The 53,914-nt window shown below is 72.1% G+C and carries 56 protein-coding genes, 4 tRNA genes, 2 pseudogenes and 1 riboswitch (1 of these 63 cut by a window edge); of the genes and pseudogenes, 23 read left to right on the forward strand and 39 right to left on the reverse strand.

Features of this window, described 5'->3' with window-relative positions:
- Positions 1-206 precede the first annotated feature (206 nt).
- A complete protein-coding gene (locus I8N68_RS05645; RefSeq protein ID WP_200208770.1) occupies positions 207-1,163 on the forward strand; it encodes a hypothetical protein in 957 nt (318 codons plus the stop codon).
- Between the two features lie 474 nt (positions 1,164-1,637).
- On the opposite strand, the gene I8N68_RS05650 is transcribed toward I8N68_RS05645, so the two are convergent.
- Positions 1,638-2,033: a hypothetical protein gene (locus tag I8N68_RS05650; protein ID WP_200208771.1), complete on the reverse strand. Its 396-nt coding sequence runs from the start codon at positions 2,031-2,033 to the stop codon at positions 1,638-1,640.
- A gap of 179 nt (positions 2,034-2,212) precedes the next feature.
- Between I8N68_RS05650 and I8N68_RS05655 the strand changes: the two genes are divergently transcribed.
- A complete protein-coding gene (locus tag I8N68_RS05655) occupies positions 2,213-2,539 on the forward strand; it encodes a hypothetical protein (RefSeq protein WP_200208772.1) in 327 nt (108 codons plus the stop codon).
- Between the two features lie 7 nt (positions 2,540-2,546).
- Here the strand turns inward: I8N68_RS05655 and I8N68_RS05660 are convergent, their stop codons facing one another.
- Complete coding sequence (locus I8N68_RS05660) at positions 2,547-2,942, reverse strand: tyrosine-type recombinase/integrase (RefSeq protein WP_200208773.1); 396 nt, start codon at positions 2,940-2,942, stop codon at positions 2,547-2,549.
- 73 nt (positions 2,943-3,015) lie between these two features.
- Here I8N68_RS05660 and I8N68_RS05665 point away from each other — a divergent pair, with 73 nt between their 5' ends.
- Positions 3,016-3,483 (forward strand): DUF5959 family protein, encoded by a 468-nt coding sequence (locus I8N68_RS05665; protein WP_200208774.1) that lies wholly within the window; start codon positions 3,016-3,018, stop codon positions 3,481-3,483.
- A 313-nt stretch (positions 3,484-3,796) separates the two neighbouring features.
- Here I8N68_RS05665 and I8N68_RS05670 read toward each other — a convergent pair.
- The 8 genes from I8N68_RS05670 to I8N68_RS05705 all read right to left on the reverse strand — a co-directional run bounded on the left by I8N68_RS05670 (position 3,797) and on the right by I8N68_RS05705 (position 9,375).
- A tRNA-Phe gene (locus I8N68_RS05670) sits at positions 3,797-3,870 on the reverse strand.
- A 101-nt stretch (positions 3,871-3,971) separates the two neighbouring features.
- A tRNA-Asp gene (locus I8N68_RS05675) sits at positions 3,972-4,048 on the reverse strand.
- A gap of 32 nt (positions 4,049-4,080) precedes the next feature.
- Positions 4,081-4,153, reverse strand: a tRNA-Glu gene (locus I8N68_RS05680).
- Between the two features lie 155 nt (positions 4,154-4,308).
- A complete protein-coding gene (locus tag I8N68_RS05685) occupies positions 4,309-5,097 on the reverse strand; it encodes a polysaccharide deacetylase family protein (RefSeq protein ID WP_200208775.1) in 789 nt (262 codons plus the stop codon).
- A gap of 77 nt (positions 5,098-5,174) precedes the next feature.
- Entirely contained in the window at positions 5,175-6,122 is a 948-nt protein-coding gene (locus I8N68_RS05690) for a MerR family transcriptional regulator (RefSeq protein WP_200208776.1), read from the reverse strand.
- Entirely contained in the window at positions 6,112-6,714 is a 603-nt protein-coding gene (gene idi / locus I8N68_RS05695; RefSeq protein WP_200208777.1) for an isopentenyl-diphosphate Delta-isomerase, read from the reverse strand. Before idi ends, I8N68_RS05690 begins: the two co-directional genes overlap by 11 nt.
- Entirely contained in the window at positions 6,711-8,192 is a 1,482-nt protein-coding gene (crtI, locus tag I8N68_RS05700; protein WP_200208778.1) for a phytoene desaturase family protein, read from the reverse strand. Before crtI ends, idi begins: the two co-directional genes overlap by 4 nt.
- 28 nt (positions 8,193-8,220) lie before the next feature.
- Positions 8,221-9,375 carry a polyprenyl synthetase family protein gene (locus I8N68_RS05705; RefSeq protein WP_200208779.1) on the reverse strand — a complete coding sequence of 385 codons (1,155 nt, stop codon included), beginning with the start codon at positions 9,373-9,375 and terminating at the stop codon, positions 8,221-8,223.
- Positions 9,376-9,439: 64 nt separating this feature from the next.
- Here I8N68_RS05705 and I8N68_RS05710 point away from each other — a divergent pair, with 64 nt between their 5' ends.
- Positions 9,440-10,366, forward strand: a complete 927-nt coding sequence (locus I8N68_RS05710; protein WP_200208780.1) for a phytoene/squalene synthase family protein — start codon at positions 9,440-9,442, stop codon at positions 10,364-10,366.
- Between the two features lie 32 nt (positions 10,367-10,398).
- Here the strand turns inward: I8N68_RS05710 and I8N68_RS05715 are convergent, their stop codons facing one another.
- Positions 10,399-11,499, reverse strand: a complete 1,101-nt coding sequence (locus I8N68_RS05715; protein WP_200208781.1) for a serine hydrolase domain-containing protein — start codon at positions 11,497-11,499, stop codon at positions 10,399-10,401.
- Positions 11,500-11,591: 92 nt separating this feature from the next.
- Here I8N68_RS05715 and I8N68_RS05720 point away from each other — a divergent pair, with 92 nt between their 5' ends.
- Positions 11,592-13,079, forward strand: coding sequence for a dihydrolipoyl dehydrogenase family protein (locus I8N68_RS05720; protein ID WP_200208782.1), 1,488 nt, complete (start codon positions 11,592-11,594; stop codon positions 13,077-13,079).
- Between the two features lie 31 nt (positions 13,080-13,110).
- On the opposite strand, the gene I8N68_RS05725 is transcribed toward I8N68_RS05720, so the two are convergent.
- The 3 genes and pseudogenes from I8N68_RS05725 to I8N68_RS05735 all read right to left on the reverse strand — a co-directional run bounded on the left by I8N68_RS05725 (position 13,111) and on the right by I8N68_RS05735 (position 14,958).
- Entirely contained in the window at positions 13,111-13,875 is a 765-nt protein-coding gene (locus tag I8N68_RS05725) for a crotonase/enoyl-CoA hydratase family protein (RefSeq protein ID WP_200208783.1), read from the reverse strand.
- A 134-nt stretch (positions 13,876-14,009) separates the two neighbouring features.
- Complete coding sequence (locus I8N68_RS05730) at positions 14,010-14,201, reverse strand: DUF397 domain-containing protein (RefSeq protein ID WP_200208784.1); 192 nt, start codon at positions 14,199-14,201, stop codon at positions 14,010-14,012.
- Positions 14,192-14,958: pseudogene (locus I8N68_RS05735) on the reverse strand (helix-turn-helix domain-containing protein). Before I8N68_RS05735 ends, I8N68_RS05730 begins: the two are co-directional and overlap by 10 nt.
- Positions 14,959-15,158: 200 nt before the next feature.
- Between I8N68_RS05735 and I8N68_RS05740 the strand changes: the two are divergent.
- The gene (locus tag I8N68_RS05740) at positions 15,159-15,359 is read left to right on the forward strand and encodes a hypothetical protein (RefSeq protein WP_200208785.1); all 201 of its coding nucleotides are present in this window, start codon (positions 15,159-15,161) and stop codon (positions 15,357-15,359) included.
- Positions 15,356-15,589 (forward strand): annotated as a pseudogene (locus tag I8N68_RS33835) (flavin reductase); the annotation flags it as partial. The gene I8N68_RS05740 and the pseudogene I8N68_RS33835, both read left to right, overlap by 4 nt.
- Positions 15,590-15,611: 22 nt before the next feature.
- On the opposite strand, the gene I8N68_RS05745 reads toward I8N68_RS33835, so the two are convergent.
- Positions 15,612-16,520 (reverse strand): EamA family transporter, encoded by a 909-nt coding sequence (locus tag I8N68_RS05745; RefSeq protein WP_307812633.1) that lies wholly within the window; start codon positions 16,518-16,520, stop codon positions 15,612-15,614.
- Positions 16,521-16,594: 74 nt separating this feature from the next.
- Positions 16,595-16,793, forward strand: a riboswitch (cobalamin riboswitch).
- A gap of 35 nt (positions 16,794-16,828) precedes the next feature.
- Between I8N68_RS05745 and bluB the strand changes: the two genes are divergently transcribed.
- Both bluB and I8N68_RS05755 read left to right on the forward strand, forming a co-directional pair.
- Complete coding sequence (gene bluB, locus I8N68_RS05750) at positions 16,829-17,449, forward strand: 5,6-dimethylbenzimidazole synthase (protein WP_200208786.1); 621 nt, start codon at positions 16,829-16,831, stop codon at positions 17,447-17,449.
- A 197-nt stretch (positions 17,450-17,646) separates the two neighbouring features.
- On the forward strand, positions 17,647-18,498 hold the full coding sequence (locus I8N68_RS05755; protein ID WP_200208787.1) for a Rieske (2Fe-2S) protein: 852 nt from the start codon (positions 17,647-17,649) through the stop codon (positions 18,496-18,498).
- A 92-nt stretch (positions 18,499-18,590) separates the two neighbouring features.
- On the opposite strand, the gene I8N68_RS05760 is transcribed toward I8N68_RS05755, so the two are convergent.
- The 12 genes from I8N68_RS05760 to I8N68_RS05815 are packed head-to-tail and all read right to left on the reverse strand — an operon-like array spanning position 18,591 to position 27,725.
- A complete protein-coding gene (locus I8N68_RS05760) occupies positions 18,591-19,640 on the reverse strand; it encodes a LysM peptidoglycan-binding domain-containing protein (protein ID WP_200208788.1) in 1,050 nt (349 codons plus the stop codon).
- Between the two features lie 14 nt (positions 19,641-19,654).
- On the reverse strand, positions 19,655-20,086 hold the full coding sequence (locus I8N68_RS05765) for a hypothetical protein (RefSeq protein WP_200208789.1): 432 nt from the start codon (positions 20,084-20,086) through the stop codon (positions 19,655-19,657).
- Positions 20,083-20,550: a TadE/TadG family type IV pilus assembly protein gene (locus I8N68_RS05770; protein WP_307812635.1), complete on the reverse strand. Its 468-nt coding sequence runs from the start codon at positions 20,548-20,550 to the stop codon at positions 20,083-20,085. Before I8N68_RS05770 ends, I8N68_RS05765 begins: the two co-directional genes overlap by 4 nt.
- On the reverse strand, positions 20,547-21,035 hold the full coding sequence (locus tag I8N68_RS05775) for a TadE/TadG family type IV pilus assembly protein (protein WP_200208790.1): 489 nt from the start codon (positions 21,033-21,035) through the stop codon (positions 20,547-20,549). The genes I8N68_RS05770 and I8N68_RS05775 overlap by 4 nt, the downstream gene beginning before the upstream one ends.
- Positions 21,035-21,235, reverse strand: coding sequence for a hypothetical protein (locus I8N68_RS05780; protein WP_200208791.1), 201 nt, complete (start codon positions 21,233-21,235; stop codon positions 21,035-21,037). The genes I8N68_RS05775 and I8N68_RS05780 overlap by 1 nt, the downstream gene beginning before the upstream one ends.
- Positions 21,236-21,258: 23 nt before the next feature.
- A complete protein-coding gene (locus I8N68_RS05785; protein WP_200208953.1) occupies positions 21,259-22,119 on the reverse strand; it encodes a type II secretion system F family protein in 861 nt (286 codons plus the stop codon).
- 55 nt (positions 22,120-22,174) lie between these two features.
- Positions 22,175-23,074 (reverse strand): type II secretion system F family protein, encoded by a 900-nt coding sequence (locus I8N68_RS05790; protein ID WP_200208792.1) that lies wholly within the window; start codon positions 23,072-23,074, stop codon positions 22,175-22,177.
- A gap of 55 nt (positions 23,075-23,129) precedes the next feature.
- A complete protein-coding gene (locus I8N68_RS05795; RefSeq protein WP_200208793.1) occupies positions 23,130-24,662 on the reverse strand; it encodes a TadA family conjugal transfer-associated ATPase in 1,533 nt (510 codons plus the stop codon).
- On the reverse strand, positions 24,652-25,494 hold the full coding sequence (locus tag I8N68_RS05800) for a CpaE/TadZ family protein (RefSeq protein WP_234038825.1): 843 nt from the start codon (positions 25,492-25,494) through the stop codon (positions 24,652-24,654). Before I8N68_RS05800 ends, I8N68_RS05795 begins: the two co-directional genes overlap by 11 nt.
- Positions 25,494-26,150: an SAF domain-containing protein gene (locus I8N68_RS05805; RefSeq protein ID WP_200208794.1), complete on the reverse strand. Its 657-nt coding sequence runs from the start codon at positions 26,148-26,150 to the stop codon at positions 25,494-25,496. The genes I8N68_RS05800 and I8N68_RS05805 overlap by 1 nt, the downstream gene beginning before the upstream one ends.
- Positions 26,151-26,205: 55 nt before the next feature.
- Entirely contained in the window at positions 26,206-27,165 is a 960-nt protein-coding gene (locus tag I8N68_RS05810) for a hypothetical protein (protein WP_200208795.1), read from the reverse strand.
- Positions 27,159-27,725 (reverse strand): hypothetical protein, encoded by a 567-nt coding sequence (locus I8N68_RS05815; protein WP_200208796.1) that lies wholly within the window; start codon positions 27,723-27,725, stop codon positions 27,159-27,161. Before I8N68_RS05815 ends, I8N68_RS05810 begins: the two co-directional genes overlap by 7 nt.
- Positions 27,726-28,409: 684 nt before the next feature.
- Here I8N68_RS05815 and I8N68_RS05820 point away from each other — a divergent pair.
- The gene (locus tag I8N68_RS05820; protein WP_200208954.1) at positions 28,410-29,120 is read left to right on the forward strand and encodes a prepilin peptidase; all 711 of its coding nucleotides are present in this window, start codon (positions 28,410-28,412) and stop codon (positions 29,118-29,120) included.
- Positions 29,121-29,135: 15 nt separating this feature from the next.
- On the opposite strand, the gene I8N68_RS05825 is transcribed toward I8N68_RS05820, so the two are convergent.
- Entirely contained in the window at positions 29,136-29,762 is a 627-nt protein-coding gene (locus tag I8N68_RS05825; RefSeq protein WP_200208797.1) for a phosphatase PAP2 family protein, read from the reverse strand.
- A 137-nt stretch (positions 29,763-29,899) separates the two neighbouring features.
- On the opposite strand from I8N68_RS05825, the gene I8N68_RS05830 reads away from it, so the two are divergent.
- A complete protein-coding gene (locus tag I8N68_RS05830; protein WP_200208798.1) occupies positions 29,900-32,278 on the forward strand; it encodes a glycoside hydrolase family 65 protein in 2,379 nt (792 codons plus the stop codon).
- 35 nt (positions 32,279-32,313) lie between these two features.
- On the opposite strand, the gene I8N68_RS05835 is transcribed toward I8N68_RS05830, so the two are convergent.
- The 6 genes from I8N68_RS05835 to I8N68_RS05865 form a co-directional block, all read right to left on the reverse strand.
- Entirely contained in the window at positions 32,314-32,805 is a 492-nt protein-coding gene (locus tag I8N68_RS05835) for a DUF8243 domain-containing protein (RefSeq protein ID WP_200208799.1), read from the reverse strand.
- 166 nt (positions 32,806-32,971) lie between these two features.
- The gene (locus I8N68_RS05840; RefSeq protein ID WP_200208800.1) at positions 32,972-33,865 is read right to left on the reverse strand and encodes an SdrD B-like domain-containing protein; all 894 of its coding nucleotides are present in this window, start codon (positions 33,863-33,865) and stop codon (positions 32,972-32,974) included.
- 285 nt (positions 33,866-34,150) lie between these two features.
- On the reverse strand, positions 34,151-35,173 hold the full coding sequence (locus I8N68_RS05845; protein ID WP_200208801.1) for an ArsR/SmtB family transcription factor: 1,023 nt from the start codon (positions 35,171-35,173) through the stop codon (positions 34,151-34,153).
- Entirely contained in the window at positions 35,173-35,697 is a 525-nt protein-coding gene (locus tag I8N68_RS05850) for a hypothetical protein (RefSeq protein ID WP_200208802.1), read from the reverse strand. Before I8N68_RS05850 ends, I8N68_RS05845 begins: the two co-directional genes overlap by 1 nt.
- A gap of 1,170 nt (positions 35,698-36,867) precedes the next feature.
- Positions 36,868-37,041, reverse strand: coding sequence for a hypothetical protein (locus I8N68_RS05855; RefSeq protein WP_200208803.1), 174 nt, complete (start codon positions 37,039-37,041; stop codon positions 36,868-36,870).
- A 211-nt stretch (positions 37,042-37,252) separates the two neighbouring features.
- Positions 37,253-37,522, reverse strand: coding sequence for a hypothetical protein (locus I8N68_RS05865; protein WP_234038826.1), 270 nt, complete (start codon positions 37,520-37,522; stop codon positions 37,253-37,255).
- Between the two features lie 217 nt (positions 37,523-37,739).
- Here I8N68_RS05865 and I8N68_RS05870 point away from each other — a divergent pair, with 217 nt between their 5' ends.
- Both I8N68_RS05870 and I8N68_RS05875 read left to right on the forward strand, forming a co-directional pair.
- Entirely contained in the window at positions 37,740-37,964 is a 225-nt protein-coding gene (locus I8N68_RS05870; protein ID WP_200208805.1) for a winged helix-turn-helix domain-containing protein, read from the forward strand.
- A gap of 49 nt (positions 37,965-38,013) precedes the next feature.
- Positions 38,014-38,211: a hypothetical protein gene (locus tag I8N68_RS05875; RefSeq protein ID WP_200208806.1), complete on the forward strand. Its 198-nt coding sequence runs from the start codon at positions 38,014-38,016 to the stop codon at positions 38,209-38,211.
- A gap of 461 nt (positions 38,212-38,672) precedes the next feature.
- On the opposite strand, the gene I8N68_RS05880 is transcribed toward I8N68_RS05875, so the two are convergent.
- Positions 38,673-39,770, reverse strand: a complete 1,098-nt coding sequence (locus tag I8N68_RS05880) for a TIGR02391 family protein (RefSeq protein WP_200208807.1) — start codon at positions 39,768-39,770, stop codon at positions 38,673-38,675.
- 322 nt (positions 39,771-40,092) lie between these two features.
- Here I8N68_RS05880 and I8N68_RS05885 point away from each other — a divergent pair, with 322 nt between their 5' ends.
- From I8N68_RS05885 to I8N68_RS05910, 6 genes are all read left to right on the forward strand, one after another.
- Positions 40,093-40,542, forward strand: a complete 450-nt coding sequence (locus I8N68_RS05885) for a hypothetical protein (RefSeq protein ID WP_200208808.1) — start codon at positions 40,093-40,095, stop codon at positions 40,540-40,542.
- 1,368 nt (positions 40,543-41,910) lie between these two features.
- Positions 41,911-43,551 (forward strand): DNA-processing protein DprA, encoded by a 1,641-nt coding sequence (locus tag I8N68_RS05890; protein ID WP_200208809.1) that lies wholly within the window; start codon positions 41,911-41,913, stop codon positions 43,549-43,551.
- A gap of 568 nt (positions 43,552-44,119) precedes the next feature.
- Complete coding sequence (locus tag I8N68_RS05895) at positions 44,120-44,602, forward strand: hypothetical protein (RefSeq protein WP_200208810.1); 483 nt, start codon at positions 44,120-44,122, stop codon at positions 44,600-44,602.
- Positions 44,603-45,155: 553 nt separating this feature from the next.
- Positions 45,156-46,727 carry a replication initiator gene (locus I8N68_RS05900; RefSeq protein WP_200208811.1) on the forward strand — a complete coding sequence of 524 codons (1,572 nt, stop codon included), beginning with the start codon at positions 45,156-45,158 and terminating at the stop codon, positions 46,725-46,727.
- Complete coding sequence (locus I8N68_RS05905; protein WP_107075187.1) at positions 46,724-46,921, forward strand: excisionase family DNA-binding protein; 198 nt, start codon at positions 46,724-46,726, stop codon at positions 46,919-46,921. The genes I8N68_RS05900 and I8N68_RS05905 overlap by 4 nt, the downstream gene beginning before the upstream one ends.
- A complete protein-coding gene (locus I8N68_RS05910) occupies positions 46,921-48,141 on the forward strand; it encodes a tyrosine-type recombinase/integrase (RefSeq protein WP_200208812.1) in 1,221 nt (406 codons plus the stop codon). Before I8N68_RS05905 ends, I8N68_RS05910 begins: the two co-directional genes overlap by 1 nt.
- Positions 48,142-48,257: 116 nt before the next feature.
- On the opposite strand, the gene I8N68_RS05915 is transcribed toward I8N68_RS05910, so the two are convergent.
- Positions 48,258-48,329 (reverse strand) — tRNA-Lys (locus I8N68_RS05915).
- 170 nt (positions 48,330-48,499) lie between these two features.
- Here I8N68_RS05915 and I8N68_RS05920 point away from each other — a divergent pair.
- The 3 genes from I8N68_RS05920 to I8N68_RS05930 all read left to right on the forward strand — a co-directional run bounded on the left by I8N68_RS05920 (position 48,500) and on the right by I8N68_RS05930 (position 50,478).
- Complete coding sequence (locus I8N68_RS05920; protein WP_200208813.1) at positions 48,500-48,988, forward strand: anthrone oxygenase family protein; 489 nt, start codon at positions 48,500-48,502, stop codon at positions 48,986-48,988.
- A 63-nt stretch (positions 48,989-49,051) separates the two neighbouring features.
- The gene (locus I8N68_RS05925; RefSeq protein ID WP_200208814.1) at positions 49,052-49,351 is read left to right on the forward strand and encodes a hypothetical protein; all 300 of its coding nucleotides are present in this window, start codon (positions 49,052-49,054) and stop codon (positions 49,349-49,351) included.
- A gap of 44 nt (positions 49,352-49,395) precedes the next feature.
- Positions 49,396-50,478: an NAD-dependent epimerase/dehydratase family protein gene (locus I8N68_RS05930; protein ID WP_200208815.1), complete on the forward strand. Its 1,083-nt coding sequence runs from the start codon at positions 49,396-49,398 to the stop codon at positions 50,476-50,478.
- A 96-nt stretch (positions 50,479-50,574) separates the two neighbouring features.
- Here I8N68_RS05930 and I8N68_RS05935 read toward each other — a convergent pair whose 3' ends face one another.
- The 3 genes from I8N68_RS05935 to I8N68_RS05945 all read right to left on the reverse strand — a co-directional run bounded on the left by I8N68_RS05935 (position 50,575) and on the right by I8N68_RS05945 (position 53,362).
- Positions 50,575-51,324, reverse strand: a complete 750-nt coding sequence (locus I8N68_RS05935) for a ZIP family metal transporter (RefSeq protein ID WP_200208816.1) — start codon at positions 51,322-51,324, stop codon at positions 50,575-50,577.
- 39 nt (positions 51,325-51,363) lie between these two features.
- Positions 51,364-52,560, reverse strand: coding sequence for a GNAT family N-acetyltransferase (locus tag I8N68_RS05940; protein ID WP_200208817.1), 1,197 nt, complete (start codon positions 52,558-52,560; stop codon positions 51,364-51,366).
- Between the two features lie 82 nt (positions 52,561-52,642).
- Positions 52,643-53,362, reverse strand: coding sequence for a PP2C family protein-serine/threonine phosphatase (locus I8N68_RS05945; protein ID WP_200208818.1), 720 nt, complete (start codon positions 53,360-53,362; stop codon positions 52,643-52,645).
- A 64-nt stretch (positions 53,363-53,426) separates the two neighbouring features.
- Between I8N68_RS05945 and I8N68_RS05950 the strand changes: the two genes are divergently transcribed.
- Positions 53,427-53,914, forward strand: partial view of a helix-turn-helix transcriptional regulator gene (locus tag I8N68_RS05950; RefSeq protein WP_200208819.1) — the 5' portion only. Its footprint extends 535 nt past the window's final position; only the first 488 of its 1,023 coding nucleotides appear in the window; it begins with the start codon at positions 53,427-53,429; its stop codon lies beyond the right edge, outside the window.

Raw genomic sequence — 53,914 nt, forward strand, 5'->3', positions numbered from 1 at the left:
GCCCGGACCATACCGGCTGATGTCTCGGTGTGCAGCTTGGCCAGGTGCCCGCTTTCCGACTCGGGAGAACGCTCTCCCGGCCGCTCGCGGGTCGCGACCTGGGGCCGCTCGGGGGCCTACGCCCGGTCCTACGGGTGGCCGGCCGGAAAGCGGGTAACCGCGGCTGATCCGGCCCGGCGGAGCGGGCCAGCTTGGAGCGGGAGAGCATGAGCGAGAGCGGAGCGAGCGAGCAGGAACCGGACCCGACCAGCGAGCGGCTGGCCCACCAGGGCGGATCGGCCGAGCCGGACGTCCTGCTCGACGTGCCGGGGGTGTCGGTCGACTCGATCCGGCTGGCCGTCGACGGGCTCGACGCGGACCTGTCGCTGCGCGCCCGACTGGCCAACCTGCTCCAGCTCGACGCCGGTGTCCGGGTGCACCTGCAGGGCGTGGAACTCGACATCACCGGCGTACGCGCCGAGGCGCTGCTCAAGGTGCGGCTGGAGAAACTGCTGCAGATCCTGGACCGGGCGCTCAGCACGATCGACCGCAACCCGCAGGTGATCGAGGCGCTGGCCCGGACGGTGGAGAGCAGCATCGACGACGTCAACCGGTCGGCCCAGCAACTCGCGGGGCTCGCGGGCCCACTGGTCAACCAGGCCGGGCAGTCGGTCGGCCAGGCGGGACAGCAGGTGACGCAGGCGGGCCAGCAGGTAGGGACGGTCGGCGCGGTGGCGGACCGGTCGCTGCGGGAACAGGCCGGCGAGCCGGGACCGGCTGAGCCCGCGCCGTCGCCCAGGGCGCGCTCGCCGCAGCCGCCCACCGGACCGAGCGAACCGGAGAAGCGGGCCGGACGGCCGTCCGGTGCCGCCCCTGCCGGCCCGTCCGCGGGTGCCGAAGAAGCGGAGGGTGGACCGCGCGAGCCGTCGCCCGGCGGTGCGAAGGGTGGCCCGTCGGGGCAGCCGAGGGCCGGTGAACCCGCGGCGGGTGCCGGCCGGGCGGAGACCGGAGAGCCGGGTCGCGGGGCTGAGCAGGGAACGCCGGGCAACAGGGGCGGGCCGGCCGGGGGCCTGCCGGGAGCGGCAGGTGCCGTTCAGGTGGCCAGCCAGGCCGGCGAGACGCTGCGTCAGGCCGGCCGGAGCGTCTGGGACGCGATCCAGGGCGGCATGGGCCGACGAGGATGATCGCCATGGCTTGCCTGGGCCTTTCCCGGACTGGGCATCGAAGCGTATCAGCGGTCATGGACGCTACGTCGCGAGCGAACGGTGTGAGCTCCTGCAACGACCACAGGAACGGATGACGCGCTCGTGAATGGTTGTAAACGACGATCTTCGGTTCCCGAGCCAAATCCTCGTCAGGCACCACCGCTGTGAAGAAGGCCGGACCGGGTAGATGAGCGGGGGCGTCCGGGATGTCGGCCCAGGCCGCTCGCGCCGTCACAGCCTCGCTCAGTCCACGTACCAGGCGTCGTCAGGCACGGCATACGTGAACTGCACCGCGTATCGCGTCCCGCCGTGCTCCAACTGCCTGGCCGCACTCCCCGCGAGGCCAAGGCCGTTCGGACGTAGGGCGCTCCACGTTGTGCCCTTCCAGGGGTGCTGGACGATCTACGACTGCCCGACGAGGAGATCCGCCTTCAACCAGCGGGCCGACTCCACCTAGTCAGCTTTCCCGGGCAGGTACCACAACCCGGCGTGCTGCAGGCCACGAAGCCACCGAACGCGAGATGCCTCATCGGGTCGAGGCTTCCAATCGCGGTAGGGCAAGAAGGCCAGACGCCAGGCGATGATCGGGAAGATGTAGAGGCCCGGGCCAACCAACCACAGAAGTGCATCTCGCCGGCGGTAGGAAGCACGCGGCGCAAGCCAAGCCGTAGCCGCTGCCGGAACTGCTATGAAGCCGAGATCGGCCAGCGGACCGTCTCCCGTCCTGGCCTCGATCAGCTCGCGGATCATGAGAGCCGGCACCGCCACCCCGAGGACAAGCAGCGCCGTGATCAACATGCGCGGCACGCGGTCCAGTGGCGAGCGGGAGCTGGGTGGATCAACGGCCATGACCCGGAGGATAGGAGCCAGTAGCAATCACGATGCTCCGGGATGCCAGCGGTCTCTACCGGTCGTGCAACCCCGGGTGCAACTAGCTGCGCCTCGTGTTGGCCCGGGCAGCCGTGCGACTCTCCGTGTGGCGAGGTCGGACAGGCTTGCGACCTTGACACCCCCTGAACGATGGCCGCATGCGCCCGAGTGACACGGACCTGCTGTTGGTGGCCGGCCGCCTGCTGATCGTGGTCATCAGCCTCTTCCAGCTCGTAGTCGGCGTTCGCGTCGCCGTGACGCGACGGTTTCCCCGGGCCTGGCTTCGCTTCGCGCCTCTGACGAAGAGCCACCGATCCCAGCCCGTCCGCATCGGTGGCGGCAACGCGTTGGTTGGGGCGAGCCTGCTTGTCCAGCAAGCAGCTCTTCTCATCCCAATGCCTCACAGGCTCGGCACCACCCTGTTCGCCGTAGCACTGCTCCTCCTCGTCGTTGCGGTGGGATGGCTCGTCGTGCGGCGGGACTAGCCATCAATCAGCTCCGCATGGTGATGTGCCGGGGTAGCCGTGCAACATCGCCGTGCGCGGCCAGTTCCCACAGGGCCTTGGCGATCTCCCGATCGCGCCCGTCGACGGCGTGCAGGTACCGGCGAGCCGCCGCCATGGACGAGTGACCCAGGCGCTTCATGAGGTCAGCCAGGGTCGCGCCAGTCTGTGCGGCGGGGGTCTGCCCCGTGTGCCGCAGGTCGTGAAAGGTCAGGTCATCCAGACCCACCTTCGTCCGTGCCCGGACGAACGCCTGATACAGGCTGTCCCCCCGCAGGGGCGACCCGTCGCGGCTGACGAGCAGTCGATCTTTGCCCGCGTACTCATCCAAGTGCAGCCGGATCACCGGCACGACGTGCGGAGGGATGGCGATAGGGCGCTCCACCTTGTCCCCGTCCGGGAGGCTGGACGGTCTACGCGTGGTGACATCCTGAGCGAAGCCGTTGAAGGAGTTCTTGATGTCTGAGGCTCGTCCCGTAGAGCTCATCCGACTTGCGGACGAGGAGAACAGCGTCATCGTCCGTGTCCTGGGCCGTCTTGAACCCGGCATCCTCGCGCATCACGATTACCTCCGCGCGGAAATCGTCGTGCACAGCGGATTCGCGCGGGGCCAACTCGCGGCGCCCCTGGCTCGCCATGACCTTGACGACTGGGAGCGGGCGTTGGACGTGCTGGAGGCCGGGCAAAGCGTCCGATGGATGGACGATGGCCGTAACCCGGAGATCCAGGTCGAGCGGACGGACAACTTTCAGTATGTGGAGGTTGTCGTGATCGATCCCGTGATGTCGATGACCTCCGTTCGCCTCGCTGTGTGCCTGCCCGATGGGTGGCTTGCCGATCTGCGCGACCGGCTGCAACTGGTACGCCGAACCTGGCCGAGCGAAGTGATTGAGACGCCGTACGGCGCACTGGCCTGGCGGACGTGACCCGCTGGGGACGTCATTGCTGGGGGCCAATTTTTGAGAGCCACTGAGGCGAACTGGCCCCGACGAGACCGGACCGATCACGTTGCCGAGCGGGCGATGACCAGGGCGATCGGACCGATCTGGACGGCATCGAAGTGGTCTTGGGAATCTACGGATCAGATCCGTGCAATCCACGTGCAACAACGGACGGCAATCAGCGGGATTCCGGGGTCAACGAGGGGCAGACCGGACAGGCGGGATCCCGAGGCGAAAAGCAGAGCGCCGACCGGCGTTTCCGCTGGTCGGCGCTCCTGTAGCCCGGCGAAAGGCTATGTGGCCAGGGGCGGGGTCGAACCGCCGACCTTCCGATTTTCAGTCGGACGCTCGTACCAACTGAGCTACCTGGCCGTGCTGCTCGGCTCATGCTACCCGGATGGCGGGGTCTCCGCCGGGAGGGTCGCACGCTCCGATACGCAGAACGCCGCGCAACCTTCGCGCGGCGTCAGCGCTGGCGGTCCTGACGGGACTTGAACCCGCGACCTCCGCCTTGACAGGGCGGCGAGCACTCCAACTGCTCCACAGGACCTAGCTCTGTTGCATCCGACCGGAGTCGGACCGTGCCCCCAACGGGATTCGAACCCGTGCTACCGCCTTGAAAGGGCGGCGTCCTGGGCCGCTAGACGATGAGGGCGGCCCCGCCATCATTGCACACTCGCAACTTCAAGCGGACTTGCTCCCATCCGGCCCCGCCGGAGGCTTGGAAAGCATACGTGATGGCCAGCCGGTCGACCAAACCGGTATGGCCCGCCGCACTCCGACGGGGGAAACCGCTGGCCAGGGGCGGTATCAGCGGAGGCGGGAGATCCCGTACCGGCGCTTCAGCTCGGGGATCAGGTGCTGGCAGGCGGCCAGGGTGGGCCGCCGGTCGCCGCCGCCGTCGTGCATCAGCACGATGGCGCCGGGGCGGACCGCGGACTCCACCCGCTTCCCGATCGTCTGCGCGGTCGGGTGGTCCCAGTCCTGCGGGTCGACGCTCCAGTGCAGCGACCGCATGCCGAGCTGGCGGGCCACCGCCACCACCTCCGGGGTCCACCGGCCACCGGGCTGCCGGTAGTACGGGATGCGGGCCTTCGGCACGGCCGCCCTGATCGCCTTGTCGGTCCGGAGCAGGTCGGCCCGGATGTCGGCCACCGGCCGGCGGCCGAGGTTGATGTCGTGCCGCCAGCTGTGGTTGCAGAGCTGGTGCCCCTCGCGGGCAATCCGGGCCACCAGCTCCGGGTAGCGCTTCACCTGGCTGCCGATCACACAGAACGTCGCGGTGACGTGGGCGGCCCGCAACTGGTCCAGGACCTGCGGCGTCCACCTCGGGTCCGGCCCGTCGTCGAAGGTCAGCGCCACCGCCCGGTCGCCGGTGCTGCGGTGCAGGCCGGCCGGGAGCGTGGTGGGCAGCGGCCGGAGCCGGGGCTTCGGCGGAGTGGTGCGGCGCGGTGTGGTGGTCGGCTTCGGTGCCGGCGGACTCGGGGCGGCCGACGCTGGTGGGCCACCGACCTGGGACGGGTTGCGGGCCGGGTCGCCGCAGCCGGCCAGGAACAGGACCAGGCTGACAGCGAACGCCAGCAAGGCGCGTGGACGCATGTGTCGCTCCCGAAGGGGGGTCGGGGTACGCGGACCCACGACGGTACGGGACGCGACCCCGGAGCGGCAGGGGGCGGTCAATCCGTTGTCGACTGGTCCAGGGAATCCCGTACGGCCAGTGCCAGCGAGAGCGCCTCGCCCAGGTCGACCGGGCGGACCACCCCGGCGGGCAGCGTGTCGGCCCGCCAGCCGGGGCCGGCAGCGAGCACCAGCAGCGGTCGGCGGGGTGCCGCGAGCAGGGCGGAGAGCTGGCCCGGGTCGGCGGTCGTGCGGGTGTGCGACCACACCACGACGGCGGCCGGCCCGGTCCGGGTGACCGCCTCCACGAGCGCCGCCACCGGTACCCGGGCGCCGAGCATCCGGTAGCCCACCCCGGCCTCGGCCAGCGCGGCGGCCAGCGCCTCCAGCGGCAGGCTGTGCTGCTCCTCGTCGGCGCAGGAGAGCAGGATCCGGGCCGGCCCGCTCACCGCATGCGCCCGGGCCACCGCCGCGAACGCCTCCGAGACGCATCGGGACACCAGGTGCTCCACCTCGATCAGCCCGGCGGTGGCGGCGTGCCGTTCACCGATCCCGACGAGGACCGGGCGCAGCAACCCGTCCCAGGTGGCGAGCACGCCGTCGGTGGCGAGGGCGTGCGAGATGGTCTCGCCGATGGCCACCGAGTCCAGCCGCATGGCGGCCCGGGCCAGCCCGCGGGCCACCGGTCCGGCCCGGCCGACCGGGATCGTCATCCCGCCGCCGTCTCGGCCGGTGCCCGGTCGCACCCGCAGCCCGGCGACGTCGACTCCCGCGCCGGCCGGTACCTGGCGGGCCCAGCGGGCCGCCTCGGCCGGCGTCACCCCCTCGGCGGTGAGCCGGCGCATGATCTCCAGGCGGGCGAGGTCGGCCGGCGTGTAGCGCCGGTGGTGGCCCGGGACGTGCTCGCTGGGGCCGAGACCATAGCGCTGGTGCCAGGTGCGGAGCGTGGTGACCGCGACGCCGAGTCGGCGTGCCACGGCCCCCGCGCTCAGCGCCTCATCGGCCACCTGACCGCTCCGACGCCTCATCCGCCGGGACGCCGGGCGGGATCGCGGCCGCGCCCGGTGCGGCAGGACGCAGCCGGTTCACCACCCCGCCCAGCCAGGGGGCGTACGCGCGGGGGTCGACGTCGAGGTCGGCCTCCAGCTCGGTCGGGTCGACCCAGCGCAGCTCGGCCACCTCGTCCGGGTCGGGCTCGGTCGGCAACTCGGCGGGCACGTCGGCGCGCAGGACGTGGTCGTACTCGAATTCGACGCGGCCGGTGGCCGGGTCCTCGGCGTAGTAGACGTACACCCCGATCTCGGTGAGGGTGACCGGGTCGACGCCGAGCTCCTCGGCCAGCCGGCGGTTGGCGGCCTCGACCAGCGACTCACCGGGCAGCGGATGGCCGCAGCAGGAGTTGGCCCAGCGCATCGGGAACCGGGTCTTGGCCGCGGCACGGCGCTGGAGCAGCACCCGACCGGCGGGGTCCACGAGCAGCACCGAGAAGGCCCGGTGCAGCCGGCCCGGCGGCTGGTGGGCGGCGGCCACGGTCGCCTCGCCGAGCACGTGCCCGCCGTCGTCGACCAACTCGACCAGGTGCCCCTCCCGCGCGGTCATGAGCGGGTCCCGGTGATGCGCGAGGCGGCCAGCTTGCCGGAGATGAGGACCATCGGCACGCCTACCCCGGGTTGGGTGCCGGAGCCGACGAAGACCACGTTGGACAGGCTCCGGTGCAGGTTCGACGGGCGGAACGGGCCGGTCTGCAAGAAGCTGTGCGCGGCGGCGAACGGGGTGCCGGCGGCCATGCCCTGCTCCTCCCACTCGGCCGGGGTGACCGCGCGCAGCACCTCCACGCCGTCGCCGAAGCCGACGTAGCCGCGCTTCTCCAGGGTTTCGATGAGCTGGTCGGTGTAGCGCTCGGTCAGGTCGCCGCGCCAGTCGAACGGGGCCCGGTCGAGGTTCGGCACCGGCGCGAGCACGTAGTAGGTGTGCCGACCCGCCGGAGCCACCGACGGGTCGGTCCGGCTCGGGTTCGTCACCAGCAGTGACGGGTCGGTCATCAGCTCGCCTCGCCGGATCACCTCGTCGAACGTACCCTTCCAGGACCGTCCGAAGTGGATGTTGTGGTGGGCGATCTTCGCATAGCCCTGCTTCGAGCCGACGTGCAGCACCACGCAGGACGGCGAGTGGGTGAGCTTCCGGGCCCGGGTCGGCGGGAGCAGATCACGGTAGGCGACCGGCAGGTCCGGGTTGAGCACCACCACGTCGGCCGGGACGAACTCGCCGTCCGCGGTGACCACCCCGGTGGCCCGGCCGTGGGCCGTTTCCACCCGGCTCACCGGCGTGCCGTACCGGATCTGCACGCCGTGCTTCTCGGCCGCGCCGGCCATGCCCCGGGAGACCGCGTGGATGCCGCCGCGCGGGAAGGAGACGCCGGCCACCGAGTCGAGGTACGCGATGACGGCGTAGATCGCCAGCGCGTCGTGCGGCGACAGGCCGGCGTACATCGCCTGGAAGGAGAAGATCCGCTGGGTACGCGGGTCCTGGAAGAACTGGTTGATCTTCGTCTGGAGCCGGCGGAACGCCCCGCCGGTCACCAGCTTCAGCAGGTTGCCGGTGAGCAGGTCGGTCGGCGCGTCGAGGTTGCGCTCGATGAAGTCGGCCCGTTCCAACTCCCAGAGCCGGCGCGCGTACTCGACGAAGCGCAGATAGCCGTCGGCCTCCCGGGCGCCGCAGACCCGGGAGATCTCGGCCGCCATCCGGGTGGTGTCGGTGATGACGTCGAGCGTCGACCCGTCCGGGTAGTAGGCCCGGTAGGCCGGGTCGAGCGGGGTCAGGTCGAGCCAGTCGCGCAGCTCCTCGCCGACCGCGGCGAGCGCCTCGGCGATCAGGTCCGGCATGGTCAGCACCGTCGGGCCGGTGTCGAACTCGTACCCGTCGACGCTGAGCCGCCCGGCCCGACCGCCGGGCACCGGCTCGCGTTCCAGGACGGTCACCTGCCGGCCGCTCCCGGCCAGGTGCAGCGCGCACGCCAGCCCGCCCAGGCCCGCGCCGACGACCAGCACCCGGTCCGTACGCCCGTTCACGGTCCGCACGTGACCACCTCCTTCACAAAGTTGCCCATCATGCCCGCCGCGTGCTGGCGGCGGTGGCGAGACCCGTCAGCGCGGTGCGCGCGGTCTCGTCGATCGACGCGGTGTCGAGCGCGGTCAGCGCCTCGGCCACCCGGTCGGAGATCATCCGTTCGACCCGCGCCACCGCGCCGGTGTCGGCCACCACCTCGGCCAGCCGGGCCACGTCCCGCCCGCCGCCGACCGGGCCGGCCCGGTCCAGCGCCCGGCGCTGGGCCGGGGTGGCGAGCTGCCGGGCCACCATGAGCAGCGCGGTCGGCTTGCCGGTACGCAGGTCGTCGCCGGCCGGCTTGCCGGTGGTCGCCGGGTCCCCATAGGCGCCGAGCAGGTCGTCGCAGAGCTGGAACGCCTCGCCGACGGCCAGGCCGTAGCGGGTGTACGCGGCGATCAGCGGCGCGTCGGCGGCGACGCCGGCCAGGCAGGCGCCGAAGAGCAGCGGCCGCTGGACGGTGTAGCTGGCGGTCTTGTAGCGGGCCACCCGCAGCGCCCGGTCCACCGACCAGTTCGCCGGGTCGTGCTCGCCGAGCACGTCGAGGTACTGCCCGGCGACCGTCTCAATCCGCATCTGGTCGTAGCAGCGCCGGACGTCCAACAACCGGGTCGGCGGCACGGTGGCGTGCGCCAGCAGCCGGTCGGCCCAGACCATGCAGAGGTCGCCGATGAGCACGGCGACGGTTTCGCCGAACCGGTCCGGGTCACCCGCGTGACCCGCCGCCCGGTGCCGGGCGGCGGCGGCCCGGTGCGCGGTGGGCAGGCCGCGCCGGGTGTCGGAGGCGTCCATCACGTCGTCGTGCACGAGGGCGAAGGTGTGCAGCAGTTCCAGGGCGGCGAGCGCCGGCAGCACCGAGGGCAGCGGGCCGTCGCCGCCGACTACCCCGCGCCATCCCCAGTACGCGAAGGTCGGGCGGACCCGCTTGCCACCGGCCAGTACGCAGTCGCGGGCCGTGGCGGCGAAGCCGCCCATCGCCGGGTCGATCTCGGTCAGCGAGTCGACCTCTGCGGCGAGGAACGCCGCCAGCGTCTCGTCGACTCCCTTGATCAGGTCTTTCGTGAAGGCGGCCAGTACACCGAGGACCGGATCGTCCGTCGCTCCCGGCTGTGCCGGCGCGACGCGAAGGGCATTACCCGCAACTGCGTCGGTGGCCATGTGGACGAGCGTACCCTAGGGTTACGAGTTGCGTCGATTGCTGCGTCGGATTCGAGGAGGGCCGGTGGACACCGATCTCACCGCTGCCTATGCCCGCTGCCAGGACCTGCACCAACGCCACGGGCGTACCTACTATCTCGCTACCCGGCTGCTGCCGGCGTGGAAACGGCGGCACGTGCACGCGCTGTACGGATTCACCCGGTACGCCGACGAGATCGTCGACCGCACCGAGAACCTCCCGCCGGCCGAGCGCGCCGCCCGGCTGGACGAGTGGTCCGCCCGCTTCGTCGCCGGGCTGCACGGCGAGCCGGTCGACGACCCGCTGCTCCCCGCGGTGCTGCACACCATCGCCGTGTTCGACCTGGACCGGGCCGACTTCGCGTCGTTTCTCACGAGCATGGCGATGGACCTGACGGTCATGTCGTACCCGACCTACGACGACCTGCTCGACTACATGGAGGGGTCGGCCGCCGTCATCGGCACCATGATGCTGCCGATCCTGGGCAGCTCCGACCCGGTGGCCGCCCGCGAGCCGGCCCGGCAGCTCGGCTTCGCCTTCCAGCTCACCAACTTCATCCGCGACGTCGCCGAGGACCTGGACCGGGGCCGGACGTACCTGCCCGACGAGGACCTGGCCAAGTTCGCCGTCACCCGGGGCGACCTGCTCGCGGCGAAGGCGCAGGGTTGCACCACCCCGAGGATCCGGGAGCTGATCGAGTACGAGGTGACCCGCGCCCAGGCCCACTACGCGGCCGCCGCGCCGGGCATCACCCTGCTCGCCCCCGCCTCGCAGGCCTGCATGCGGACCGCGTACGCGCTCTACGGCGGGATCCTCGACGAGGTGGCCGCCCAGGGCTACGACGTCTTCGCGCGGCGGGCCCGCGTACCGCAGCGGCGGCGGATGGCGGTGGCCGCGCGGGCGCTGCTCACCCCGATCGGCACGCCGGTGGTGATCCCCGGACCGGCCCTGACCCCGGTCGCCGTGTCGTGAGCGACCGCACCGCGTTCGTGCTCCGCACCCTGTCATAGGCAGGAGTGCAGGACCTCGACCAGCTCGTCCACCCGGTCGTGGTCGGCGAGCCGGGCCGTCGCGTACGCGAAGGTGTAGCCCCGCTCCGGGTCGGCCCAGGCGCTGCTGCCGCCGATCCCGCCCATCCCCCAGCTGCCGTCCGGCTCCCACTGCATGCCCAGCGTCCAGTAGGCCCGCCGGTCCAGCACCAGGTCCGGGCCGTCGTACTGGACCCGGGTCGCCTCGGCGACCAGCTCCGGGCTGAACAGGCGAACCCCGTCCAGGGTGCCGCCGGCCAGCAGGCCCGCGTAGAGCCGGGCCAGGGCGGCGGCGGTGGCGTGCAGGTTGACCGCCGGCACCTCCGCGCCCCGCCAGAGCGGGCTGTTCAGCACCGCCAGGTCCAGGCCGCCGGCCGGGTTGCCCAGCGCCCGCGCCCGCAGCGACCCCGGCTCGCCCAGCATCCGGGTCGGCCACCCCCGATCGCCGTACGACAGGTCCGCGCAGCGCCGCTGGTCGGCGGCCCCGAGGCCGAAGCCCAGGTCGAGGCGCCACGGCCCGGCGATCTCCTCGGCCAGGAACCGACCCACCGACCGGCCGTCCACCCGACGGACCAGCTCGCCCACCAGGTGCCCGTACGTCCAGGCGTGTTCGCCCGCGATGCTGCCCGGCGCCCACTCCGGCTCGGCGGCGGCCAGATCCGCGCAGAGCAGCTCCCAGTCGGCGACCGCCCCGGCCGGCCGCGGCACCGGGAAGACCGGCAGCCCCGCGGTGTGGCTGAGCACCTGCCGGACCGTCGCCGGGGCGCGGAACCCGGGCCAGTGCGCGGCCACCGGGTCGTCCAGGTCGAGCCGGCCCCGGTCGACCAGCAGCAGCAGGCACAGCGCGGCGACCGGCTTGCCGACCGAGTAGACGTTGACCAGGGTGTCCGGCCGCCACGGGTCGGCGGCCCCGGTCGGGGCGACCGCGACCCCGGGCGCGACCACCGAGCGGGTACCGCCGACCAGGTCGATCACCGGCTCCCCGTCGTACCAGACGGTCAGGCCGGCGCCGGTCTCCCGGCCAGCGGCGAACAGGTCGTGGAAGCAGTCCCGGACCGATGCGAAGCGTGCGTGCATCCGGTCACCGTAGGCGGTCGGAATCATTGCCGGCGCGGGAATTCCGGGCGGGTGCGGTGGTCGGCGGTCCGGGCGTACGGAATGCTGACGGAATGGCGGATCCGGAACTGGTGGACGTGGTCGTGGTCGGGCTCGGGGTCGGCGGCGAGGAGGTGGCCGAGCGGCTCGCCGAGGCCGGCCTCAGCGTCGTCGGGATCGAGCGGGACCTGGTCGGCGGGGAGTGCCCGTACTGGGGCTGCGTCCCGACCAAGATGATGATCCGGGCGGCGAACGCCCTCGCCGAGGCCCACCGGGTCAACGAGCTCGCCGGCAGCGCCCAGGTCCAGCCCGACTGGGCGCCGGTGGCGAAGCGGATCCGGGAGGAGGCCACCGACACCTGGGACGACAAGGTGGCCGTGGACCGCTTCACCGACAAGGGCGGCCGGTTCGTCCGGGGCAGCGGCCGGCTCGACGGGCCCGACCGGGTCCGCGTCGGCGACCAGGTGTTCCAGGCCCGGTACGGGATCGTGCTGGGCACCGGCACCCGCCCCTCCATTCCACCCATCGACGGCCTGGCCGACACGCCGTACTGGACGAACCATCAGGCCATCGAGGTGGAGGAGCTGCCCGAGTCGCTGCTGATCCTCGGCGGTGGGGCGATCGGGCTGGAGCTGGGCCAGGTCTTCGCCCGGTTCGGCGTCCGGGTGACCGTGGTCGAGGCGCTGGACCGGGTCCTGGCCATCGAGGAGCCGGAGGCGTCGGAGATCGCCGCCGCCGCGCTGCGCGCCGACGGGGTGACCATCTCCACCTCGGTGAAGGTCGAGCGGGTCAGCCACGACGGGCAGCACTTCACCGTGCACGCGGCCGGCGGCGTGCAGCTCACCGCCGAACAGCTGCTGGTGGTGACCGGCCGCAGGGCGCACCTGGACGAGCTGGGGCTGGAGACCGTCGACATCGACGCGACCCAGCGTTACCTGCCGGTGGACGAGCGGATGCACGTCACCGAGGGCATCTGGGCGGTCGGCGACCTGACCGGCGAGGGCGCGTTCACCCACATCGCCATGTACCAGGCGGCCATCGTCGTCGCCGACGTTCTCGACCAGATGCGACGTACCAAGGGCGGTCCGGACCCCAGCGGCACCGCCAGCGTCGTCGGCGGCGCGGCCGGGGTGGCCAGCGCGGTCGGCGGCGCGATGAGCGCCGGCGGGGCGACCGCCGCGCCCGGCAGCGTTCCGCGCGCCGACTACCGGGCGCTGCCCCGGGTCACCTTCACCGACCCCGAGGTCGGCGCGGTCGGGCTGACCGAGAAGCAGGCCCGCGAGCGCGCCATCAACGTCCAGGTCGGGTACACGGACCTCACCTCGTCCACTCGGGGCTGGATCCACAAGGCCGGCAACACCGGCTTCATCAAGCTGGTCGCCGACGCCGACCAGGGCGTGCTGATCGGCGCGACGTCGGTCGGCCCGGCCGGCGGCGAGGTGCTGTCGGGGCTGGTGGTGGCGGTGCACGCGGCGGTGCCGCTGAGCCAGCTCCGGCACATGATCTACGCGTACCCGACCTTCCACCGCGCCATCGAGGACGCCCTGCGCAACCTGAAGTGACGCCGGCCGGCAGGGCTGCCTCCCGGCGGCCCTACTCGACCGGCTGGCCGTGGCGGCCGGCGCCGGCGGTGAACCGGGCCGCGCCCGGCATCGCGTCGATGACCAGGGACTCCATGCCGAAGGCCAGCTCGGTGGCCATCGCCTCCGGCTCGGGCAGGCCGGCGCCGCTGAGCAGCGCGGCCCGGTCGTTGCGCAGGCAGGTCTGCGGGTGCCGGGCGATCTCGGCGGCCAGCCGCTCGGCCTCCGCCCGGGCGTCACCCGGCGCGACCAGCCGGTTGACCAGGCCCATCTCGTACGCCTCGGCGGCGGGCACCGGCCGGCCGGTGAGGACCAGGTCCATCGCCCGGCTCTCGCCGATCAGCCGGGGCAGCCGCACCGTGCCACCGTCGATCAGCGGGACGCCCCAGCGCCGGCAGAAGACCCCGAGCACCGCGTCGGACTCGGCGACCCGCAGGTCGCACCAGAGCGCCAGCTCCAAGCCGCCGGCCACCGCGTACCCGGAGATCGCGGCGAGCACCGGCTTGGACAGCCGCATCCGGGTGGGTCCCATCGGGCCGTCGCCCTCCGGCTCGACGCGGTTGCCGCTCGGCGTACCGATGGCCTTGAGGTCGGCGCCGGAGCAGAACGTGCCACCGGCACCCCAGAGCACGGCGACCGCCGAGTCCGGGTCGGCCTCGAAGGCGCGGAAGGCGTCGGCGAGCGCCCGGGCGGTGGGTCCGTCGACGGCGTTCCGGGCGGCCGGCCGGTCCAGGATCACCGTGGTGACCGGCCCGTCGTGCTCCACGCGTACGCCCATCGGGTCAGCATGCCCGCCGACGGCACCGGCACGCCAGGTTTCAGCCGCCGCCGTGCCGGCCCCGACAGGTCAGGTCACGGCCCGCTGCCGCTATGGAGCTGATGACGTCAACGAATCGCGGGTGTCGGCCAGCCTCAGGCGGGCTCGCGCAGCTCGGCGACGAATGCTCGCCAGGCGGCAGGGGTGAAGGTGAGGGCCGGGCCGGCCGGGTTCTTGGAGTCGCGGACCGCCACCAGGCCGGGAAGGTTGTCGGCGACCTCGACACAGTTGCCGCCGTTGCCGCTGCTGCGGCTGCTCTTGCGCCACCGGGCGCCCGTCAGCTCCATGTATCCGCCACTTTCCTGATGAGGTCGACCGACTGCCAGTGGGACAACGCCTCGCCGCGCACGTTCTCCCACGCGGCCATTGTCGCCGCGATCTCATCGACGTCGCTAACCACTTGTCCCTGGAGCTGGTTGTCGAGGTAGCCGGCGAGTCGGTGGTCCGGGCAGGCCGCGATCACGAAGGGACCGTTCAGGCCGGCGTATGCGCCGACCGAGGACGGCACGACGTGGATCCGGACGTGCGGTTCGGCGCAGGCGGCAACCAGGGCGTGGAGTTGCTCGCGCATCGTCTCCGGACCACCGACGGGCCGGCGGAGAACTCCCTCGTCGATCACGGCCGTGAGCTGCGGCGGGTCCTCTCGTCGAAGGATGCCCTGGCGGGCGAGCCGAGCCCCGATATGCCGGTCGATGTCGGCCCTCGGCAGTGTGCCGGCGCCGGTGAGAATAGCTCTGGCATAGGCCTCGGTCTGCAAAAGGCCCGGCAGAACGAGGGATTCAAACGACCGCAGCGACACCGCCTCGCGCTCGATCTCCTGCCAGGGACGGAACCAAACTGGCTCACGACGTCTTGAAGTGTCCGGCCAAATGTCCCCGACGTCCCGCCCCAGCACCTCCGCCGCTGACATCCGATGCCGGGGATGGGGGATCCGACCCTCGCTGAGCCACCGTCCCACGGTCTTCGGGTCCACGCCCACTCGCTCGGCGAGCGTTCGGTCGTGTGTCCGGTCTCGCTTAGCGCCACCCGCAGCGCGTCGTTCACGGCCCCTCCATCGGACGTCTCGAATATCTACCGACCATATAGCTACGCGGTGTATCTGTCCGACCACGGAAGGAAGCGTGTTGGGCAGGACGGCGCGGCCGGTGGAGGTAGAGAGCCCGGCGGTCAGCGTCAGCGCCCGGGGCCGCCCCGCCAACGACGTCGGGGCGGCCCCCTCGAACCTCCTCCGAAGGGAGCCCACCGTGCGTTTCCGGTTCTGGCGGCACCAGCCCGAGACGTCGATCCACATACCGCCGCAGCGGACGCCGTTGAACGGGCGGCCGAGCGGGGCGACCCGGCCGACCGAGGTCTTTCCGACGACCGACCCGGGTCGCGTGGGCAACCTCACTCCGGCGCAGCGCTGGCGGGCCGGCGGGTGGCGGCGCAACGGCGGCAGGAGATGAGCCGCCCGTCCCGGCCGCACCTGCCGATGCGTCCGCTGTGGCGCTGCCGGTGCTGCGGCGCGGAGTGGCCCTGCCAGCCGGCGCGACTGTCCCTACTGATCGAGTACCGCGAGGATCGGACCGCGCTGCTGGTCTACCTCGGCACCCTGATGGCCGAGGCCGGCGCGCAGTTGTCCCAGCTCAACGGCCACGCCGCGCCGGATAACCTGACCGAGCGCTTCCTGTCCTGGGCGCCGCGGGCCGGTGCGGCGGTCAGGCGCGGCGGGCCAGGGTGGCGCCGAGGGCCGCGCCGACCACGCAGGCCACGCCGAGCAGTTGCGGCCAGGCCAGCAGCTCGCCGAGGAGCAGCGCGCCGACCAGCGCGGCCACCGCCGGTTCCAGACTGAGCAGGACCGCGAAGACCCGCGCCGGCAGCCGGCGCAGCGCGGCCAACTCCGCCGAGTACGGCAGCAGCGACGACAGCAGCGCCACCCCCAGCCCGAGCGCGACGACCCGGGGGTCGAGCAGCTCGGCCCCGCCGGATGCCACCCCGAACGGCAGTACGCAGACCGCGCCGACCGCCATCCCCAGCGCCAACCCCCGGCTGCCCGGCACGTGCCCGCTCATCGCCTTGCCGAGCAGCACGTACCCGGCCCAGCCGACCGCGATCAGCGCGCAGAGCAGCAGCCCGACCGCGTCCACCCCCACCCCGCCCAGCCCGGCCAGCAGCAGCACACCCGCGCCGGCCAGTACCGCCCACAGCGCGTCGGCGAGCCGGCGGCTGCCCAGCAGCGACACCAGGAGCGGGCCGGCGAAGCCGACGGTGACCGCCACCCCGAGCGGCACCCGGTGCAGGGCGGCGTAGAAGGCGAGGTTCATCGCCGCCATGGCCGCGCCGAACGTCCCGACCAGCCCGGCCGCCCGCCAGCCCAGCCGCAGCGTGGGCCGGGTCGCCGCCAGCAGCACGAGCGCGCCGAGGCCGAGCCGCAGGGTGGTGGTGCCGCCGGGGCTGGTCGACGCGAAGAGCTGCTTGGCGACCGCCGCACCGACCTGGGTGGAGACCATCCCGAGGAGCATCAGCAGCGGTGGCGGTACGGCCTCGGGGCGGCCGAGCGCCGCGGCGAGCCGGGCGGCCGGCGGGAGCGAGAGGGGGCGGGAGGCGTGCGCGTACACCCGGACCACGATGGCGGGACGGTGGCCCGGCCGCGACCGGATTTCCCGCCCACCGGGCCGGCGGCACCGGCGCTAGCATCAGCGGCGGCACGATCATGCGAGGTGCCCCGCGCGAGCGGGGAGAATCGGGAAGCCGGTGCGAATCCGGCACGGGCCCGCCGCGGTGACCGGGGAGCCACCGTCCACGCGCGACACGCGCAGCCACTGGCCGCACGGCCGGGAAGGCGGACGGCCAGGCGTCGATCCGGGAGTCCGAAGACCGGCCTCGCGTCAGCTGCCCGCCCTGCCGGGCGGGCCGAGCGCAGCGGGAGCCTGCCATGAACCTGTACGACGTCATCCACCGCCGCCGGGACGTGCGCGCCGAGTTCACCGGCGCGCCGGTGCCCGACGACGCTCTGGCGCGCATCCTCACCGCGGCGCACGCCGCCCCGAACGTCGGCCATACCCAGCCGTGGGACTTCATCCTGGTCCGCGACCCGGAGACCCGCCGCCGCTTCCACCGCCATGTGCGCGAGGAGCGGGACACCTTCGCCGCCACCCTGGACGGTCCGGCTGCCGAGCGGTTCGCCCGGATCAAGATCGACGGGGTGCTGGAGTCGACATTGTCGGTGGTCGTGACGTACGACGCCGCGCGGGGCGGGCCGGCCGTGCTCGGGCGGCACGCCATCGCCGACGCCGGTCTCTACTCGGTCTGCCTGGCCATCCAGAACCTCTGGCTGGCCGCCACCGCCGAGGGGCTCGGTGTCGGGTGGGTCTCCTTCTACCGGGAGCCGTTCGTGGCCGGGCTGCTCGGCATCCCGGCCGGCATCCGCCCGGTGGCCTGGCTCTGCCTCGGGCCGGTCAGCCACCTGGAAGGCGTTCCCGACCTGGTCCGGTACGGCTGGCGCGCCGGCCGCCCGCTCGCCGCCGCGGTGCACGTCGACCGCTGGTCCGCCTGACCCCGCCCGCCGGCACGCTCGCGCCCTCCGGCCGCGCCACGCTGTCGGCGAAGGTGCTGGTGGCCGTGGGGTCGGCGGTTGCCGCCTTCGGGAAACCGCGTGTCGGAGAGCGCCCCGGCCGGGTGGTGCGGGTATCGGACGGGTGATTCACCATCGCCGCCCGGTTTGGGGCGGCTCCTGCCGGGAAGTCGGACCGGGTGCGCGAACTGATGACGAAACTCGAACAGGCCTCCGCGCTGGACCGGGTGGGCGACCGGTTGCAGCGCGTCGTGCAGTCCATCCTGCGTCCGCAGCGGGTCCGTGACGCGCTGCACGGCGTCTGGCTCGGTCACCCGCTGCATCCGGCGATGGTGCAGGTGCCGGTCGGCTCCTGGATCTCCGCTGCCGTGGTCGACCTGCTGCCCGGGCAGCGCCGGGCCGCCACCGCGCTGGTCGCGCTCGGCACGTTCAGCGCGGTCCCCGCCGCCGTGGCCGGGCTCAACGACTGGGCCGGCCTCGCCCGCGACCAGCGCCGGATCGGGCTGGTGCACGCCGCCTCCAACTCCATCGGGCTGGCCCTCTACGCCGGCTCCCTGGCCGCCCGGCTGAACGGGCGGCACGGACTGGGCCGGGCGCTGGCCTACCTGGGGCTGTCCGCCGCGAGCACCGGGGCCTACCTGGGCGGGCACCTGGCGTACAAGCAGGGGGCGCAGACCACCCAGAGCGTCTCCGAGCTGCACCGGATCAGCGACGGCTGGCACTCCCTGGCGGACATGGCCACGCTGCCGCAGCGGCAGCTGGTCACCCGCGAGGTGGACGACGTCTCGGTGATCCTCTACCGGCACGGTGACGAGGTCACCGTGATGCTGGAACGCTGTCCGCACCAGAGCGGCCCGCTCGGCCAGGGGGAGGTGCAGGAGATCAACGGCCACGACTGCGTCGTCTGCCCGTGGCACGGCAGCACGTTCCGGCTCAACGGTGGCGAGGTCGTGCACGGACCGTCCGCGAACGACCAGCAGGTCCTGCCGACCCGGGTGGTCGACGGGATGTTGGAGACCCGGCTGCCCTGACCGAGGCGCAGCGACGACCGTCGCCATCGGAGCGACCACGCGGCCGGAGCCACGACCGCTGCCGCCGGGGCGACAACGGTCAGCCGTGCCGGTCAGTCCTTCCGGTGCCGGCCACTGACCAGGGTGCGGCCGGCGGTCCGCAGGGCCGGCCGCCGGCGCAGGCCCAGCACCGCGCCGATCTGGGCACCCACGATGCTCGCCACCGCCAGCACGGCCGAGACCGCCAACGGGCGGTTGATCCCGTCATCGGTGATCGCCCGGGCCGCCCCGGCACCCATCGCGGGCGCCGGTCCGCCCGGCCCGTCGACGCCCGGCGCGGCCTGCTGCGGCGTGCCGGACCCGGGCGGGGCGGTCGGCGTACGAGGTGCCGGCCGGGCCGGTGCCGCCGGCCGGACCACCAGACGACCGGTCGCGTGCGGGCGGGCGCCCTCGTCGACCGCGCCGGCGGGCAGCTTCAGCAGCTGACCGGGGTGGATCCGGTCCGGGTCGGCCAGCCGGTTGAGCCGGGCCACCTCCCGGTAGCGGTCGAAGTCGTCCAGGTAGCGGTCGGCCACCTCGCCCAGGTAGTCGCCCTTCGCCACCCGGTACACCGAGAGCGCGGCCGGCTCCGGCACCTGCATACCGGTCGCCGTCCCGGCGGGCGTCGCCCGGCTGACGGCAGGGGCGACGGTGGGCGCCGTGGCGGCGGGCGGTGCGGCGCGGAAGGCGGTCGCCGCCGCAGCCGGCGGCGGCGCGGCCGCGGTGGCGGCGCTCGCGGCGACCGGGGTGGCGGCGAGGATCAGCGCCACCGAGCCGACCAGCGCGGCGGCGGCGCGCTGCTGCCGCCGCATCCCGGGCAGTCGGGGCGCCGGCCGGTGCAGTGACTGCGCCCCCAGCTCCACCAGCACCGAGAAGGCGAACGTCGCCCAGCCGAACCAGCCGAGCACCGCGAGCGCCCGCAGGAAGAGTTGCCCGTCGTCCCGGCTGGTCAGTGTCGTGCCGATCTCGGCGAGCGTGGGCAGGTGGTCGGGGAGCGGATTGCCGGCGAAGGCCAGGAGCGCGATCGGCCCGCCGGCCAGCACCGCGCAGAGCACGAGGAGGGAGCCGAGCCCGGTGAGGAGCTGGCCGGTCCGCCGTACGGCGGAGAGCTGCGGTGCGGCCATCGCTGCCTTCCTTCCTAGGGAGCGCCGGTGAGGGCCCGCGCGGTGGCCTCACCGGTGACGGTGACGGTGGTGCCGAAGCCGAAGAGGCCGAGCATGGCCCGGCGGTAGGTGATGCGGACGCGTACCTGGATCTGCTTCTCGCCGTCGACCACCGGGAAGCTGACGTCGTGGTCGAGGACCCCGCCCGCGGCGGCCAGGTAGGTGTCGACGGCGGCCCGGGCGCCCGGCTCGTCGATCTGCTTGGGGCCGCCCTCGATCGCGCGCGCCCGGTCGATCACCTGGCCGCCGCTGCGCGCCGCCTCGGCGGCGAGGTCGTCGGCCCGCTGCAACGAGCGCAGCTGCCCGGCTCCGTCGTAGGCCAGCCCGATGATCACGAGGACGCCGGTCATCGCGGCGGCGAGGAAGAGGCTGACCCGGCCGCTCTCCCGGGCCGTCCAGCCGGTCATCGCCGGCTCCGGTAGGTGTCCAGCGGCGAAGTGAAGGTCGCCGAGACGCTCTTGCCACCCGGCACCCCGGGCAGGCCCGGCGCCCGCAGGTCGGCGAAGGAGACCGTGCAGGTCACCGAGACCGTCACGGTCGCCGGCACGCCCGGCGCGCTGCGGTACGCCGCGCTGAAGGTGCTGTCCCTGCCGCCGACCGAGCCGGCGAACCGCAGCGCCGGCGCGCCGGTGCAGTTCAGGCCCGACCAGTCGAGCTGCCGGCGGGCCGCGTCGACGGCGGCGTCCCGGCCGGTGCGGGCGTCCCGGGCGATGGAGGCGGCCCGGGCGGCGTCGTGCGCGGCGGACTCCACCGCCTCGTCGGCGACGGCGGTCCGGCCGGCCACCCCGGCCAGCACCATCAGCGCGATGAAGGCGGGGGCGAGCACCGCCACCTCGATCGAGACGGATCCCCGGTCCGGCACCGGCCTCACCCCGTCGTCCAGCGTTCGACCGGGCCGTGCGCGGTCTGCCGGACCGGGAAGCTGACGCCCGGGATGACCGACAGTGAACGGCCGCTGACCGTGCAGGTGACCTCGGCGGCGCCGGCGACGCAGGTCGGGCCGGTGGCCTCCCAGCCGACCAGCCAGTCACCGGCCGCCCGCAGGAAGCGGGTGGCTCGGGCCTCCCCGACGCCGGGCGGCGCCTCGACCACCCGCTGCGCGTTGACGCCGCTCTGCGCCGCGTTCAGCGCGGTGGAGCGGGCGACGAACCAGGCGGCCAGCTGGATCGAGGCGAAGAGCAGGATCAGAATCACCGGCATCAGCACCGCCAGCTCCACCGGGTTGGCGCCCCGCTCCGCCCCGCCCCCGGCGAGCCGACGCCGGAGGCGGTCGCGGAGCCGCCCCGGACCGCGCCGGCCGGTGGGCCGGTCGGCGGCTGCCGACCGGCTCGGGTCCGTACGGGCGGGGCGGTTCATCACGGCGCGGTGTTGTTCGGGATGGCGTTCATCCAGTTGTTCGCCTTGGTCAGGGCGAGCGTGGTGACCGCCATGGCGACCGCGACCAGCCCGAAGATGATCACCGCGGTCGGCACCGGGCTGTCGCCCCGGTCGGCCTCCCGGCGCAACTCGGCCAGCCGGTTGACCACCGCGGTGTGCAGGTAGGTGTAGAGGTACATGGCCTTCTCCTTCTCGGTTGGGTTCACAGACGGGCGACGAACGGATAGACGGCGAAGCCGAGGAGCACGAAGACCAGCAGCGAGCCGGGGATGTCCAGCCGGCTGGTCACCCCCTCGGCCCGGGCCAGGTTGTCGGTGCGGATCTGGTCGCGCAGCGAGTCGGCCCGGCTGCGCAGCGTCTTGTGCACCTGCGCCCCCTCGCTGCCCGAGGAGCGCATGATCGCGCCCACGTCGCCCAGCTCCGCAATGCCGATCCGCCCGGCCAGCTCCTGCAACTCGTCCCACGGCGAGTGCATCTGCAACTGAGCGATCCGCAGCGACTCCCGGATCCGGTCGAAGACCCAGCCGTCGCAGACCGCCGCCGCGCGCTCCAGCGACTGCACCGGGCCGTGCGCCGCGGAGAGCTGCAACGCCACCAGGTCGAGATAGGTGCAGACCGCCTGGCGGAACTCGTCCCGCGCGGCGTCCGCCCGGGCCAGCACCGAGCGGTGCGCGAGCAGGCCGGCGACCAGCGCCATCCCCAGGCTGCCCAGCACCGGTACGACCAGCGGCACCGCCACTCCGCCGGCGAAGAGCACGGCCGACGCCAGCCCTGGCGTGGCGAAGCCGACCAGCGCGGAGAGCAGCACCGAGAGGGCGTACTGCTCGGGGGTCCGGTCGATCAGGGCGAGCTGCCGGTGCGGCGGACGCAGCCAGCGGGAGAACCCGCCCAGCCAGTCCGGCCCGCCACCCGCGACTGGCGCCTGACCGGGCGGCTGGTGCAGCCGGCGCAGCGCCGGGGCGAGCGCCGGGGTGGCCGGCAGCGCCTCGCGCACCACCAGGAAGAGGCCCAGCCCGATCACCGCCCCACCGACCACGGCGACGGCGAGTTGCCAGTTGAGGATCACCGTGACCGCCTTTCGATCCCGACCGCGGGGTCCGCAAGCTCACTCCTCGCGCTCACGCGATCGCCTCCTGGAGATCGGGGGCGGGCAGGAAGCGCGCCGGCCGGGGCGGCTGGCTCATCGACCGCACCCAGACCAGCAGCCCGATGAAGGTGCCGCCGAGCACCGCCATCACCAACTGCCCGGTGACCGACCCGTACGGCTGCACGTACTCCCGGTTGACCAGGCCGTACGCGAGGGTGGCCAGGGTCATCCCGGTGAGGAAGCGGACCGCGAACCGGGGCTGGGTGCGCTTCGCCTCGATCTCCCGCCGGGTGGCCACCTCGGCCGAGGCGGCTGAGGCGATCGACCCGAGCACGTCGCCCAGCCGCTCGCCCCGGTCGGTCAGGTGCAGGATCAGCGCGGCCACCACCTGGTCGCAGACCGGGTCGCCGATCTCGTCGGCGAAGGCGAGCAGGGCGGCGCGGGCCAGCCAGCCGGCCTGGAGCCGGGCGGCCAGGGTGCGTACCTCTTCCTGGATCTCCTCCGGGGCGGTGGCGATGGTGCCGACGATGGCCTGCTGGAGGCCCTGCCCGGTGCCGGAGATGTCCTTGAGCCGGCGGGTCCATTCGCCGACCGCCTCGATCCGGGCGATGGCCCGCTGCTCGGCCCGGCCCACGGCGAACAGCCAGGGCACACCCGGCACCGCCAGGGCGACCAGCAGACCCACCACCGGCAGCCCGGTGAGCAGGAAGGCCAGGGCGCCTACCAGTACCGCGCCGCCGAGCAGCAGCTGGTGGGTGCGCCGCTCGCGCGGGCTGCTGCCGGAGCCGGTCCAGAGCCGGCGCAGGCCCCGGCCCCCGCCGGGCGTCGGCCCCGGCGGCCGGGTGGTGCCGACCAGCGCGACGACGGCCAGCACCACTCCGGCGACGCCCGCCGCCCCGGCGAAGAGCGCGATCAGCTCGAGAGTCGTCATCGGGGGTCACCCTCCGCTCGTACCCGGGGACCCGGCCCACTGCGCGTGCCCACCGTTACCGCCGACCCAGTCGGGTGCGGCGGGGACGTCGCCAGGCGCCGGCGCCGGCCTCGACGAAGCGGGTCAGCAGCCGGGCGTCGTAGCCGACCCGGAGGAGCTGGTCCCGGATCCGCTCGGGCAGGTGGCGGGGCACCGCCCGGCCGTCCGGACCCGGCCCGAAGACCGTGGTGGTGGTGATCCGGTTGCCCTCGCCGACCCCGATCACCTCCTCCACGTGGGAGACGAACCGGTGCTTCCGGCCGCCGATCGCGGTCTCGTCCTCGACGGTGACGTAGACGATCAGATCCAGCGCGTTCCCGGCCATCCGGCGGGCCTGGTCGACCGTCATCTCCCGGCCGTGGGCCAGCGCCAGCTCGATGATCCGTTCGCTGACACCCGCCGGGGTACGGGCGTGGATGGTGCACAGCGAGCCCCGGCTGGTGGTCATCGCCTGGAGCATCGGCACGATCTCCCGGGACCGGACCTCGCCGACGATGATCCGCAGTACGCCCATCCGCAGCGAGACCGGGATCAGGTCGGCGATGCTCACCTCACCCGCCGGCCGGCCGTCCATCCCGCGCTCGCCGTGCCCCTCCCGGGACTCGAAGCTCATTACCGCCCGGTGCTTGTGGCCGCGGCGGGCCGGCAGCAGCTCCCGGCTCTCCTCCAGCAGCACGTACGGCTCGTCCGGCGGAATCTCGTCCATCAGCGCCCGGATGACCGTGGTCTTCCCCGCCCCGGCCAGCCCGGCCACCATGATGTTCAACCCGGCCCGCATCGCGGCGCGGAGAAAGTCGCGCAGCAGCGGGTCGATCATCTCGTCCAGGTCGGGACGGCTGCCGGCGATGTCCTCCAGGCTGACGTCCAGCGTGTTGTGCTTGCGGATCACCGCGTACGGGCGGTGGCTGACCAGGAAGACGGCGGCGAGCCGGCTGCCGTCGGGCAGTTGCAGGTCCAGCGTCGGCTTGGCGGTGGAGAGCGACCGCTCGGTCGCGCCGGCCCGGCGGGCCGCCGCCTGGAGGATCTCCACCAGCTCGTCGTCGCTGTCGGCGATCGGTTCGACCCAGTCCACGCCGCCGCCGTGCCGGGTGATCCGCACCTGGTCGCAGCCGAGGATGTGCACCTCCTCGATCGTGTCGTCGACGAGCAGCGTCTGGAGCCGGCCGAGGCCGACCAGCTCGGCGGTCACCTGGTCGAGCAGCAGCCGTTCGGCGTCGGCGGCCATCGGCGTGCCGGCCCGGCGCACCGCGTCCGCGTACGCGGAGACCACCGCCACGGCGAGCCGGGCGCGCTCCACCTCCTCGGCGTCCGCGTCGAACTCCCGGCCGCGCTGCCACCGGGTGAGCCGTTCGCTCAGTTCCCGGCGCAGCTCGCGGACCACGGCGAAGTCCACCCGGGGGCGGGGCGGCGGCGCCGTCACCGGGGGCGGCGGCGCGACCGCCACGGCCGGCTGCTGGTACCGACCGTTCGGCGCGGTCAGCGGCGGGGCCGTCGAGGTGGCGCCCGGCTGCTGCCCGCGCGGGTCGTGGGAGACCGGCTCAAACCGCATGGGGCGCCTCCGGTGCGGTCGGCGTGGCGGGGGCCCGCAGCTGAGCGGCCTCCGCCGGAACCGGCCAGGCCAGGCGGGCTCGGCGACGGTCTAGCAGCGCCCGGATCGGCACCTCCAGCGCGCCTGCCGCGCGCATCAGCGGCCGTCCGGCGCGCACGGTGCCGCCGAGGCCGAGCACGGCTGCGGTACGCGGATCGACCGGCAGCCGGGCGATCACCGGCAGCTGCAGCGCCTTGCTGATCTCGCTGGTGCCGTGCCCGTCGCCGACCACCAGCAGTCGCAGGGTGCCCGGTGGCACGCGGTGCTCGGCGAGGTCCCGCTCGACGGCCCGGATGGTGGCCCGCGTGGCCGAGAGGTCGGGCAGCGTGGCCCGGGTGACCAGCAGCACCACCGCGGCGGCGCGGAGCACCGGCCATGGTGGGCTCGCGACCTGCAACCGTCCGCAGTCGACCAGCACGTCGTACGGCGGCGTGCCCTTCTCCAGCGCGCCGAAGAAGTCGGCGAACCGCTGCCACAGCGGGGTGACAGTGCCGGCCTGGGCCGGATCGACCACGCCGGGCAGCAGCAGCCGTTCCCGCCTCGGGGCGTCCAGGTCGACCAGCTGCGACCAGAAGGCGGTCTCCAGGCCGCCGTCGCGCAGCTCCCCGACGGCCAGTTCGCCGATGCCGCGCGGCCCGTCGAGCGCCCCGCCGAGGTAGCCGGCGAGGATCGAGCCGCCCGCCGGGTCGCACTCGGCCAGCACCAGCCGCCGGTGCCAGCTCAGCGTGGCGGCCAGCGCCGCGGTGGTGACGCCCGGCGACCCCTTCGCGGAGGCCAGGGCGATGATCGCCATCAGGCCGCCTCGGTGAGCACGACCGCGATCCGGTCGTCGGCGGCCAGCGCCACCACGGCCGGCACGTCGCGTACGGCGAGCGCCAGGTAGACCACCACGTCGTCGTTCTCCGGGGTGGCGGTGTCGATCACCGTGGCCTCGAACCGGGTGCCGCCGCTGCGCGCCGGGCCGTCCGCGCTGTCGTCCGGGGTGCTGACCAGGAGCAGCTTGTCCCCGGCGTGCAGCTTGCGGGCCGGCACCTGGCTCGGTTCGAGGCCGAGCGCGAGCTGCTGCTGGCCGGGGCCGAGCAGCGGGTCGTCGGTGAGCTGCCCCCGGGTCAGCAGCGTGCCGGGCGTCAACGCCACGGCGGTCCGCAGGCCGACCACCTCGTCCAGCTTGCCGGCCGGCACCGGCGCCAGGCCCTGGCCGCCGGACACCTGCACCGCGACCAGGTCGGCGGCGCTGAGCTGCCGGCCCACCTCGACCGGTCGGGCCACCGCCAGGTAGCTGCCGGTGGCCCGGACCGAGGTGACCGCGAAGGCCGCGCCCAGCCCGCCGAGGGCGATCAGCAGCATCGCCAGGCCGAGCAGGCCGGGGCGTACCCGGCGCTGCCGGACCACCTTGGGGGGCGCCACCGGGGCGTCCACCGGGGTCCCGTTCCGCGTGACGATACTCACTGGTCCATCTCCGTTCGCGATTGCGGGCCTCGCAGAACCGGCTCACTCCTCAGGCTCACCGGGTCACCACCTGAAGTTCGACGATCTGGACGGGCACGGTGCCGCTGGTCCGCTGCTGGGCGATGTCGCCGTTCGGCGTGCCGTCGCCCGCCGCCCAGTGCACGTTCCAGTACGTGGTGGCGCTGACCTGGTAGGTGCCGGCCCGGCGGTAGCCCTGGTCGTAGCCGCAGTCGGGGGAGGGCCGGCCGGCGTGGGGGCCGTCCGCCGCGTACGGGGTGCCGGGGCCGGTGCAGGTGACCCGCGAGCCGTCGCCCATGGTCCAGACGATCCGGTCGACCGTGGCGGTGATCCGAACGGTGAGCCCGCGGTCCGAAGCGGACGCGGTCAGCGGGCCGAAGTAGCTGGCCCCGCCGCTGGCCCACATCCAGACCGGCAGCCCGACCAGCCCCGGCCCCTTGCTGCGCCGGGGCGCGACCGCCACCCGGGGCGGCAGCAGCGAGATCGAGGCGAGCGCCCGGCGGGCCAGTTCCTCCGGGTCCGGCGGGGCTCCGTAGCCCGGCGGCGGGCCGTCCCGCAGCACCACGTTCTGCGAGCCGAGGTCGCCGCCGTTGCAGGTCTGGACGTACCACTGCTGGCCCTCGGGGGCGGTGGGCTGCGGCTCGGCGAGCTTGTAGTAGCAGCCGTCGCCGCTGTTGAACCAGCCCAGGATGTCGTCGTAGCAGGGGATCACCCGGCCGTTCCACTGGCACTTGGCCGCGCCACCGCCGCCCGTGCCGCCCCAGCCGGCGTCCCCGCCGCCGCCCGGTCCGCCCGGCACCCCCGGGTCGTCGTCCCAGACGTTGCAGTCGGTCTGCCCGGGCGGGCACTCGGCGCCCGGATCGCCCGGCCCGGCGGCGGACGCGGGGGCGCCGGTCAGCGCCAGCAGCAGCGTCAGCCCCGTCGCGGCGAGCAGCCGGCGAGGCGTCCCGGCCCGGGCCGGTCGGGCCGGGACGCCCCTTCCTCCCCAGGTCAGCACGGCTGGTCCGGGTGCGCGGCGCCGACGTTGACCAACCACCGGCCGTCGGGATAGCGGGTCGCGGTGGCGGTGGCCAGGTGGCGACTTCCGCCGGAGCCGGGCACCACCTTCCGGTCCCTGGCGTAGACCAGCCGGTAGCCGGTCGCGTCCAGGCAGTCCTGGAGCTCCACCGTGGGCGGGTCGGCGTCCAGGTTGACCGAGACGACGGTGGGGTCGGAAACGAGCTTCCCGGTACGCATCGCGCCGTGCTCCTTCGCCTCACGAATTGCCAGTCGAACCCGGGTCAGCAGCGGATCCGCCACGAATCGGGCCAGTGCCGGGTGGCCCGGATCGCTGCGCGCGCTCGCCGCTCGGGACGCGTCGAGATAGCCCGAATAGGCGGCCAGGGCCGCCTTTCCCGCCGCCTGTTCGTCGGCGTCGGAATGGGTGACCGGGGCGGCGTCGCGGCCCGTCGGAGGTCGGGCCGCCGCCTCCCGGTCGGTGCCGCAGCCGGCACCCGCGCCCAGCAACGCAAGGCTGAGCAGGCAGGATGTCCATCGGCGGGATTGCCGTGTACGCAACGCCGAGCCCTCCTCGGTAGCGTCCCGGAGCCGCCGGATCGGCGTACTCCGGGCAGGCGGAAGCGCGCCCGGATGTGCTCGTCCGAGCCGGAAGTCGCTGCCGCTGCATTTACCCGTACGGATCTTTTACGAATTCGGAATCTGATGTCTCCGGTTGGCCTCCGACGCCAATTGAGCGGGGGTTGCGTCGTACCCAAGGGGCGAGCATAGGCTGACGCTCGCCGATGCAACAGAGGCAATTCATCTGAACACGCTGAGTGATGACGGGTGGTGGTGACGGGTGGGTGTCCGGAGGATGACGCGACGGTCCGGCGCGGTGGCGGTCGCGGGCCGGCGCGGCGGGGTCGGGCCGGTGGCCGGGCCACTTTCATCCGGCCGTGCGGCCGGAGGATTGGGTGGCAACGATGCCGCTGGTCCGATCCGTCCCGGTGCCCGGGCGGCCGTCCGAAGGGTCTGGCCGGTCGCGGACCGCGCGGCGAAGGCCACCCCGGTCCGCCCCGCCGGCGCGCGACTTTGCGCGCCATCCGCCACTCAGCCGGCGGGCAAATTTCACTCTCCGTGCTCCAGAGTGGAACACATCGCGACCGTCCGGCGGGTCGGGAGGTGACCGGTCGGGGACTGTGGGCCGCCGACCGGACCGCCGCCGGGGAGGCGTGCGCACCGGTCACCCGCCCGCTCGTACGCCTGCTGGCCGCCCTGACGCTCGTACCGGTGCTCCGGCTGGCGGTGGCCCGGTACGCCGTACCGCCGGGGTCCGCGGACCGGGCCGGGTGCGACGGCTGCGCCGCGCCGATCGGCCTGGACCGGCCGCTGCCGGCGCTCGGGCCGGTGGCCCGCTGCCCGGCCTGCCGGGCCCGGGTCGGGGCGCCGCCAGGCGCGGTAGAGCTGGCCCTGCTCGCGGCGCTCGCGGTGCTCTCGCTGGCCGGCGGCTCCGCCGGCGAGCGGTTCGCGCTGGCCTGGTGGCTGGCCTGGGCGGTGCCGCTGGCCCTGGTCGACGCGGCCGTGCACCGGCTGCCGGACCGGCTCAGCTATCCGGCGGCGGCGGGCGCCTGGGCGCTGCTCGGGCTGACCGCGCTGACCGGGGCCGGGGCGGGGCCGTGGCTGCGCGCCACGCTCGCCGGGCTGGGGCTCGCGCTCGCCTTCGCGGCGACCACGCTGCTGCTCGGCCGCCGCGGGTTCGGGCTCGGCGACGCCAAGCTCGCGCTGAGCGCCGGGGCGCTGCTCGGCTGGTACGGCTGGCCGGTCGTGCTGGCCGGCCTGGTGCTCGCCTTCACCCTCTCCGCCCTGGTCGGCCTCGCCCTGCTGGCAACCCGCCGGGCCCGCTGGTCCAGCCACCTCCCCTTCGGCCCGTTCCTCATCCTCGCCACCACCCTGGCCCTCCTCCTCACCCCCTGATCCCCCGCCCCGGGGTCAGCGGCGGGCGGGGTGGGTCAGGGGGCGGGCGGCGCGGCGGACCCGCCAGCGGAGGGCCTCGGCGAGCGGGCGGGCCGCGAGCGGGGTGACCAGCGTGCCGACCAGGGCGCCGAGGAGCAGGCCGGCGGCCACGTCGTGCGGATAGTGCACGCCGATGAACGTGCGGGACAGCGCGGCGAGCAGGGCCAGCGGCGCGGCCACCAGCCCGATCCGGCGGTGCAGCAGCAGCGTCGCCGCGGCCAGTGCCCCGGCGATGGTGGCGTGGTTGCTGGGGAAGGACCAGTCACCGGCCGGTGGGCAGTGGGCGGCCACGATCACCAGGTCGGCGGGGCTGCGGCAGGGGCGGTCCTCGGCGATCACGTCCTTGAGTCCCTCGCTGCCGCCGTACGCCAGCAGCACCGACACCGGGGCGGCCAGCGCGAGCGCCCGGCCCCGGATGTCGCGGCCGAGCAGCCGGGTCGCCGCCGCCAGCACCAGCAGCAGGCCGAGCAGCAGGATCCCGCCCTCGGTGAAGTGGGTGGCGAACCAGTGCACCGGTTGCGGGGTGGCGTCGGCGAAGTCCACGATGTCGTGGTACCAATCCACGCTGATGTCCGGCACATCGGTCATGTCGGTGTTGGTCATGAATCACCTCACCAACTGTTCATACTCCGTTCATCTGGAGGCTGCCCTGGGAATCACCGGTAGGGCACCGATGTCTCAGGCACCTCTCAGCCGGGCCTGAATCGGTGGCCGTCGACCGTCCGATCCCGGGAGGACCCGTGCCGCACACCCCCACCGGTGGCCAGCCGGGAGAACAGAGCTGGCTGATCCGGCGTACCGCGGAAGATCTGGACCGGCTCGGCGAGACCGAGTCGATCTTCGCCCTGGGCAACGGCTGGGTGGGTTGGCGCGGCACGCTGGACGAGGGCGCGCCGTACGGCATGCCCGGCAGCTACCTCAACGGCTTCCACGAGCAGCGGGAGCTGAGCTACCCGGAGGACGGGTACGCCTTCCCGCAGTGCAGCGACACCGTGGTCAGCGCCCCGAACGCCGCCCTCGTCCGGTTGTACGTCGACGGCGAACCGCTCGACCTGCGCACCGGCACGATCCGCCGCCACGAGCGGGTGCTCGACCTGCGGGCCGGTGTGGTGCGGCGGGACACCGAGTGGGTCGCGCCGGGCGGGCGGGCCGTCCGGGTCCGCAGCACCCGGCTCGTCTCGCTGCCCCGCCGGCCGGTCGCCGCGGTCGAATACCAGGTGGAACCCGTCGACGGCCCGGTCGACATCCGGGTCTGCTCCGACCTGCTCGCCAACGAACGGGTACCGGAGCGCTCCGACGACCCGCGCGCCGCGTCGGTGATCCACGACCCGCTCGACGCCGAGACCCGCCGCGCGGACGGCGTCGCCGGCCTGCTCGTGCACCAGACCCCGCGCAGCGCCCAGCGGGTCGCCGTCGCGGTCACCCACCTCGTCGAGGCCCCCGAGGGCCTCGCCACCGACCCGGAGCTCACCCCCGACCGGTTCCGGCTCGCGGTCAGCGGCCCGCTGCGGCCGGGCCAGCGTCTCCGGCTCACCAAGTTCGCCGCGTACGAGTGCGCCCACGTCGACGGCACCCCGGCCGACGAGCTGGCCGACCTGGTCACCGCCGAGGCGGCGGACGCCCTCGCCGCGGGCTTCGCCACCCTGCTCGACGAGCAGCGGGCCGCGCTGGACGCCGCCTGGGCGACCGCCGACGTGGAGCTGGACGGCGACCCGGAACTCCAGCAGGCCGTCCGGTTCGCCGTCTTCCACCTGCTCCAGTCCGGCCGGGCCGACGGCGACCGGACCATCCCGGCCAAGGGGCTGACCGGCAACGGCTACGACGGCCACGTGCTCTGGGACACCGAGGGCTACGTGCTGCCGGTGCTGACCTACCTCGCGCCCGGCCTGGCCCGCTCGGCGCTGCGCTGGCGGCACGCACACCTGCCGGAGGCCCGGGAACGCGCCGCCGAGCTGCGGCTGGCCGGCGCCACCTTCCCGTGGCGGACCATCGGCGGCCGGGAGTGCTCCGGCTACTGGCCGGCCGCCACCGCCGGGCTGCACGTCAACGCCGACATCGCGGACGCGGTGCTGCGCTACGTCGCGGCCACCGGCGACGCGGAGTTCCTCGCCGAGGCGGGCGTCGAGCTGCTGGTGGAGACCGCCCGGCTCTGGCACCGATTCGGGCACTGGTCCGACACCGGCGTCTTCCACCTGCCCGGGGTCACCGGCCCCGACGAGTACTCGGCCCTGGTCGACGACAACCTGTTCACCAACCTGATGGCCCGGCGCAACCTGCGCGGCGCCGCCGACGCCGCCGAGCGGCACCCCGACGCGGCGGGCCGGCTCCGGGTCGACCCGGCCGAGATCGCCGGCTGGCGGGCCGCCGCCGACGCCATGTTCGTCCCGTACGACCGCAAGCGCGGCGTGCACCAGCAGGCCGCCGGCTTCACCGAACAGCCCGAGTGGGACTTCGCCGACACGGGCGAGGACGACTACCCGCTGCTGCTGCACTTCCCCTACCTGGAGCTGTACCGCCGGCAGGTGGTCAAGCAGGCCGACTTGGTGCTGGCCATGCTGCGCTGCCCGGGCGACTTCACCGCCGACGAGAAGGCGCGCAACGTCGCGTACTACGAGGCCCGTACCGTCCGCGACTCGTCGCTGTCGGCCGCCCCGCAGGCCGTGCTCGCCGCCGAGGTCGGACACCTCGATCTCGCGTACGACCTCTTCGCCGAGACGGCGTTGCAGGACCTCGCGGACCTGGGGGACAAGACCGCCGACGGGCTGCACCTGGCCTCGCTCGCCGGGGCCTGGCTGGTGGTGGCGCAGGGTTTCGGCGGCCTGCGCGACGACCGGGGGGTGCTCTCCTTCGACCCGCGCCTGCCCCGGCGGATCACCCGGCTCGCCTTCAGCCTGCGCTGGCACGGCCAGCGGCTACGGATCACCCTCACCCCCGACCAGGCCCGCTACGAGCTGCCCGACGCCGGCCCGGAGGCCGCCGTCGAGCTGTGGCACCACGGCGAGCGGCTGCGGGTGACCGGGGCCGACGCGGTGACCCGGCCGATGCCGCCGGTGCCCGATCCCGGCCCCGAGCCGGCCTCCCCGCCCGGCCGTCGGCCCGCCCGGCGCAGCGCCGGCTGACGCCGTCGCCGGCTCCGGCCGTGGCCGGTCCCCGGTCAGTCGGCGGTGGCCTCCGTGTGCGGCGCCGGCTGCGCGGCCACCCCGGACATCCGCTCGATCACCGCCTCCAGCGCCTCGAAGGCGTACGCCCAGTTGTGGCACTTGAAGCTGCGCAGCCCCTCGATCGGGGTCCGGCAGTCGGCGCAGTGCACCCCCGGGATCGCGTCCGGCACCTCGGTGTTGACGTACTTCCGCTCGCCGAGGATCACCCGGGCGATCATCGCCGGGTCGTGCACGCCGTGCAGCGCCGAGGCGACGATGTCGTACCAGTTGACCCGCCGCCCGCACTTCGGGCAGTCCGGCTCGTCGCCGCTGACCCAGAGCGGCGCGCCGACGCTGCGCGCCGGCATGCCGAGCAGCTTCTCCAACCGGCGTACGTCCGGCTCCGGCGTCGTCCAGCGGTGCCGGCCCGGCAGCGAGGCGGGCGAATCGTAGACGGCGCGGAACACGACCGGATCCACCTCCACGGTCTCGCGCTTGCTGGTCATGCGGTACCTCCTCGACGCTCGGTGGCACCACCGTCCTACCAGGTGATCGGGGCGCGCAGCCGGATCATGGACACGAGGGGTCAGCGGTGTGTCGCGCAGGGTGCCGCACCGCGGCTGACCGGGCAGCCGGCCCTCCGCCCCGAGCGACGGAGGGCCGGGCCGCGGGTCAGTTGAGCGCGACGAGGCCGGCGTCGACGACGTACTCGCCGCCGGGCGCCGGGTCGAACTCGGCGCTGCCGCCGAGCAGCGTCGGGTCCTGCTGGTAGAAGCGGACGATGTCCGAGTCGGTGGCGTCGTCACCGACGTCGCCGGCGGTCAGCCCGAACGTGCTGGCCGCCTCGACCCGGACCTCGTACAGCGGGCCCGTCTTGGCGGTGATCGACCAGGTACCGTCCGCCGCCACGGTCGCCTGCCCACCCCCGGAGACCTGACCGCCCCGGACGAACAGGCTGACGCCGACCACACCGTCCGGGCCGACCGGCGGCTCGCCGTCCTCCCGCTGCCCGTCGCCGTCGACGTCCTGCCACACGGTGCCCCGGATGACGCAGGTGCCCGCGATCTCGACCTGGGCGTGGTCGGTGTTGTTGTCCGGGTTGGACTCCTGGCGCTGCGGAGTGATCGCCGCGGTGACCGAGACCAGGCTGCCCGGCTGCCCGCCGACCACCGTGCTCGGCAGGCTCAGCCGGTTCGCCCGCGCCCCGGCCGCCAGCGCCGGGTAGGTGCAGGTCCAGCTTGACGTTCCGGTGGAACAGGTCCAGCCGGCGCCCGCATCCCCCGCGGATTCGGGCCGCAGTTCGGCCGGTACGGACACGGTGACGGTCAGCGGGTTGGCGTCGCCGGTGCCGTAGTTGCGGATGTCGATTCCGGTGTAGAAGGTCTCGCCGACGGCCGGGTTCAGCAGGTCGACGGTCATCAGCGAGACGGCCAGGTCGGGCTGCTGACGGCCGGCCGCGGTGGCCGGCGCGGCGGGTACGAGGGCCGCGGTCGCGCCGGTCAGGGCGACGGTGGCCAGGGCGGCGCGCAGGGCGCGGCGGGTCGGGCGGAGTGCGGTGAGCTGCATCGGATCCTCACGTAGCAGGGGCGGTCACCCGCGGTCGCGGGGCCGCTCCCCGGCGCGGGCGGGGTCCGCCCGGCCGGTCGGAGCGACGGCTGTGCGAACACAGCCATCGATCTCTTCTGTTTGGGCGATGAAGATCCAAAACGTGTTACGCCACGGCGGGTGGGGCGGTCACCGGCGTTCCGTTGATTGAGGCGGCGGGCGACCTCATCTCGAAACGCCATGACCGCCGCGATGATGCCGGGCAGCGGGCGCTCGGTTCTCGCGTGGGCAAGCGCGCTGACGCGATCATCCGAGCGACGAAGCTGCTGTAGGGCCGGCGCCGCTGACGCCGTTGTCGTAACCGGACGCCGCGACGATCGTGGACGCCACCCCGGTGCGCTGGTAGAGCACCCGCCGCCCGCTGCGCCAGCAGGTGACCAGGCCGCTGCGACGAAGGATCGCCAGGTGCGAGCTGACGGTCGGCGGGGTCAGGCCGAGCGCGTGGGCCAGGTCGGTCGTCGACTGCGGCAGCCGGAGGCTGACGAGGATTTCGGCACGGGTCCGGCCGAGGAGCGCGCCGAGCGCGCTCTCCTCCTCGGTGTCGCTGTCGCCGTTCTGCCACAGCGCACCGATGCCGCGCGCGCCGTACGTCAGGCTCGGCTCGCCGGCCAGGCCGAACTCGACCCAGAGGTGCGGCCAGATGAACACGCACGGCACCAGCGTCAGGCCGCCGCCGTCGACGTCGCCCTCGGCGAGGCTGGCGACCCGGATCGCGTGGTCGGTCAGCTCGATCGACGGGTGCAGGTCCTGCATCAGCTCCGCGATACCGCCCCGGGCGAGCTTGCCGACCCGATAGGCGACGTCGGCGTCCAGCACCGCGCGCAGCTGCGGCCAGTACGGGGCGACGGCGACCCGCCAGTACTGCTCAAGGGCATTGGCCACCCGCGGCGGACCGTCCGCGCCCAGGTCGACGAGCCGGCGCGCGGCGGCCGACAGGCCGACCCCGCGCCGGGCTTCCGCCAACTCGCTCACGAAGTGCTCCAGCGGCCAGTTGGCGACGAGCTGGAGCTGCTGCTCGATCGTCGTCGTGGTGGCCGTCGCACCGACGAACAGGAACTCCGCGATGTGTCCGCCGGGCGGGACGACTGCGCGAAGCAGCTCGCGGTCGACCCGACCCAGATCCGACCGGACGCGCTCGTACCAGCCGCGGTGCAGCCGGTGGATGGTGCCGGAGTTGATCATGTAGATGCTCTTGGCGGTCTCCGCGAGCGGCGAGTACGCAAACCGCATCCGTGCCATGACCGCCGAGCTGAGCCGTAACCGGATCATCAGGCCAGAGTCTGGCACATGTTCTCGAGCGTGCCGTGAATCACAGTGAACTCCCTCGATCCATCCGGGTGCGCGACGAGCACGTTGTGGCCCGACACGACGTAGACCCCCGGCAACGGGCTGCCGGCCAGGATGCCCGCGATGCCGTCGCCCTGGAACACGAACTCGGTACCGCCGTCTCCGTCGCGGGTCGCCCGCAGCGTGCCGGACCCGTCGCGCCGCGCCGACCCTCCGGTCTCGACGTTCGTGAACACCACGCCCAGCGCGCCCTGGAACTCCTGCACCTTAGGGCTGCCGTCGGGGAACGTCTCGAGGACCCGGGTGAACTCGTGGTCGTACACGACCTCGCCGTGAAGCTCGAACGAGCAGGCCACCCCAGCGGGCAAGGTAAACGACGGGGTCTGGAACGGCACCCAGCCGGAGTTCCCGCCGACCGTGGTCTCGGCTGAGGCAGCGGTCGCGGGGACCGCCGCCACCATCAGCGCCGCGCCGAACGCGGCGAGTGCTTTGACGAATGTCTTCATGCCCACAGCGTGCAGGGATCACCAGACGGGCGGCCACGATTAGATCTACATCGAATCGTGGGAAGAATGGATTCGTCAGAACAACCGCCCCTGTCGTAGGCGTGATTTGGGGGTGGTGTCGTCGGGCCGAGTGGCGCCGACATCTTTTCGGCCTTCGATGTGGTAGCGCGGGCGACTATCAGCGCTGTCCAGCCCACAGGGGTGGGATGCTCGGAGGGTGAATGGTCGATACATCGTCTGGCTCGGGTTGGCGGTCGGGCTGCTCGCTGGCTGTTCCGAGCCGCAGTACGCGCTACCTGATCGGAGCACGGCTGCCGTCCAGGCTGAGGAGCAGCGTCTCGCCGCGCTCCTCCCCGGCGAGTTAGTCAGCGGACCGGGCACGTGCAAGGTCCGACTGCTTGGGCAGGAAGGTTCCTCGTCGTTTGCCTGGGCTCAGTGCGAAGGTGCACCGGACCCCGGGGTCGCTTCTGCTGTCTCCATGCCCGTCCGGGTTGACGGCGACCGGGTAACGCGGCCCCTCGACGGGAGTGAATACTCGGCGAGCGTGAAGCGCATATTTCCGGGGCGGCTGGCAGAAGCCGTTCTCAATGATCCCGACGGGCTGCATCCTTAGCGCCGGCTGGCCAGCCTATCTGACGTGGATCTTCCTCTACGTCGGTTGCACCGCAAGCACGGCTAGTGTCACCAGTTCACCAACTACAGGTAAAAGCATTTCCCACGGCCTGGTGGTCGGGCTGCCCACGCTCCTGCTACCTGGGCAAACGTCGCTTTGGCTTCTCGCCGACGGCTTCGATCCATGCTGGGCACCGTCGCCTCGCAAGTCGGGGAGTGAGGTCATCACCGCAGCGCGAGAAGAGTTCCCCGGCTTCGATGAGCTGGTCGGCTCGCTGTGCCGATGGCCGACGTGGAGGAGAGGCAGGCAGCCCGGCCAGGCCCTCGATCGTTGATCGGCCTGCTGCTGTACTGCGCCCGGGGGGGCGGTAACAGCGACCCCGGTCGGGGCCGCTGAACTGCGTAAGAGTGGGCCGCCAGGGACTCGAACCCTGAACCTATGGATTGCCGGCGAGCTGGTCTTCTGAGGTGTTGTTCGAGGTCATCGGGCTCGTCTTCGTCGTTGCCGGCCGGGTTCGGCTGGCACGGTTGCTGTACTTCGCTGCTGTACTGCTGGCATCAGACGAGGCGTTGGATGCGGACCTTGGGGCGCTCGTTCTTGAGGTGGCCTTGCTTGTGCTGGCGGACCTGCTCGTCCCAGACCTCCTGGTCGTAGTCGGGATTCGGCGGGATCCATTTGTGGGAGCCGTCGCTGTAGTGGAACTTCTCGTCGCCGGGCCGCAGGATGCTCATCGGGTCCAGCCGAGGAAGCGGTGGTGCAGGTGGCCGGCGGGGACGTGGGCCAGGTCCTGGGCGGCGTCGACGAGCTGGGCGGCCAAGTAAAGAGCCAGCGACACCGGAGCACCGTCGTACTCCGCTCGCAGCTCCCGCCGTCGAATCCCGCAGGGCCAGTCGGCACCGCAGCCGCCGCAGGTCCAGGCCGGTGTCACCGGGAGGTGTGTCGTCATCGCGGCGCGTCCTGGCTCGGCCAGTGGCCGCGGTTGATCGGGATGGCATGACGGCTTTGGCAGGGCAGGTCGCCGCCGCAACGGCAGATGCGCCGCCAGTGCTGCCATGACCAGACGGGCCGGTGCCGGCGGGCGAGAGTCAGCGCCGCTGCCAAGACGTACTCGTCGTAGGACACGCGCCGCCGGCTGTTGTCCTGCCGCCGTTGGCTGCCGCTATCCGGCACGGCACCTGCGGTCGAATCAGCTGCATCGTTCGGTGTGGTCATTACGCCTCCCGCCGACGCTTGGGTCCCGTGGGCGCCCGGTCAGCCGTGTCCGGAGACAGGGCGCCCACGGCAGGACGACCCGGCCGCCAAGCTGGGTAGCCCCACCAGCAACTTAGGACGCAATGTGCGCAGGGTCAACAGCTACGACACATAGCGTTGTAAGTCGAGCCAGAGGTGTGGTCTGCTTGCACCAGCCGCCAAGCTGGGAGCACCACCTATGTCTGAAGCCGCCTACCTACAGGTAGCCCGGGATATCCGCGAGCAGGTCAGCTCCGGCCAGTTGAAGCCGGGCGACAAGCTGCCGTCGTTTGCTGCCCTCTGCGAGCACTACAAGGTCAGCAACACGGTTATCCGGGCCGCCATGCTCCTGCTCAAGGCCGAAGGGCTGATCGACGGCCGGCAGGGCAAGGGCGTCTACGTCGCCGACCCGCTCCCCAGGTAGCCGGTCGCTGCCCGTTGCCGTCGCGATTCCTACCCGGCACGCTTCGGCCATGACGGACGAGGACCGGTTGCAGCAGATGATCGAGGAACTGCGGTGGATGCGGCAGCGATGTGAGCCGAAATCCAACCAGACTCCTCGGTACCTGCGGTACTCCAACGCCGTGTCAGCGCTGCGATGGATCATCGACGACCTAATCAAGGAACGAGCGGTGCAGCCGGCGAGGCCTGATGAGGCGTCGGCGGACTAGGACGCTTCGTCCCGAACGCGGCTGCGGCACATCGTCTGCTGTCATCGGTTGTCATCCCGCACCTGTCAGCTCGGCTACGACCCCGCCCGCTGTCGAGGCTTGCCGATGGCAGGCGGCCCGTTCGCTGCCTCCTTGCTGCTTTTTTCCGAACGGAAAGTCGTCGCCGGCCGGTGGGTAGAGCAGGTCGAGGCGGGCGAGGAGTTTCACACGCTTTCGAGGTCTGCGACCCAGTGTCCAGCCACAACCGACTGAATCAAGGAGCACAGCGCTACACCTGCTCCGGCTACCGGCGGCCGGCCTTTGCACGCAGATGAACGAGACCACAAACGAGACCGCCCAGGACACCTGATTCCTGGCAGCGACGCGCCCCTGCACGCCTTCCGAGTCTGCCCGTTGCGCGGCCGACAGCGTTAGTGCCGTAGGTGCGGACCAGGGGGCGGACGTGTTGCTACCTGGATCCGTCAGCGATAGCTGGAGAGACGGGACTCGGCCGTGTCGAGCCGACGCATGCACATGCTTGCTACGGCAAGGATCTCGGCGACTTCCGTCGCATCGGTCGGACGAAACTTCCGGTGCACGATCATGTTGCGCAAACCGCTATAGACACCCATGAAGAAGAACGTCATCCCGTCCTGCTCACCACTGTCATACCCGTCATCAGCATGGCTCACGTTGAGGATCGGGCCGAGGCTCGGTTTTAGGGCGGCTGCGACACGGCGCTGGCCGAAGGACTCACCCTCCGGGAGCCCCGACGCACCTGCCGACAGCGTAACGAGGCGGGCCTCGACCTCGCGTAGCGCCGTGTCGGCCGCGTCTACCAGGCGGCCATTCTCATATGACCACAGCGCGTCGTGCAGCAACGGGTGGATCTCCAAGCGCAAGCCCTCGGCCACGGCGTCGACTGAGCCCTGCACTGACCCAACTACGGGGACGACAGGAGCAGGCACCCTAACCTCAGCTGGGCGAGTCAGTCGATCCAGCACCTCGCAGTACGCCGGAAATGTCTTTGCGCCGACGAACTCCCGGACCGAGCGCGTCACGAAGAGCTTGCGGCCGTCTCCGTCGCCGCTGTAACCCCCGCACCAAGGCTCGAGGTCGATCACAGACAGCACCTGCCGCAGCACCATAAGGCCGTGAGTGCCGGGATGCGCGGCTACCAAGCGCTGGGCCTCGTTGAACGACAACGACGGCTGGTCGCCGGACGTGTAATCCCACCCTCTTTCCAGCAACACGGCGTGCTGCACCAGCAGCATGAAGGTTCTGACGTGGTCGCCACCGCCCTGACAGTTGGCGACACCAGTGATTGTTAAGCGGAGGCGTTGTTCAGGAGAGGGCAGCATGCGCCCCCGAGAATCAATGCCGCAGACAAGACCAGGTGCCAACTCCTCCCGGGCGTCCTCGAATCTCGTGCCGGCGAGATAGAGCTGCTGGTCGACCTCGGCCCAAGTCGGCCAGACATGACGGTCGCACAAGTGCGCCCAGATGACGGCGATCAGGGACTCTGCACGTTCACCCCCGGGTGATGGAACTGAACTCGCCTCGCTCACCTGCTGCTGCATGACGCTCCTCGTTCGTGTGACAACCAGGAGAGCATGGGACAAGCCCCCGCACCAACGTAATCTTGTACGGCTCGCGGCCCGGCCGAGAGCGAGTTCAGACCCCCGCCGGGGGGATGCGGACTCAAGTTGCCGACTGCTGTCAGCTGGTGCCAATGCGCGTTGACGAGCAGGTGCCGGACCTCGTTCGTGGACGTCTGGATTCGATCTACAGCAAGGATTGCGCTGCCTACCTGCTGCCTCGCTGCTGCTCGGCGGGGAGTTCTCAGATGCTTGCAGTCCGCACCTCACTTGGCATGGACAACGTTCGGTAGTTTCTACTCCCGTGAGCGAGCCAACCCTGCTACAACAGCTGCTGCCTGTGGGAACCCTGCTGCTCGGAGCTGGGATCGCCTCGCTCGGCCGTCGTAACGACAGCCGCCGGAGGGCGGCCGAATTGCTCGTAGAAGTCGATCGCAAGGCTTGGACCAAGGGGGGTGAGGGCGACTGGCTGGACCTACAGGTCTATCTAGGCCAGCTTCAGGTCGCTCTTAGGTCCGCCGGCGTACCGCAGCGGCTGGTCGACGATCTCTCGCGGGCTGCGGTCGCACACTGGCAGGCTGCGGAGCACTCGGGGGACCCAGACGTCGGTTGGTATGTCATCGGCGACGAGACCGATCGGCTGCGTTCGTCGAAGGGCAGAGTGCTCGACTGGCTCGATCGACCATGGAAGATCTTCCGGCGCTGGCGCGCGTTCAGATCTGTCCCGGCGGTTGCGGCTGACGGCTCGACCTGAACCCTCTGGATGGTCAGCAACCTGGTCGCCCGCGCATCACGGGCGTAACCAGCTGGTCTAGGACCAGCTGGTCTTCTTAATGGCTCCCCCCCGACTGCTACGCGGGCGCGTCCACCAGCGTGGCTCCGACGTGAGCCGACTTCCTCGTTTCACACTGGTTGGGCTGAAGCTCTCGCCTTGGCGCTGTGTCGTCCATGCTCGTCCTCGGGACCGGCGCAGTCCCAGCTACCCGGGCGGTCAGACATGTCCTCCCTGCTCACGGCGCTGAAGCCTAAAGGGCCTCACCCACTCGCTACACCGCCTTCGCCCGTATTGACCGCTGAGACGGTAAAGCGACTATGCGCAATTGGTGCTGCCGCATTGGCATTTGGCAACCCTCTTGGGCAGGCTCCTAGCGCCCCGCCGAGCCGGAGAACCAGTGGTCACCGCACGTTCCCTAGTTACCGGAGGTAGGTGCGGAGCGTTGAAGGAGCCGAGTGAGACGCGCGCAGCACTGTCGCACCCATCAATAGGTTTGGAACATGCGTACGAGCTACCCCATGCAGGACCCTCACTGCGCGTACGATCACGCGCACGCTAGGGAAGGGGCAGTCGTGGCCAGGTACCGAGACTTCACCAAGCCCATATTTGCGAGCAAGCCACCCACGGTGACCGACTGGATGGGGTGGCTTCTTGCTCAGGACGTGCTGCGGGAAGCCGCGCCTCGTCCAGCAATCTCCTGTGGGCTGTGTGGGGGCGCTGTTGGCACCATGCACAACGGTGAGCCGTTTGCACGCTGCGCTCAGTGCAGGAACTACGGCCACGCCATCGCGGCCCTGATACCCATGACCTACAGCCTTGACGACGGCCTTGAATCGATGTTGCACCGATACAAGGATTTCGGGGTCACGTGGCTCGAAAGCCCGCTGCGATCCTTGCTCTGGCACTTCACTAGCCGGCACGGCAATTGCATTAAGAAGGCTTACGGACCCTTTGATCTCGCCCTGGCTGTACCTAGCGACAATACCGAAAGAGGCTTCGACCACCTAGAGCGGATAGCTGCTCCCGTCGGTGACGGGGAACCGCCTTTCCGGTGGCGTTTCGACATCGTTTCTCGGAATCGGGCCGTCTCGCGCCCTAATCGGGGAGAACTTAAGCCTGATTCTTACATAGTGGCCGCCGGTAGCGTTCAGGGCAAATCCGTTATACTATTGGACGATACATGGACATCCGGCGCATCTATTGCTAGTGCAGCCGCAGCGTTGCGACGTTCCGGGGCTAGGTCAGTCACGGCGATCACGTTGGGACGTCAGCTCAACAGCTCGTCTACGTACCAGAATAACCAGGAACTCGTCCGGGAGGTCCGCGCTAGAGGTTGGGGGAAGCACTGTGTCATATGCAGTCAGCGGCCTACGTAAAGCTGAAGCCGCAGAAGTCCTGCTGATGCTTGATGCGCCTGGTCTCGGCCCTCGTCGCGTGCTGGATCTCCTTACGCGGTTCGGATCTCCCGGCAATGCTCTGGAGTTCCTGAACTCTGGCGCCAAGACTCCGGCCAGGGTCCATGAATTTCTCGCAACTGCCGAGGTGAGTCATTATCAGCAGGCAGTCGAGCAAACCCTGAAGCTCGGCGGGAACTTCAAACTCTGGTCTGATCCGGACTACCCGCGCAATCTTTCGCTCTGGGATGGCCGGCCACCTATCCTGTTCTACAAGGGTGACATCGAGAGCTTGGCAACTCGCGCTCTGGCGCTGGTTGGAAGAGTTGACCCTAGCGAGGAGGGCGCCGCGGCTGCCAACAGGTTCGCCCGGAAGTGTGTTGAAGCGAACATTGCAGTCGTTAGTGGTCTTGCAAAGGGTATCGATGGCGCGTCTCACCGGTCCGCCCTGCACCCGCCAGCAGGCAAAACCTACGCTGTAATTGCGCACGGCATCGATCATGCATACCCGAAAGAGAACCTTGACCTATACGCCGAGATCCCGAGGAACGGCGCGGTCATTAGCCAGTTTCCGACGGGGGTGGGACCGCAGCGCTGGATGTTCCCTGCGCGCAATGAGGTCATGTGCACACTCGCCCTGGGGACCGTCATCATCGAGGGAAAGCCGGGCTGCGGTTCCATCATTCAGGCCGAGTTCTCCTTCAAGCACGGCAGACCGGTATTTTTACTGAGTCGCAATCTCCGAGTTGGTGATACCGGCTGGGCCGAAGAGCTGGTGCGGCGCGGCGCGCACGTTATTGAACGTTTTGACCAGGTCATCCGCGTGGTTGAAGACACGTTGGGGGAGCTTTGGTCGAGTAAGGTCCAGGACCAGGACGAGGTGGATCAGCCAGCACTCTTCGACGTCGAGAGCGAGCCTGCTGCTGTTAAGCCCAAAGCCGCTCTCTTTGATATCGATGGGGTTGTCGTGGATACACGCGACGCTTCCGCATCTGCCATCGCTAGTATTGCTACGAAGCACACAGGAGTCGACGTTCAACCAGCGGCCGTCACAGTGACGAAGGCGCCACACCAGGCCCTCGCTGATCTGGGCGTGCGCAACGCCTATGAGGTGTACCGCAGCGAATACGACAAGCACTTTGCTGACGCATGTCGCGACGTCCACGTTTTTGATGAGGTGGTGAAAGCGATCCGGGAGATGAAGGATCGCCGGATGCACGTTGCGGCCATCACGGCACAGCCTGCACGCCGAGCTGCCGCCTCACTGCCTCCGGATGTCCGCAATCTTTTCGACCTGGTCCTTTCCTACAACCAAACCCGAGGCCATAAGGATGAGGGAATCAGGACCGCACTCAAGCATTTTGGTGTAGCCGCCGATGCTGCCGTCTATATCGGGGATCAGCCGAAAGACCTAGAGGCAGCCCGCAAGGCCGGGGTCAAGGGGGTCGGTGTCCTTTGGGGGTACTGCGAACACTCCGAGCTGATGAAGTGGCCCCACGATCTACTTCTTAGCAGTCCAGAGGAGCTGACGGCGGACGTGATTGAGCAGCTCGTCGACGGCGGCCGGAATCAAGTGCTGCAACAGCCTGGGTAAGTTGCGGGCTTTGGCGTCAAGGAGACATTGACGCGCGCGGTCTGGCGCCGGATCACGAGGCCGGGGTGGGGATGCGGCGCGAGCATCACGGGCAGGCCCCTGCCTGCCGGCAACGCCGGCCCGAGGGGCCGCAGAGGCTCCGGGGTCAAGGGCGGCCCGTAGGGCCGTCGCGTAGCGACGCGAAGCGCCCTTGAGGTCGGAGGGGCGGCCCCGCATCCTTCGCGCCGCATCCTCACCACGGCCGGCGGTGACTCGCCCTACGGCGCGGCGGTTCCACGGCCGCCGCGCCCCAGGCCGGCTGCCGGCCCACGAACCTCAACCATTCTCGACGCTGCCGTCTGCGGCGGCCCCCGGGCTTCCCGCTCTCCGCGCCAGCCGCCGGGCGTCCTGCGTGGCCGGCGTGGAGCGACAGCGGAGCGTCGGACGCGCGCCCAGGCGGCGGCGCGTGCGGCCCGTTCAGGGCCGCCTTGATAGACGTACAGAAAGTCCTCCCACACCGGCCAGCAGCCGGGCTGTTCCGTCAGGGCATGCTGGTCACATGCGCATCCCTTGGCGGAGCAGTCTTGACGTGTTCGCGCAGATCCTGCGGCGACACGGCGTCGAGCAGGACTCTGTGACCGACGTCGACGCGGCATGGGGAGCATTCGCTGAGTTCCTGCAACTGGACATCTACGGCGTCGACGCAACTCCGGACTCCGATGCCGACGGCTTCATCATCCAGTGGGGCCGACGGTCCTGGAGCGACAACCGCCTGATTCTCACCTTCACCCGGCAGTTGGCCATCGCTGATGTCGGTGATCACGACGATCCCTACTGGCAGCCCGAACTATGGCAGCTCGACTTGGAGATGGCCTTCGACGATGAGGCCGATCTGACCGGCCTTGACAGCCTCGGCGTCCATGACACGGGGTTCAGCTTTCCTCCCACCGGACCGCTGCGAGCCGCAGCGCTGGCGGATACCTGGGCGAAGGCGCAGCGGCATGCCCCTGTCCGGGCAGCCTGCATCGCGACCCCGGCGGGTAGCAGTTTGTCCTTCGAGTGCGTCTGCTGACACTCAGAACCGCGAGGTGTGGCGGGCTCGCCAATCAGTGAAGCGGCGTCACGGCGGGTTGACGTGTCGGTACCCGGTGCTACTCTGACGCTCGTCGAGGACGCCAGCGCGGCCCTCCTGCCGGTTCGCTGGACTCGACGCCGGAGATGCTGAGCGGCCTTCCTGCCGCTGATGCGGGCTACGTCCCGCCGGCTCTCGATCGCACCGGCCGCTGTGCCGGTCTCCCGAATCCGCTGAGCGGCCCAGTACGGCCTTTCCTGCCGTCCACGATGGCCCCCAGATTCGCACCGCTCCACGGGTGGGGCAGCCTGCGGCAACCCGCCGGATGCCGATATCCCAGGCTCCCCACCCGTGCCGGCCCACTCATCAGGTCTACGAGCGTGAAAGGACATGACCCATCGGCGGGAAGTGGCACGACCACGATTCCGCCCTCCGGCGTCAGCCGCCCTCTCGGCGGTGCCAGGAGACACGACGAACACCACCAGCGGACATGCGTCCACTGCTGGTGGTGCTTCGTCTCCCGTCCCTGCCACCCCCTGATGAGGAGACAGTCGTGTCCACCACCCCGCTCGCCCTCTACCGGCCCGGTCTCGCCGTCGGCCGTGACGCCCAGGTCCTGCACCGCGCCGCCTCGCCGGAGTTCTCCGGCTGGCTGGAGCACACCCGCCCCGCCGGCGGCTGTGCTCGCCCGATCCGCCTCACCGGCACCATCGCCGCCGTCGAGCGAGACACCGGCCGCATCACCGGCCAGCTGCACACCGACGAGCTGCCCGACCGCGCGCTCTACAAGGCGTGCGGCAACCGCCGCGAATCGGTGTGCCCGGACTGCGCCTGGGTCTACCGGGGCGACGCCTACCAAGTCGTCTGTCGCGGTCTGACCGGCGGCAAGGGCGTCCCCGACTCGGTCGGCCGGCACCCGGTCGTCTTCGCCACCTTCACCGCCCCGTCCTTCGGCCCGGTCCACCACCGCCACGTCCCCCGCCACACCTGCCGCAACCGGCAGCGCTGCGACTGCCGCCCCGCCCCCTGCCGCGCCCGCAGCAACGCCGGCACCTGCCCACACGGGCGGCCCGCAGCGTGCTTCGCCCGCCACGACGCCGACCTCCCGCGGCTCGGCCAGCCGTTGTGCCTCGACTGCTACGACCACGCCCACCAGGTCGTCTGGAACTACTTCTCCGGCGAGCTGTGGCGGCGCACCAAGCAGGCCGCCGACCGGCACCTCGCCGCCATCTGCCGCAAGCGCGGCATCCCCTCCGTCCGGGTCGTCACCGCCTCCGGCAAGGTCCGCTGGGTGCCGCCCGTGCGGGTGTCCCACGGCAAGGTCGCCGAGATGCAACGCCGGGCCGCCGTGCACTTCCACGTCCTGCTGCGCCTCGACGGCGTCGACCCCGACGACCCGGACGCCTTCGTGCCGCCACCGGCCGGCATCACCCTCGACGACCTGGAAGACGCGATCCACGCCGCCGCCCGGCAGATCACCGTCACCACGCCACCGCACCCCGACCAGCCCCAAGGCTGGCTGGTCGCCTGGGGCGAGCAGGTCGACGTCCGACGCATCAACACCACGAGCGGTGAGCTGACCGACGGCAAGGTGGCCGCCTACCTCGCCAAGTACGCCACCAAGGCCACCGAAGCCACCGGTCACTCCTCCGACCGCCTCACCCCGGCCACCATCGACGACTACGCCGATCCCGAAGGCGACCACACCGCTCGCCTCATCGACGCCTGCTGGCATCTCGGCCGCCCCACTCCCGCCGACACCAGCAGCGGCGCCGCAACCGCCGACGACCGTCAAGACAGCCTTGACACCGAACCCAACGCCTACGCCGGGCTGCGCCGCTGGGCGCACATGCTCGGCTTCGGCGGCCACTTCCTCACCAAAGCCCGCCGCTACTCCGTCACCTTCGCCCTGCTCCGCGACACCCGCGCCACCTACCGCCGCACCGAAGACAACGAACCCGCCGACTCCATCACCGTCGGCACCCTCACCTACATCGGCTCCGGCTGGCTCACCCAAGGTGACGCCCTGCTCGCCAACACCGCCGCCCGACAGCGACGCGAGAGCAGACGCATCGGCCGGGAAGAACTCGCCCACGAAGCCTGGCTCACCGGAGCCGCCGCATGACCCACGACCTGCGCCCCCGCTGGTACTCGCCGGCCGAAGTCGCCGTGCTGCTCGGCTTCGGCATCTCCAAGGTCAAGATGAAGATCGCCACCGGCGAGCTGCGCTCCATCAAGGACGGCAAGTACCGCCGCATCCTCCCCGAATGGGTCGACGACTACATCCGCGAGCAGGTCGAACGCCAGGAGGCTGCCTGATGCCCGGACGTGCCCGTGCCAACGGCGAGGGGTCGATCTTCGCGTACCGGAACGGCTTCGCCGCGTACGTCTGGGTCGAGAAGCCGGACGGCAAGCGGGGCCGGAAGTGGGTTTACGGCAAGACCCGCGAGGAGGTCCACGACAAGTGGATCAAGCTGCACGGTCAGGCGAAGGCCGGTCCTGTGGCGACCCGCTCCCCGACGGTAGGGGAGTACGCCGGCTACTGGCTGCGCGAGATCGTCAAGCCGAACCTGGCCCCCGGCAGCTACGTCACCTACGAGGTGGTGGTCCGGCTTTACCTCGTGCCTGGGCTGGGCCGGAAGCGCCTCGACAAGCTCCGGGTCAGCGACGTGCAGACCTGGATCAACGAGGTGGGTCGGACCTGCCAGTGCTGCGCCCAGGGTAAGGACGAGCGGCGCAAGCCCGCCCAGCGTCGCTGCTGTGCCCTTGGCCGCTGCTGCCGAGATCTGCCCTCTGCAACCAGCGTCACCCACCTGCGGACCGTGCTCCGGAGGCTGCTGTCCCAGGCGATCACCGATGGGCTGGTCTCTCGCAACGTCGCGTCCCTGGTGAAGCTGCCACCGGTACGGAAGCGCAAGCGGAAGGCGTGGACGAGCGACGAGGCACGGGGCTTTCTGGAGTCGGCCCGCGCCGACGACGACCCGCTCTACGCCGCGTACGTCCTGGTCCTGGTGCTCGGTCTGCGCAAGGGTGAAATGTTGGGGCTCGCCTGGGCTGACGTCGACCTCGACGCGGGGGAGTTGACCATCGACCGGCAGCTCCAGCGGGTCGGTGCCGAGCTGCTGCACCGGGAGACGAAGACGGCTGCCTCGGACGCCACTCTGCCGCTGCCGGACATCTGCGCCGTGGCCCTCGGCCGCCGCCGTATCGCCCAGACCGCCGCTCGGGACGCCGCCGGAACGGCCTGGCAGCCGTCTGACCTGATCTTCACCACCCGCTACGGGCGGCCGGTTGAGCCACGCAACTTCAACCGCTTCTGGGACCGGCGCTGCGACGCGGCCGGCGTCCGGCGGATCACCGTCAGAGACGCCCGGCGGACCTGCGCCTCGCTCCTGGCGGACCTTGACGTGCATCCCCGGGTGGCGATGCAGATCCTGAGGCACGCCCAGTTCGCCATCACCATGGAGATCTACACGGTGGTGTCCTCGGCGGCCACCCGCGACGCCCTCAAGCGGCTCGGCAAGGCACTCGACCGGTGAGCCGCGATTCGTTTACGTCATCAAAGCTGTAGGCGGCTACTGCTGTACTTCGCTGCTGTACGAGCCGGGCGCGCCAACACGACGACCCCGCGAAGGGCCGCTGAGCTGGAACGGAGTGGGCCGCCAGGGACTCGAACCCTGAACCTATGGATTAAAAGTCCACAGCTCTGCCATTGAGCTAGCGGCCCGTCCGCTCAGGTTACCGGAACCCGCCCTTTCGGGCCCTCCGGCTCCCGCCGCTCGTCGATCTTCCGCACACCCGCCGGCGACGTCCCCAAACCCTCGGTGAGACGCGCGCGCATCCGGGCGAGTCCCTCGGCCATGGCCGGGCGACCCGTGGCCGGCTTGGCTGGGAGGCATGACGATGCTGCGTACCGTCGCGCTGGGCGGGGCGACGTTGGTGACCGGGCTGATGGCGGGGCTGTTCTTCGCGTACTCCTGCTCGGTCATGCCCGGGCTGGCCGCGACCGACGACCGGACCTTCGCCGGGACCATGCAGTGGATCAACCGGCGGATCCTGAACGGCTGGTTCCTGGCCGCCTTCCTCGGGGCGGTGCTGCTGATCGCGCTGGCGGTGGTCCTGCATCTCAGTGTCGGCGGCCGGGTGCTGGCCTGGACGGCCGCCGCGCTCGTGTTGTACCTCGCCACCCTGATGACCACGATGCGCTGGAACGTGCCACTGAACGACCGGCTGGACGCGGCCGGGCCGGTGGACCGGATCGCCGACCTGGCGGCGGTGCGCGAGCGCTTCGAGGCGAGCTGGGTGCGGTGGAACCTGGCGCGCACGGTGACCAACGTGCTCGCCTTCGCCTGCCTGATCGGCGCCCTGCTGACCGGGCGCGCCTGACCGCGCCACGCCGGTTGCCGGGGGCCGCGCATGGGCCGCGCGGGACGGGGAACCGTGCGGGGCATGAGGGTGAGCAGCAGCGCCGCGGTGGCGGCGTCCAGCGAGGTGGCGGGGGCGGACGGGGTACGGCGGCCGGGTGGCGAGGTGCACGCCTGGCTGCCGGGGCAGAACCAGACCGTGTGCGGGCTGCCGCTCAGCCGCACCCGGCTGCGGCGCTTCCCGCACGTGCCGTTCGACTACTCCTCGACCGACGTGCTCACCGAGGCCGACCCGGAGGGCGCCGTCTGCCCACGCTGCCTCGCCGCAACCCAGGGCCGCCGCCGGGAGGAGAAGGCCTGGGTACGCCACGCGCCACGACCCTGACCGATCCGGGGGTTGGAGTCCGGTTCAGCGGGTACCGCACCGGTATGCGGATCGTGATCGTCGGGGCCAGCGGCAACGTCGGGACGGCGCTGCTGCGTCGGCTGCGCCAGGAGTCCGGGCTGGAAATGGTGGGGGTGGCCCGCCGGCTCCCCGGGCCGGACGCCGGTGAGCCGTACGACCGGGTGGAGTGGCACTCCTGCGACATCGGGGCGCCCGGCGCGGCCGACAAGCTGGCGACGGTCTTCGCCGGGGCGGCGGGGGTGGTGCACCTGGCCTGGCAGATCCAGCCCAGCCACGACCAGCACACCCTGCACCGCACCAACGTCGACGGCAGCCGCGCGGTGATCGACGCGGTCGTTCGGGCCGGCGTACCCGCCCTGGTGTACGCCTCCTCGGTCGGCACCTACGCGCCTGGACCCAAGGATCACCCGGTCAGCGAGCGGTGGCCGGCGACCGGCGTGCCCGGGTCGTCGTACAGCCGGGACAAGGCCGAGGTGGAGGCGCTGCTCGACACGGTCGAGGGGGAGCATTCCGAGCTGCGGGTGGTCCGGCTGCGCCCGGGGTTGACCTTCCAGCGGGACGCCGGTACCGAGATCGCCCGCTACTTCCTCGGGCCGCTGGCCCCGGTCCGCTTGCTCAAGTACGGCCGGATCCCGCTGGTTCCCACCAACCGCCGGCTGCGGATGCAGGCGGTGCACGCCGACGACGTCGCCGACGCGTACGCGAGGGCGCTGCTGGGTGAGGCGCGCGGTGCCTTCAACGTCGCCGCGGACCCGGTGCTGAGCCCGGAGCTGGTGGCCCGGCACTTCCACGGCTGGACGGTGCCGGTGGCCGCCCCGGTGCTGCGGGTCGCGGCGGCGCTGACCTGGCGCGCGCGGCTGCAACCCGTCGACGCCGGCTGGGTGGAGCTGGCGCTGAACGCGCCGCTGATGTCCAGTGAGCGCGCCGAGACCGAGCTGGGCTGGACGCCGAGGATCGACGCGTTGACCGCGGTCAAGGAACTCTTCGCCGGCATGGCCGACACCGCCGGCACCGGCGCTCCGCCCATGTCGACGGACCCGACCCTCCCGGGCCGCCCCGCCGCCCTCCTCAAGACCCGCCCGCCCGGCCACGGCAACCCCTACTGACCGGGCGGGCATCCGTGCACTTCCGCAGAAAGCGTGGCTCTCGGGCGCCGAGTGGCCACGTTTTCTCGGAAAGTGCGCGGATCTTGAGGGAGTGGGTCAGGTGTGGGAGAGGGTGAAGGCGGTGAGGAAGCCGAGGACGGTGATCAGGCCGACCAGGAGGTGGGCGTCCTCGAACGCCTCGGGGACCATCGTGTCGGTGATCATCGCGAGGATCGCGCCCGCCGCCAGGGCGGTGATGGTGGCCAGCAGCTCCGGCGGGGCGCCGCCGAGCAGCGTGTAGCCGGCCAGCGCCGCCGCGCCGCTGATCAGGGCGATGCCGGTCCAGAGCAGGAAGACGTACCGCCGGGTGCGGCCGGCCTGGCGCATGCCGGCGGCACTGGACAGGCCCTCCGGCACGTTGCTGAGGAAGACCGCGATCACGGTGACCAGGCTGACCGGGCCGCCGGCGAGCAGGCTCGCGCCGATCACCACCGACTCCGGTACGCCGTCGAGCAGGGCACCGATCGCGATGGCCGTACCGGAGCCGGGCTGTTCCTGCTCGGAGGGCTGCTCGTCGCCGGAGCGCTTGCGGTGCCGGGCCCCGCGCCGGGCCAGCAGCACGTTCGCCCCGGTGTACGCCAGCGCCCCGCCCGCCGCGCCGATCACGGTGGGCAGCAGACCGCCCTGCTCGTGCGCCTCGGCGATCAGTTCGAAGGAGACCGCGCTGAGCAGCACCCCGGCGCCGAACGCCATGATCGACGCGGTGAGCTTCCGGGGCACCCGGGCGAAGAACCCGACGCCCGCACCGATCAGCAGGGCCGAACCGGCCAGCAGACCCCAGGATCCCGCTTGCAACCACTCCGGCATTCGTCGGACCGTACCCGCGGTCGGGCGGCGATCAAACCGTCAGAAGTCGGCGAAGAGGTAGGGCAGTTCGCGGGGGAAGATCCGGCGCAGCGCGGCGGCCGCGTCGGCCGGTACGTCGCCGAGGTCGCGGATGTCGACCTCGGCCGGGTCGAGCACCCCGTACGCCAGGGCGGAGAGCCCGGCCGCGGTCAGCGTCGCGGTGGGCACGCCGGACCCGGTAGCGGACCCGTCGACCAGCTCCAGCCGACCGGTGGTCCCGTCGAGCAGGTGCGTCCCGGCCAGCCAGCGGTCGCCGACCAGCTCGACCCGGACCCGACCCGCGCCGGCCGGCAGCCCGTCCAGCGCGTCCAGGGCGAGCAGCCGGGCCATCGGCGCCGGTGAACCGGGTCGGGAGACCCGCGTCTCGACGTGCATGGCCAGGTCGGTGAGCCACAGCTCGGGCAGCTCGTCGGCGGGGAGCTGGACCCGGATCCGGTCGACCTGGTCGACGTGCCGGGCGAAGAACTGGAGCAGCAGCGCCCGGGCGTACGGGTCGGTGGTCAGCAGGTCGTCGGCGATCAGGTGGCCGCCGTGGTCGTCGATCCGGTAGGTGACCGCGCCGACGGTGCTCCCGTCGACGACCGCGGTGAGCAGCCACCGGTCGTCCCGGTCGCGCAGCCCGACGGCCCGGAAGGCGGGGAAGACCGCGAAACCGTGCCGCTCGTGCAGGCACCGTTCGGTGAACGCGCGCCAGGTCGGATAGCCGGCGCCGATCCGCTCCCAGACCACCTCGCCGGGCAGCTCGGCGGCCAGCAGCGGCCCGAGGTCGGCCGGGGAGAACGTCGCGGTACGCGGCCGGGGCAGCCCGGCGTAGCCGAAGCGCTCGTAGAACGAGGCCCGGAACGGGTGCAGTGCGCTGAGCTGATGCCCCTCGTCGCGCATCTCATCGAGGAGCTGGTGCAGCAGCGCCCGGACGTGGCCCCGCCGGCGGGCCAGCGGGTGGGTGGCCACCCCCGCCACGCCGGCCATCGGCAGCACCCGCCCGCGCAGGTTCTGCCGCATCGGGACGGCCGAGGCGGCGGCGACCGAGGTGCCGTCCTCCTCGACGACGAGGGTCCGGTTGCCCGCGTTGTACGGCAGGTAGTCGCGGAACTCCTCGGCCCGGGCGGCGGGCAGCGGCGACGCCTCGAAGGCGTACGCCTGGAGCGGGAAGCTGGTGGCCAGTCGTTCCTCGGCGGCCAACCGGCGGATGCGCATCCGTTCATCCCAACCCGGGTCACCGGCCGCCGCAACCGCTTTGGTCGCGCCGGTGCCGCGCCGGCCCGCCCGGTGGTGCCGGTCAGGTCGCGGTGACGTCGGAGACGACGACGGTCACGTTGTCCGGCGCGCCGGCCTGGTGGGCGAGCTTGACCAGCTGCTCCCCGCACAGCTGGCGGTCGCCATAGGTGGCGAGCGCGGCGGCGATGGCCGCGTCCTCGACGTAGTCGGAGAGGCCGTCGCTGCACAGCAGCAGCCGGTCGCCGGGGAAGACGGTGAGCACCCCGATGGCCGGGGGCGCGTCGGCGCCCTGCACGGCCCGGGTGACCAGGGACCGCTGCGGGTGGTGCCGGGCCTGGTCGGGGGAGAGCGCCCCCTGGTCGACCAGCGCCTGGACGAAGGTGTCGTCCCGGGTGAGCTGGGTCAGCTCCCCGTCCCGAAGCAGGTAGCAGCGGGAATCGCCGACCTGGGCGAGGACCAGGGTCTCCCCGGCGAGCAGCGCGGCGGTCAGCGTGGTGCCCATGCCGTCGCGGGCCGGGTCGACCGTGATGGCGGCGCGGATGCGCTGGTTGGCGGTGCTCACCACGGCCCGCAGCGCATCGGCGGCCTCGTCGGCGACGGTCGGCGGGGTCAGCTCGTCCAGGATCCGGATGACGATCTCGCTCGCCACCTCGCCGGCGGGGAGCCCGCCCATGCCGTCGGCCACCGCCACCAGGCGGTCACCGGCAAGGGCGGAGTCCTCGTTGTTGGTCCGGACGAGGCCGACGTCGTTGAGGATGGCCGAGCGGAGGATGCGCGTCATGGGGTCAAGCTTGCCAAGAAGACCCTGCCGCCGTCTCTACGCACTACTGCGTAGGGTGTGAGAAATGATGCCGGTGTCCATGGTCGGGCGCGCCGGCGAGCTGGCCGAGCTCGACCGGGCCTGGGCCGCCGTGGTCTCCGGCCGCCGGCCGGCGCCCACCGTCACGGTGATCACCGGGGTCGCCGGGGTGGGCAAGAGCCTGCTGGTCGCGGCCGCCCTGGAGCGCTTCGCCCCGCGCCCGGCGGTGATCCTCGCCGGTGCCGCGCGGGTGCACGACCCGGCTCCGTACGACTGGTTGGCGGCCGTGCTCACCGGCCGGGACACCACCGGTCTGGACCTGCCGCCGGACGCCCTGGCCTGGCTCGCCCAGCAGCCCAACGCGCCGCGCGAGCGCTACCCGCCGGGCACGCTGCTGCGGCTCGCCGTCCGTACCGTCCGGTTGCTGGTCGGCGCGGGCCCGGCGGTGTTGGTGGTGGAGGACCTGCACGCCCTCGACCCGGCCAGCCTGAACCTGCTCGGCGAGCTGGCCGCGACGCCGGAGCTGCCGGCGCT

The organism is Micromonospora coerulea, from assembly GCF_016598485.1.
Lineage (GTDB): Bacteria > Actinomycetota > Actinomycetes > Mycobacteriales > Micromonosporaceae > Micromonospora > Micromonospora coerulea.

What these genes read in the sequence shown, in the direction of transcription:
- I8N68_RS05645 (WP_200208770.1), top strand. Translation starts at nt 207, where the DNA reads ATGAGCGAGAGCGGAGCGAGCGAGCAGGAACCGGACCCGACCAGCGAG.
- I8N68_RS05650 (WP_200208771.1), bottom strand. Translation starts at nt 2,033, where the DNA reads ATGGCCGTTGATCCACCCAGCTCCCGCTCGCCACTGGACCGCGTGCCG.
- I8N68_RS05655 (WP_200208772.1), top strand. Translation starts at nt 2,213, where the DNA reads ATGCGCCCGAGTGACACGGACCTGCTGTTGGTGGCCGGCCGCCTGCTG.
- I8N68_RS05665 (WP_200208774.1), top strand. Translation starts at nt 3,016, where the DNA reads ATGTCTGAGGCTCGTCCCGTAGAGCTCATCCGACTTGCGGACGAGGAG.
- I8N68_RS05685 (WP_200208775.1), bottom strand. Translation starts at nt 5,097, where the DNA reads ATGCGTCCACGCGCCTTGCTGGCGTTCGCTGTCAGCCTGGTCCTGTTC.
- idi (WP_200208777.1), bottom strand. Translation starts at nt 6,714, where the DNA reads ATGACCGCGCGGGAGGGGCACCTGGTCGAGTTGGTCGACGACGGCGGG.
- I8N68_RS05705 (WP_200208779.1), bottom strand. Translation starts at nt 9,375, where the DNA reads ATGGCCACCGACGCAGTTGCGGGTAATGCCCTTCGCGTCGCGCCGGCA.
- I8N68_RS05715 (WP_200208781.1), bottom strand. Translation starts at nt 11,499, where the DNA reads ATGCACGCACGCTTCGCATCGGTCCGGGACTGCTTCCACGACCTGTTC.
- I8N68_RS05720 (WP_200208782.1), top strand. Translation starts at nt 11,592, where the DNA reads ATGGCGGATCCGGAACTGGTGGACGTGGTCGTGGTCGGGCTCGGGGTC.
- I8N68_RS05725 (WP_200208783.1), bottom strand. Translation starts at nt 13,875, where the DNA reads ATGGGCGTACGCGTGGAGCACGACGGGCCGGTCACCACGGTGATCCTG.
- I8N68_RS05730 (WP_200208784.1), bottom strand. Translation starts at nt 14,201, where the DNA reads ATGGAGCTGACGGGCGCCCGGTGGCGCAAGAGCAGCCGCAGCAGCGGC.
- bluB (WP_200208786.1), top strand. Translation starts at nt 16,829, where the DNA reads ATGAACCTGTACGACGTCATCCACCGCCGCCGGGACGTGCGCGCCGAG.
- I8N68_RS05760 (WP_200208788.1), bottom strand. Translation starts at nt 19,640, where the DNA reads ATGGCCGCACCGCAGCTCTCCGCCGTACGGCGGACCGGCCAGCTCCTC.
- I8N68_RS05765 (WP_200208789.1), bottom strand. Translation starts at nt 20,086, where the DNA reads ATGACCGGCTGGACGGCCCGGGAGAGCGGCCGGGTCAGCCTCTTCCTC.
- I8N68_RS05775 (WP_200208790.1), bottom strand. Translation starts at nt 21,035, where the DNA reads ATGAACCGCCCCGCCCGTACGGACCCGAGCCGGTCGGCAGCCGCCGAC.
- I8N68_RS05780 (WP_200208791.1), bottom strand. Translation starts at nt 21,235, where the DNA reads ATGTACCTCTACACCTACCTGCACACCGCGGTGGTCAACCGGCTGGCC.
- I8N68_RS05790 (WP_200208792.1), bottom strand. Translation starts at nt 23,074, where the DNA reads ATGACGACTCTCGAGCTGATCGCGCTCTTCGCCGGGGCGGCGGGCGTC.
- I8N68_RS05795 (WP_200208793.1), bottom strand. Translation starts at nt 24,662, where the DNA reads ATGCGGTTTGAGCCGGTCTCCCACGACCCGCGCGGGCAGCAGCCGGGC.
- I8N68_RS05800 (WP_234038825.1), bottom strand. Translation starts at nt 25,494, where the DNA reads ATGGCGATCATCGCCCTGGCCTCCGCGAAGGGGTCGCCGGGCGTCACC.
- I8N68_RS05825 (WP_200208797.1), bottom strand. Translation starts at nt 29,762, where the DNA reads ATGACCAACACCGACATGACCGATGTGCCGGACATCAGCGTGGATTGG.
- I8N68_RS05835 (WP_200208799.1), bottom strand. Translation starts at nt 32,805, where the DNA reads ATGACCAGCAAGCGCGAGACCGTGGAGGTGGATCCGGTCGTGTTCCGC.
- I8N68_RS05840 (WP_200208800.1), bottom strand. Translation starts at nt 33,865, where the DNA reads ATGCAGCTCACCGCACTCCGCCCGACCCGCCGCGCCCTGCGCGCCGCC.
- I8N68_RS05845 (WP_200208801.1), bottom strand. Translation starts at nt 35,173, where the DNA reads ATGATCCGGTTACGGCTCAGCTCGGCGGTCATGGCACGGATGCGGTTT.
- I8N68_RS05850 (WP_200208802.1), bottom strand. Translation starts at nt 35,697, where the DNA reads ATGAAGACATTCGTCAAAGCACTCGCCGCGTTCGGCGCGGCGCTGATG.
- I8N68_RS05855 (WP_200208803.1), bottom strand. Translation starts at nt 37,041, where the DNA reads ATGAGCATCCTGCGGCCCGGCGACGAGAAGTTCCACTACAGCGACGGC.
- I8N68_RS05865 (WP_234038826.1), bottom strand. Translation starts at nt 37,522, where the DNA reads ATGACCACACCGAACGATGCAGCTGATTCGACCGCAGGTGCCGTGCCG.
- I8N68_RS05870 (WP_200208805.1), top strand. Translation starts at nt 37,740, where the DNA reads ATGTCTGAAGCCGCCTACCTACAGGTAGCCCGGGATATCCGCGAGCAG.
- I8N68_RS05875 (WP_200208806.1), top strand. Translation starts at nt 38,014, where the DNA reads ATGACGGACGAGGACCGGTTGCAGCAGATGATCGAGGAACTGCGGTGG.
- I8N68_RS05880 (WP_200208807.1), bottom strand. Translation starts at nt 39,770, where the DNA reads ATGCAGCAGCAGGTGAGCGAGGCGAGTTCAGTTCCATCACCCGGGGGT.
- I8N68_RS05905 (WP_107075187.1), top strand. Translation starts at nt 46,724, where the DNA reads ATGACCCACGACCTGCGCCCCCGCTGGTACTCGCCGGCCGAAGTCGCC.
- I8N68_RS05910 (WP_200208812.1), top strand. Translation starts at nt 46,921, where the DNA reads ATGCCCGGACGTGCCCGTGCCAACGGCGAGGGGTCGATCTTCGCGTAC.
- I8N68_RS05920 (WP_200208813.1), top strand. Translation starts at nt 48,500, where the DNA reads ATGACGATGCTGCGTACCGTCGCGCTGGGCGGGGCGACGTTGGTGACC.
- I8N68_RS05925 (WP_200208814.1), top strand. Translation starts at nt 49,052, where the DNA reads ATGAGGGTGAGCAGCAGCGCCGCGGTGGCGGCGTCCAGCGAGGTGGCG.
- I8N68_RS05930 (WP_200208815.1), top strand. Translation starts at nt 49,396, where the DNA reads ATGCGGATCGTGATCGTCGGGGCCAGCGGCAACGTCGGGACGGCGCTG.
- I8N68_RS05935 (WP_200208816.1), bottom strand. Translation starts at nt 51,324, where the DNA reads ATGCCGGAGTGGTTGCAAGCGGGATCCTGGGGTCTGCTGGCCGGTTCG.
- I8N68_RS05940 (WP_200208817.1), bottom strand. Translation starts at nt 52,560, where the DNA reads ATGCGCATCCGCCGGTTGGCCGCCGAGGAACGACTGGCCACCAGCTTC.
- I8N68_RS05945 (WP_200208818.1), bottom strand. Translation starts at nt 53,362, where the DNA reads ATGACGCGCATCCTCCGCTCGGCCATCCTCAACGACGTCGGCCTCGTC.